The organism is Candidatus Andeanibacterium sp., assembly GCF_057143545.1.
In genome coordinates this window covers 1-43,757 of sequence record NZ_DBNHSF010000235.1, presented here as the reverse complement: position 1 = coordinate 43,757, position 43,757 = coordinate 1, and the positions used below count along the sequence as shown (strand labels likewise).

General features: G+C 63.1%; 47 protein-coding genes and 2 tRNA genes. 18 read left to right on the top strand and 31 right to left on the bottom strand.

Features of this window, described 5'->3' with window-relative positions:
* From pheT to glpX, 11 genes are all read right to left on the bottom strand, one after another.
* On the bottom strand, positions 1-2,232 hold a 2,232-nt coding region (pheT, locus tag AC16XC_RS13635; RefSeq protein WP_484035207.1), incomplete at its 3' end, for a phenylalanine--tRNA ligase subunit beta.
* Positions 2,229-3,329, bottom strand: coding sequence for a phenylalanine--tRNA ligase subunit alpha (gene pheS / locus AC16XC_RS13630; RefSeq protein ID WP_484035206.1), 1,101 nt, complete (start codon positions 3,327-3,329; stop codon positions 2,229-2,231). The genes pheT and pheS, both read right to left, overlap by 4 nt.
* 73 nt (positions 3,330-3,402) lie before the next feature.
* On the bottom strand, positions 3,403-4,317 hold the full coding sequence (locus AC16XC_RS13625) for an AraC family transcriptional regulator (protein WP_484035205.1): 915 nt from the start codon (positions 4,315-4,317) through the stop codon (positions 3,403-3,405).
* Between the two features lie 228 nt (positions 4,318-4,545).
* Positions 4,546-5,430, bottom strand: coding sequence for a helix-turn-helix domain-containing protein (locus tag AC16XC_RS13620; RefSeq protein WP_484035204.1), 885 nt, complete (start codon positions 5,428-5,430; stop codon positions 4,546-4,548).
* Positions 5,431-5,560: 130 nt separating this feature from the next.
* Positions 5,561-5,920, bottom strand: coding sequence for a 50S ribosomal protein L20 (rplT, locus tag AC16XC_RS13615; RefSeq protein ID WP_484035203.1), 360 nt, complete (start codon positions 5,918-5,920; stop codon positions 5,561-5,563).
* Between the two features lie 17 nt (positions 5,921-5,937).
* Positions 5,938-6,141, bottom strand: a complete 204-nt coding sequence (rpmI, locus tag AC16XC_RS13610) for a 50S ribosomal protein L35 (RefSeq protein WP_484035202.1) — start codon at positions 6,139-6,141, stop codon at positions 5,938-5,940.
* 123 nt (positions 6,142-6,264) lie between these two features.
* Positions 6,265-6,675, bottom strand: a complete 411-nt coding sequence (locus tag AC16XC_RS13605) for a gamma-glutamylcyclotransferase family protein (protein WP_484035201.1) — start codon at positions 6,673-6,675, stop codon at positions 6,265-6,267.
* A 12-nt stretch (positions 6,676-6,687) separates the two neighbouring features.
* Positions 6,688-7,470, bottom strand: coding sequence for a histidinol-phosphatase (hisN, locus tag AC16XC_RS13600; RefSeq protein WP_484035200.1), 783 nt, complete (start codon positions 7,468-7,470; stop codon positions 6,688-6,690).
* A 10-nt stretch (positions 7,471-7,480) separates the two neighbouring features.
* Positions 7,481-7,900: a cupin domain-containing protein gene (locus AC16XC_RS13595; RefSeq protein WP_484035199.1), complete on the bottom strand. Its 420-nt coding sequence runs from the start codon at positions 7,898-7,900 to the stop codon at positions 7,481-7,483.
* Positions 7,901-7,904: 4 nt separating this feature from the next.
* Positions 7,905-8,840, bottom strand: a complete 936-nt coding sequence (locus tag AC16XC_RS13590) for a ribose-phosphate pyrophosphokinase (RefSeq protein ID WP_484035198.1) — start codon at positions 8,838-8,840, stop codon at positions 7,905-7,907.
* Between the two features lie 118 nt (positions 8,841-8,958).
* Positions 8,959-9,960 (bottom strand): class II fructose-bisphosphatase, encoded by a 1,002-nt coding sequence (gene glpX / locus AC16XC_RS13585; RefSeq protein WP_484035197.1) that lies wholly within the window; start codon positions 9,958-9,960, stop codon positions 8,959-8,961.
* A gap of 63 nt (positions 9,961-10,023) precedes the next feature.
* On the opposite strand from glpX, the gene AC16XC_RS13580 reads away from it, so the two are divergent.
* Positions 10,024-10,506, top strand: coding sequence for a hypothetical protein (locus tag AC16XC_RS13580; RefSeq protein ID WP_484035196.1), 483 nt, complete (start codon positions 10,024-10,026; stop codon positions 10,504-10,506).
* Between the two features lie 11 nt (positions 10,507-10,517).
* Here the strand turns inward: AC16XC_RS13580 and AC16XC_RS13575 are convergent, their stop codons facing one another.
* Together AC16XC_RS13575 and AC16XC_RS13570 are read right to left on the bottom strand one after the other, a co-directional pair.
* Positions 10,518-11,825, bottom strand: a complete 1,308-nt coding sequence (locus AC16XC_RS13575) for a homoserine dehydrogenase (RefSeq protein WP_484035195.1) — start codon at positions 11,823-11,825, stop codon at positions 10,518-10,520.
* A gap of 80 nt (positions 11,826-11,905) precedes the next feature.
* Positions 11,906-12,778 carry a hypothetical protein gene (locus AC16XC_RS13570; RefSeq protein WP_484035194.1) on the bottom strand — a complete coding sequence of 291 codons (873 nt, stop codon included), beginning with the start codon at positions 12,776-12,778 and terminating at the stop codon, positions 11,906-11,908.
* A 325-nt stretch (positions 12,779-13,103) separates the two neighbouring features.
* On the opposite strand from AC16XC_RS13570, the gene AC16XC_RS13565 reads away from it, so the two are divergent.
* From AC16XC_RS13565 to AC16XC_RS13545, 5 genes are all read left to right on the top strand, one after another.
* A complete protein-coding gene (locus AC16XC_RS13565; RefSeq protein WP_484035193.1) occupies positions 13,104-13,760 on the top strand; it encodes an energy transducer TonB in 657 nt (218 codons plus the stop codon).
* Positions 13,761-13,806: 46 nt separating this feature from the next.
* Positions 13,807-14,562, top strand: a complete 756-nt coding sequence (locus AC16XC_RS13560; protein ID WP_484035192.1) for a MotA/TolQ/ExbB proton channel family protein — start codon at positions 13,807-13,809, stop codon at positions 14,560-14,562.
* A gap of 88 nt (positions 14,563-14,650) precedes the next feature.
* Positions 14,651-15,199 (top strand): ExbD/TolR family protein, encoded by a 549-nt coding sequence (locus AC16XC_RS13555; RefSeq protein WP_484035191.1) that lies wholly within the window; start codon positions 14,651-14,653, stop codon positions 15,197-15,199.
* A gap of 38 nt (positions 15,200-15,237) precedes the next feature.
* Positions 15,238-15,678 (top strand): ExbD/TolR family protein, encoded by a 441-nt coding sequence (locus AC16XC_RS13550; protein WP_484035190.1) that lies wholly within the window; start codon positions 15,238-15,240, stop codon positions 15,676-15,678.
* 157 nt (positions 15,679-15,835) lie between these two features.
* Positions 15,836-16,291: an ExbD/TolR family protein gene (locus AC16XC_RS13545; RefSeq protein WP_484035189.1), complete on the top strand. Its 456-nt coding sequence runs from the start codon at positions 15,836-15,838 to the stop codon at positions 16,289-16,291.
* Here the strand turns inward: AC16XC_RS13545 and AC16XC_RS13540 are convergent.
* The 6 genes from AC16XC_RS13540 to AC16XC_RS13515 all read right to left on the bottom strand — a co-directional run bounded on the left by AC16XC_RS13540 (position 16,288) and on the right by AC16XC_RS13515 (position 22,898).
* Positions 16,288-18,747 carry a ligase-associated DNA damage response DEXH box helicase gene (locus AC16XC_RS13540; RefSeq protein ID WP_484035188.1) on the bottom strand — a complete coding sequence of 820 codons (2,460 nt, stop codon included), beginning with the start codon at positions 18,745-18,747 and terminating at the stop codon, positions 16,288-16,290. The two genes, AC16XC_RS13545 and AC16XC_RS13540, sit on opposite strands and share 4 nt — an antisense overlap.
* Positions 18,748-18,793: 46 nt before the next feature.
* Positions 18,794-19,369, bottom strand: coding sequence for a GbsR/MarR family transcriptional regulator (locus AC16XC_RS13535; protein ID WP_484035187.1), 576 nt, complete (start codon positions 19,367-19,369; stop codon positions 18,794-18,796).
* A 75-nt stretch (positions 19,370-19,444) separates the two neighbouring features.
* Positions 19,445-20,332 carry a DUF2059 domain-containing protein gene (locus tag AC16XC_RS13530; RefSeq protein ID WP_484035186.1) on the bottom strand — a complete coding sequence of 296 codons (888 nt, stop codon included), beginning with the start codon at positions 20,330-20,332 and terminating at the stop codon, positions 19,445-19,447.
* Between the two features lie 51 nt (positions 20,333-20,383).
* Positions 20,384-21,787: a phosphoglucomutase/phosphomannomutase PgmG gene (gene pgmG, locus AC16XC_RS13525; RefSeq protein ID WP_484035209.1), complete on the bottom strand. Its 1,404-nt coding sequence runs from the start codon at positions 21,785-21,787 to the stop codon at positions 20,384-20,386.
* Positions 21,787-22,083, bottom strand: a complete 297-nt coding sequence (locus tag AC16XC_RS13520; RefSeq protein ID WP_484035185.1) for a J domain-containing protein — start codon at positions 22,081-22,083, stop codon at positions 21,787-21,789. The genes pgmG and AC16XC_RS13520 overlap by 1 nt, the downstream gene beginning before the upstream one ends.
* A gap of 2 nt (positions 22,084-22,085) precedes the next feature.
* A complete protein-coding gene (locus AC16XC_RS13515; protein WP_484035184.1) occupies positions 22,086-22,898 on the bottom strand; it encodes a division plane positioning ATPase MipZ in 813 nt (270 codons plus the stop codon).
* Positions 22,899-22,971: 73 nt separating this feature from the next.
* Between AC16XC_RS13515 and panC the strand changes: the two genes are divergently transcribed.
* Together panC and AC16XC_RS13505 are read left to right on the top strand one after the other, a co-directional pair.
* On the top strand, positions 22,972-23,832 hold the full coding sequence (gene panC, locus AC16XC_RS13510) for a pantoate--beta-alanine ligase (RefSeq protein WP_484035183.1): 861 nt from the start codon (positions 22,972-22,974) through the stop codon (positions 23,830-23,832).
* Entirely contained in the window at positions 23,829-24,206 is a 378-nt protein-coding gene (locus AC16XC_RS13505; RefSeq protein ID WP_484035182.1) for a nuclear transport factor 2 family protein, read from the top strand. Before panC ends, AC16XC_RS13505 begins: the two co-directional genes overlap by 4 nt.
* 106 nt (positions 24,207-24,312) lie before the next feature.
* On the opposite strand, the gene AC16XC_RS13500 is transcribed toward AC16XC_RS13505, so the two are convergent.
* The 7 genes from AC16XC_RS13500 to pepN form a co-directional block, all read right to left on the bottom strand.
* Positions 24,313-24,386: transfer RNA gene (locus AC16XC_RS13500), tRNA-Gly, on the bottom strand.
* Between the two features lie 120 nt (positions 24,387-24,506).
* Positions 24,507-25,043, bottom strand: coding sequence for an adenine phosphoribosyltransferase (locus tag AC16XC_RS13495; protein ID WP_484035181.1), 537 nt, complete (start codon positions 25,041-25,043; stop codon positions 24,507-24,509).
* Between the two features lie 72 nt (positions 25,044-25,115).
* On the bottom strand, positions 25,116-25,940 hold the full coding sequence (locus AC16XC_RS13490; RefSeq protein ID WP_484035180.1) for a cytochrome c1: 825 nt from the start codon (positions 25,938-25,940) through the stop codon (positions 25,116-25,118).
* Between the two features lie 29 nt (positions 25,941-25,969).
* A complete protein-coding gene (locus tag AC16XC_RS13485; RefSeq protein WP_484035179.1) occupies positions 25,970-27,274 on the bottom strand; it encodes a cytochrome b in 1,305 nt (434 codons plus the stop codon).
* A gap of 17 nt (positions 27,275-27,291) precedes the next feature.
* Positions 27,292-27,858: a ubiquinol-cytochrome c reductase iron-sulfur subunit gene (gene petA, locus AC16XC_RS13480; protein WP_484035178.1), complete on the bottom strand. Its 567-nt coding sequence runs from the start codon at positions 27,856-27,858 to the stop codon at positions 27,292-27,294.
* A 230-nt stretch (positions 27,859-28,088) separates the two neighbouring features.
* Positions 28,089-28,847 (bottom strand): peptidoglycan editing factor PgeF, encoded by a 759-nt coding sequence (gene pgeF, locus AC16XC_RS13475; protein WP_484035177.1) that lies wholly within the window; start codon positions 28,845-28,847, stop codon positions 28,089-28,091.
* Positions 28,840-31,473: an aminopeptidase N gene (pepN, locus tag AC16XC_RS13470; protein WP_484035176.1), complete on the bottom strand. Its 2,634-nt coding sequence runs from the start codon at positions 31,471-31,473 to the stop codon at positions 28,840-28,842. Before pepN ends, pgeF begins: the two co-directional genes overlap by 8 nt.
* A gap of 53 nt (positions 31,474-31,526) precedes the next feature.
* On the opposite strand from pepN, the gene AC16XC_RS13465 reads away from it, so the two are divergent.
* The gene (locus AC16XC_RS13465; RefSeq protein WP_484035175.1) at positions 31,527-32,360 is read left to right on the top strand and encodes a Rossmann-fold NAD(P)-binding domain-containing protein; all 834 of its coding nucleotides are present in this window, start codon (positions 31,527-31,529) and stop codon (positions 32,358-32,360) included.
* Here AC16XC_RS13465 and AC16XC_RS13460 read toward each other — a convergent pair.
* Together AC16XC_RS13460 and AC16XC_RS13455 are read right to left on the bottom strand one after the other, a co-directional pair.
* Positions 32,261-33,187 carry a DMT family transporter gene (locus AC16XC_RS13460; protein WP_484035174.1) on the bottom strand — a complete coding sequence of 309 codons (927 nt, stop codon included), beginning with the start codon at positions 33,185-33,187 and terminating at the stop codon, positions 32,261-32,263. The genes AC16XC_RS13465 and AC16XC_RS13460 overlap by 100 nt on opposite strands.
* Positions 33,184-34,179: a threonine aldolase family protein gene (locus AC16XC_RS13455; RefSeq protein ID WP_484035173.1), complete on the bottom strand. Its 996-nt coding sequence runs from the start codon at positions 34,177-34,179 to the stop codon at positions 33,184-33,186. The genes AC16XC_RS13460 and AC16XC_RS13455 overlap by 4 nt, the downstream gene beginning before the upstream one ends.
* A gap of 29 nt (positions 34,180-34,208) precedes the next feature.
* On the opposite strand from AC16XC_RS13455, the gene AC16XC_RS13450 reads away from it, so the two are divergent.
* Complete coding sequence (locus AC16XC_RS13450) at positions 34,209-34,520, top strand: GNAT family N-acetyltransferase (protein ID WP_484035172.1); 312 nt, start codon at positions 34,209-34,211, stop codon at positions 34,518-34,520.
* Between the two features lie 6 nt (positions 34,521-34,526).
* On the opposite strand, the gene AC16XC_RS13445 is transcribed toward AC16XC_RS13450, so the two are convergent.
* The 3 genes from AC16XC_RS13445 to AC16XC_RS13435 all read right to left on the bottom strand — a co-directional run bounded on the left by AC16XC_RS13445 (position 34,527) and on the right by AC16XC_RS13435 (position 36,662).
* On the bottom strand, positions 34,527-36,035 hold the full coding sequence (locus AC16XC_RS13445) for a PH domain-containing protein (protein ID WP_484035171.1): 1,509 nt from the start codon (positions 36,033-36,035) through the stop codon (positions 34,527-34,529).
* Positions 36,032-36,511, bottom strand: a complete 480-nt coding sequence (locus tag AC16XC_RS13440) for a PH domain-containing protein (RefSeq protein ID WP_484035170.1) — start codon at positions 36,509-36,511, stop codon at positions 36,032-36,034. Before AC16XC_RS13440 ends, AC16XC_RS13445 begins: the two co-directional genes overlap by 4 nt.
* 76 nt (positions 36,512-36,587) lie before the next feature.
* Positions 36,588-36,662 (bottom strand) — tRNA-Thr (locus tag AC16XC_RS13435).
* 112 nt (positions 36,663-36,774) lie between these two features.
* Here AC16XC_RS13435 and AC16XC_RS13430 point away from each other — a divergent pair.
* The 8 genes from AC16XC_RS13430 to AC16XC_RS13395 all read left to right on the top strand — a co-directional run.
* Positions 36,775-36,909 (top strand): hypothetical protein, encoded by a 135-nt coding sequence (locus AC16XC_RS13430; RefSeq protein ID WP_484035169.1) that lies wholly within the window; start codon positions 36,775-36,777, stop codon positions 36,907-36,909.
* Between the two features lie 40 nt (positions 36,910-36,949).
* Complete coding sequence (gene gpmA / locus AC16XC_RS13425; RefSeq protein WP_484035168.1) at positions 36,950-37,636, top strand: 2,3-diphosphoglycerate-dependent phosphoglycerate mutase; 687 nt, start codon at positions 36,950-36,952, stop codon at positions 37,634-37,636.
* A gap of 1 nt (position 37,637) precedes the next feature.
* Positions 37,638-38,126: a 5-(carboxyamino)imidazole ribonucleotide mutase gene (purE, locus tag AC16XC_RS13420; protein WP_484035167.1), complete on the top strand. Its 489-nt coding sequence runs from the start codon at positions 37,638-37,640 to the stop codon at positions 38,124-38,126.
* On the top strand, positions 38,119-39,255 hold the full coding sequence (locus AC16XC_RS13415) for a 5-(carboxyamino)imidazole ribonucleotide synthase (protein ID WP_484035166.1): 1,137 nt from the start codon (positions 38,119-38,121) through the stop codon (positions 39,253-39,255). Before purE ends, AC16XC_RS13415 begins: the two co-directional genes overlap by 8 nt.
* A complete protein-coding gene (locus AC16XC_RS13410) occupies positions 39,252-39,740 on the top strand; it encodes a dihydrofolate reductase (protein WP_484035165.1) in 489 nt (162 codons plus the stop codon). Before AC16XC_RS13415 ends, AC16XC_RS13410 begins: the two co-directional genes overlap by 4 nt.
* 8 nt (positions 39,741-39,748) lie before the next feature.
* On the top strand, positions 39,749-40,675 hold the full coding sequence (locus AC16XC_RS13405; RefSeq protein WP_484035208.1) for a bifunctional riboflavin kinase/FAD synthetase: 927 nt from the start codon (positions 39,749-39,751) through the stop codon (positions 40,673-40,675).
* A complete protein-coding gene (locus tag AC16XC_RS13400) occupies positions 40,672-41,769 on the top strand; it encodes a glycerophosphodiester phosphodiesterase family protein (protein ID WP_484035164.1) in 1,098 nt (365 codons plus the stop codon). Before AC16XC_RS13405 ends, AC16XC_RS13400 begins: the two co-directional genes overlap by 4 nt.
* 40 nt (positions 41,770-41,809) lie before the next feature.
* A partial coding sequence (locus AC16XC_RS13395) for an isoleucine--tRNA ligase (protein WP_484035163.1) occupies positions 41,810-43,757 on the top strand: 1,948 nt, incomplete at its 3' end.

The following is a 43,757-nucleotide window of genomic DNA, read 5'->3' as shown; positions in this document are numbered from 1 at the left end:
GGGCACACCCTTGCCCTCGAACAGGTCGAAGATCCGCGCATCGACGATATTCGCCTTGTCCGCGTTCCTGACCGCGCGGAGCAGGTCGCCGGCCGGCACACCCGCATCGAGCAGGAAGGCGAAATCGCGCTTCACCGCCTGCAAGGCCGGCGGGGCAAAGGCCGCGCGGGCAAACCCGCTGCCTTTCTTCTCCGGGATTGCATTGAGGTGGATACCAAGTGCCGCAACCGGTACATCGATATCGAAGGCCGCCAGCGTCCTGGGATGGATCATGCCGAAACTTGCGATCCGGTTCTTGGGGCCAAGCCGCAGCGTTGCGGACTGCCCCGGATGGTAGAAGTCGCCGGCCTCCCCCATCACCATGAGATTGTCGACCGGTGCCCCCGCCTCGCGCAACAGTTCGAGACAGATCGCCTTGGCGTCGAAGGCATCGAAATCGCGCGCCTTGCCATTCGCCCACCCACGCGGCTCGCGTTCGCCCGCGAGGACGACCGCCAGCGCGGGATATTCGCCATCTTGAAGGTAGCGCCGTCCGATTTCGAACAGGCGCAGTGACGCAGCGCCGCGATCGAGGTTGCGCTGTACGGCCGAAAGCAGGCCAGGAAGCAGCGACGGGCGCATGATCTTCATGTCTTCGCTGATCGGGTTTTCGAGCACCCAATGCCCGCCGCCGACCGCCGCCGCCTCTTCCTCCGAAATGAACGACCAGGTCACCGCCTCGTTCAGGCCCATACCCGCAGCCGCCCTGCGCAGCCGGCGTTCCAGCCTCTGGGCAGGTGTCGCGGTCGGGCGGGCAATCCCCTCGGCTCGCGGGAGGGCGACGCTCTCGACCTTGTCCAGCCCGTGGATGCGAACAACTTCCTCGACCAGGTCGGCTGCGCCTTCGATATCGTGGCGGCGCAATGGAACTGTTACGGCCCATGCCTCATCGACTTCGAAACCGAGCGTTTCGAGGATGACCCTCTGCTCGGTTTGCAGGATCGCAACCCCGCCCAGGCTTCCCGCAAGTTTGGGATCATATGCGATCACCTTGCGCTCGCTCGGCGGCTTTCCGGCATGCACCACATCCGATGCCTCGCCGCCGCAGATCTCGAGGATGAGGCGGGTAAGCAGTTCAAGCCCGTCGTCGAGGAATTCAGGATCCACCCCGCGTTCGAAGCGGGTCCTTGCATCCGAGGCGAGGCCCAGGCGGCGACCTGTCATGCCGATGCGCGCAGGATCGAAATAGGCGATTTCGAGGAGCACGTCGGTGGTCTGCTCCGAACAGCCTGAATCTTCGCCGCCCATGATGCCCGCTATGTCGTGCACGCCGCTATCGTCGGCGATGACGACCATCTCGCCAGTAAGGGAATAGGTCTTGTCGTTGAGGGCGAGAACTTGCTCGCCGTCCCTCGCCCGGCGCGCAACGACCGCGCCCGACAGTTTCGCGAGATCGTAGACATGGGCCGGTCGGCCATAGCCGAGCATCAAATAGTTCGTGATGTCGACCAGAGCCGAGATCGGCCGCTGTCCCGCGTCGCGCAGGGCTTGCTGCATCCAGTCGGGCGAAGCGCCATTCCTAACGCCGCGAACGACCCGGCCAAAAAAGGCGGGGCATCCTTCCGGATCGTCGGTCCTGATCTCGACCGGGCACGGAAATTTGCCCGGTACCGGCTCGATTGCCAATGGTGCCAACACACCAATCCCGGCTGCTGCAAGGTCGCGCGCTATCCCGTAAACCCCCATGCAATCGGGACGATTGGGCGTGATAGCGACATCGAAGACCGGCGACGCGTCATGGTAGTCGGCAAAGTCCGCTCCGACCGGAGCATTGTCGGGTAGTTCAATGATGCCTTCGTGATCGTCGCCCAGTTCGAGCTCGCGGGTCGAGCACATCATGCCGTTCGATTCGACGCCGCGGATGGCGCTCTTCTTCAGAACCATGCCATTGGCCGGAACAACGGCACCCGGCGAACCGAGCACGCCGACAAGGCCGGCACGTGCATTGGGCGCACCGCAGACGACCTGCAGGGGATTGCCATCGCCCGCATCGACCGTCAGCACCTGCAGCTTGTCGGCATCCGGATGGGGTTCGGCGGTCAGAACCTTGGCAATGCGAAAGCCCGCGAGCTTCTGCGCCGGATCATCCAGTCCCTCGACCTCGATCCCGATTGCGTTGAGCCTGGCGGCGATGTCTTCCGCGCTCGCCTCCGTCTTGAGGAATTGCTTGAGCCAGGAGAGCGAGAACTTCATGCGCGCGCTCCCACGCCGCCCGACAGGGTCGGCTGGTCGAAGGCCGAAAATCCATAATGCATCAGCCAGCGAATATCGCCATCGAAGAACGCGCGCAGGTCGTCCATCCCGTATTTGAGCATCGCCAGCCGGTCGACACCGACGCCGAAGGCGAAGCCCTGCCACTCGTCGGGATCGAGCCCGGACATCTCGATCACCTTGCGATTGACCATGCCGCTGCCGAGCAGTTCCATCCAGCCATGGCCAGGCGCATCGCCGCTGCCGCCGAGCACGCGACGGCCATCTTCAATTGCGAAGCCGACATCGACTTCGACCGAAGGCTCGGTGAATGGGAAATAGCTTGGCCTGAGGCGCAGCACGATATCCTCGCGCTCGAAGAAGGCCTTGAGAAAGGTCTCGAGGGTCCATTTCAAATGGCCCAAGTGAATGTCCCTGTCGATCACCAGTCCTTCGACCTGGTGGAACATGGGCGTGTGGGTCGCGTCGCTGTCGCTGCGATAGACGCGCCCCGGAGCGATTACCCTGAGCGGCGCGCCTTCGGCCATCATCGTTCGGACCTGCACCGGACTCGTATGCGTCCTCAACAAGGTTCGACCGTTGGTCGCCGGCCTGTCCGGGAAATAGAACGTATCGTGCATGGCCCGCGCAGGATGGCTCTCGGGCATGTTGAGCGCAGTGAAATTGTGCCAATCGTCTTCGATTTCGGGGCCGGTTGCGACCGCGAAACCGAGATCGGCGAAGATTTCGGCCAGCTCGTCCATGACCTGGCTGACGGGATGGACCGTTCCCCTGGGGGCCTCGGGCGCCGGCAAGGACAGATCGAGCGTTTCCGAAGCAAGCCGAGCATCGAGCGCCGCGCCTTCCAGTGCCAGCTTGCGCGACGTCAGGGCCTCCTGGACGGATTCACGCAAGGCGTGAATCCGGGGACCTTCGGCCTGGCGCTCTTCCGGGGCCATCTGGCCGAGCGTCTTGAGCAAGGCCGATATGCTTCCCTGCTTGCCGAGCAGTTCGACGCGCAGAGCCTCAAGCGTGGCGAGATCGCTTGCCGCGCTGATCCGCGAATGCGCCTCGGATTCCAATTTCTCGATGTCGGCCATGCAAATATGCTCTTTGGGAAAGTCTCGTTATCTGGCGCGGCCTGTTAGCGGGCAAGAGGCGCCAGCCCAAGCCCTAATCAGGCCAGGGCCCCTGTGACCTTCCCATGCGGCGCCCCAGGATGGATGGCAGGGAAGTCTCGTGGGCGCCCTCCAAATCCGCCAATCGATGCAATAATACCGGTTTCAGCACCGGATGCGGCAATTTCGCATATTGCCGCGGGGTCAGCCCCATGAAGGATTTGAAGTCGCGCACGAATTGCGACTGGTCGTGATACTGCCCGTCCAGCACAGCACTCCAACTCGCGTCGGATTGCAGCATGAACCGCGCGAGGCTGCGCAGGAAGCGCTGCCGGCGGATAAGGAGTTTGGGAGGAAAGCCGAAATACCGCCGGCACAGGCGTTCAAGCGAGCGTCCGGGGATATCGACGCGCTCGCGCAAGGCGGCAACCGTCGCGATTGCGGGATCGCGGAAAGCTTCCTGGCATTCGACAATCTTGTCCTCCAGCGGGACTTCGCGCGCAGGCAAGGTTTCCAGGAAATCTCCGATCCTGTCTGCAATGCTGTCGAGATCGCCGTCTGCCGATTCGACCAGCGATTGAAGCCCTTCGAAAGGGGCGAAGGCCGGATCGCAATATCCGTCGACCAGCCGGTTAGCCAGGCGTTCGGCCGAATCGTCGACAAATCGCGCCCAACCGGCAGGTTCCAGCCCCATTCCCCATATCCGGGATCGGGTCACCGCAAATTTGGTCGCAATGCTGGTCGCGCCCCTGACGATGAATTTGGATTGGGCCATGCGCTCGCCGTTGCTGCCAACGATGGCCGGCGGGGTGCCGCTTGCGAAAAGCAGCCCGGCCCAATCCGGATGCAGATAGTCGACCGCGTATTCGCCGTCGCCGCAATCGACCGTTGTGACGTAAATCGCGGTAAAATAGCGCTCAACCGATCGGGGAAGCCTGAAATAGTGAACCGAGATTGCTTCGCCTTGCATCGATTCTTCAATCTTGGTTCCAATCCGGAGCACTTTTGTCTCGGTCGCGCCGCTCGTTCCCTAGCACATTGATCGAAACGGGGTAGCAGGTGTTCGAAGAAATCCGGATTTCGACAATATTGCCTGGCCAGGTTCAAGAGCCAACATGTATCAGAGACAATTCGCAAGTTGCAGGTAACAATATCGAATTGGCACGCCAACAAGCGGTCGGCCATTATTTCGGCTGCGTCAACTGTCCGCCGCCGGCCTCCACGGCCGATCGAGGGTTTGGGCAGCCGCGCCCCAGACCTTCGCCCGGTGTTTCATGAAGGCGCCCAGGATCGGGTGGCTCAGCGCGGCATATTCGCCCGGGCTCATGCGCATGAACTTCCGAAACTCGCGCACAAACTGGGCCTGGTCGTGATAATGCTCGTCCATCGCCTGGCTCCAATTGGCGGCGTTTTCGAGCATGAACTGGGCAAGGCTGCGCATGAAGCGTTGGCGCCTCAGCAACAGTTTGGGCGGGAAGCCGAAGAATCGCTGGCAAACCCTTTCCAGCGTGCGGCGCTCCAGCCCCGCGTGTTCGGCGAACTCGCCAACCGAGCCGACTTCTTCATCGACCAGGGCCGCATGGGCGCGCACAATGCGCTTTTCGTCGGGATGCGAGCGATTGAGTGACCTGAAGCAGGCGATGATCCGCTCGAGTTCGGTCTGCTCGTCCGGATCCCCGGCGAACAGTTCGCGCGATAGTTGGGCGAAATTGGCGAAGGCCGGATGCACCTCCCCGTCGACCGTCCGGTTTGCGAGCTTGTTCGCGGGGCCGGGACAGAATTTTGCCCAGCCGAGCGGAAAAAGCCCCACGCCCCACATATGGGTGGTTCCCAACTCGAAATGTATCGGCAGCGAACTTGGTCCGGTGGCGGTCAACCGGGCATTGCTCAGCCGGTCGATGCCAGGTGCACCGGCAGTAGGCCGGTCGCCGGCAAAGAAGCGCAGATTGGCCCATTCCGGCTGGAGCAGGTCCTTGACCCGCTTGCCATCGGCAACCGTGAAATCGGCGCGATAAAAGGAGGAGAAACACCCCTGCAGATCGGGCGGCGCTGAATAGAAATGAACGTCGATCTGGCAATCCATCCAATGCGTTCCCGTTCGCATTTTCCGGTCAATGATCGGAATGCAATGGTAGGTGCGAACCGGCTTCCTGGCTCGGCACCCCCATCAACTTCCCAATTTGCGTGAGCCTTCCGGAAAGGAACACGCAATCTCAGGCAGCGAGCGCCTTCTTGGCTTCGGCGATTATGGTCGCGAAGGCGGCGCCTTCGTTCATCGCGAGATCGGCCATGACCTTTCGATCGAGTTCTATGCCGGCCTTCTTCACGCCATGCATGAACTGCGAATAGGTCAGGCCTTCCGCACGAACCGCGGCATTGATCCGCTGGATCCACAGCGCACGGAAATTGCGCTTTTTGACCTTGCGGTCGCGATAGGCATATTGGCCGGCCTTTTCGACTGCCTGGCGGGCAATGCGAATCGTGTTCTTGCGCCGACCGCGATAGCCCTTGGCCTGGTCGAGAATGCGCTTGTGCTTGGCGCGCGTCGTAACGCCGCGTTTGATGCGAGGCATGTGCTAGTACTCCTGTCTCAGTCGAGCCCGTAGGGCGCCCACTTCTTGATCACCTTCGCATCGGCGTCGGAAATCACGTCGGTCCCACGGTGCTGGCGGATGTACTTGGCATTGTGGCTGATCAAACGGTGGCGTTTACCAACCGCGCCGTGCTTGATCTTGCCGGTGGCGGTGAGCTTGAAACGCTTCTTCACACCGCTCTTGGTCTTCAGTTTGGGCATTTTCGTCTCCTGTCGGGGACACGCTGGACCAGCCCTGGCAGCCCTTTCAGCCAGGCCGGCTCGTGAATCACGTGTCTGTGAAGCGCGCGCCTTTAAGCGCGGACGGCCCAAAAGGCAAGGGTTTCAGTGGCCGAACACCTTGCAGCCGGATTCCCGGACGAAGCGCGCAAAATCGCCATGAGCGATCAGTGGGAAGGCCTGAAAATCCTCGCCGAGATAGAGGTATGCCTGTGCCTGCAAGCTGCTTCCGTCAGCCAGCAATGCCGAAACGGCCGTCCGAAAATAGTCGGCGCCCTCATAGGCGTCGAGCTCGTCGAGCCAAGCGGGATCGTCCGGACAATCGATAACTTCGCCATAAGCGCGGCCCGCCAGTCCCGGGACCAGAAGCGGGTAACAGCCGCGCTCTTCCTCCTCGGCCAAGCGCAATTCGCCCGCGACACTGGCTGGCTTGCCTGGGCCGATTCCGGTGCGCAGTCTTGCCGCCTCTCCTCGCGCCAGGCCTTCGAGCAACGTGCCGTAGACGAAGATATTCAACAATCGCGCTCCTCAGTGATGGCAGGCCAGCGCCTCAAGCACGTCTTCAAGCCGGGCAGGATCGCCCAGCGCCAGCACATGGCCGTCCGATCCGGCATGAAGCGGTTCGCCGTTCCAGTCGCACATCGTCCCGCCAGCACCTTCGACAATCGGGACAAGCGCTGCAAAATCATACACTTTCAGGCCGGCCTCGCAGACGATGTCGAGATGGCCCGAAGCCAGGGTGGCGTAATTGTAGCAATCGCCGCCCATTACCATACGCCGGTGGTCGGTCCTGGCGGCAAGGGCCATGAAATGGGCACCGTCATGATCGTCGAAATAGTGCGGACCGGTGGTTGCGAGGGTCGCCTGCGCCAGCTCGCGGCAAGGCCTCGTCGCAACCGGCTTGCCATTGAATGTGGTCGGCCGTCCGGCCACGCCAAGCCAGCGTTCCCCAAGGACTGGCTGGTCGATGATCCCGAGCACAGGGAAACCGTCGACCAACAGGGCGATCAGGGTGCCGAAGATCGGCCGGCCGACCAGAAAGGCGGCGGTGCCATCGATCGGATCGAGGACCCATTGCCGACCGGATCGGCCGTCTTCGCTGCCGAACTCTTCTCCTGTAACTCCGTCTTGCGGCGCCTCGGCCTTTAGGATCCGCCGCATCGCTTGTTCGGCTTCGCGGTCGGCCAGGGTCACCGGGGTGGCATCGTCCTTGCGCTCATGACCGACACCATTGCGGAAATAGGGCCGAATGACCCCTCCGGCTGCATCGGCCAGCCGGTTGGCAATGGCGATTTCCGTATCCAGCTTCATCCGGAGTCCTTCACTCGCCGGCCGGAATCGCCACCGGGTCACCTTCGTCGTGCAACCTGATAATGATGGCGCGGATGCCTCCGGGGCCCGCCCGCGGAGTATGGACGGTGCGGCCTGGAATCACGAAGCTTTCGCCCGCTTGCAGTACGCGCGGCTCCTGTCCGTCGACGTCGAGCACGGCGCTGCCCTCGATCACGTAGAGAAACTCCTCCCAGGGGTGGAAGTGCGGTTCGCCTACTGAATTGGGAGGCAGCCGCAAGTCGGCGACGATCAGCTCATGACCGGGGGCGGCGGCAGTCGCTTCGCGGAAAATTTCGTTCGAGCCGATCGGAGGAATGTATCCGGGGGGGGCATGATGGGATGGCGCCGCCGGACACGCCGCCAGCAACAGGCCGAGGGGCACGAGGGCGAGAGGCCGGGCTTCGCGCATCACCTCAGTCGAACAGCGAGGAAACGCTGCTCTCATCGGCGATCCGGCGCACGGCCTCGCCGATCAGCGGGGCAATGGTGAGCGTGCGGATGCTTTTCGAATCCTGGGTTGCGTCGGTGGCCAGGATTGTGTCGGTTATCACCAGCTCCTTGAGCGCCGATTTGTTCACGCGCGCCACCGCACCTCCCGAAAGCACGCCATGCGTAATATAGGCCGCGACACTCTTCGCGCCCGCATCGAGCAGGGCCTGGGCCGCATTGCACAGCGTTCCGCCCGAATCGATAATGTCGTCGATCATGATGCAGGCGCGCCCCTTCACATCGCCGATGATGTTCATGACTTCGGATTCGCCCGGGCGCTCGCGCCGCTTATCGACGATCGCCAACGGAGCATTGTCGAGCCGCTTGGCGAGTGCGCGGGCCCTGACCACGCCCCCGACATCGGGCGAAACCACCATGAGATCGCCATCTCCGTAGCGAGCCTGGATGTCCGCGGCCATGACCGGGGCGGCAAACAGATTGTCGGTCGGGATATCGAAGAAGCCCTGGATCTGGCCAGCATGGAGATCGACCGCCAGAACGCGGTTTGCCCCGGCCTGGGTGATGAGGTTTGCCACCAGCTTGGCCGAAATCGGCGTGCGGGATCCCGATTTGCGATCCTGCCTTGCATAGCCGAAATAGGGAATGACGGCGGTGATGCGTTTGGCGGAAGCGCGCCGCAGCGCGTCGATACAGATCAGCAGTTCCATCAGATTGTCGTTGGCTGGGTAGCTGGTCGACTGGACCACGAACACGTCCTGACCGCGGACGTTCTCGTGAATCTCGATGAAAATTTCCTCGTCGGCGAAGCGCCGCACGCTCGCATCGGTCAGCGGGATTTCGAGATAGGCCGCGATGGCCCGGGCGAGCGGCAGGTTCGAGTTGCCGGCCATGATCTTCATCGCGGTACGCTCCCGTAATGGCGTCAGGAATCACCTGCCAGCGGCTCTAGCCGAGCGTCACATGATTGCAACCTGAAGCAAGGCGCACCTTGTTGAAACAAGAACTCCAGCGCGCTGTTCAGAAGTGGCGGTGTTCGCCCTTCACCCAGCGAACCGTGCCGGAACTCGCCCGCATGACCACGCTTTCCGTGGTCATGAGTCCGCCCTTGAGCCGCTTCACGCCGTCGAGCAGCGATCCGTCGGTCACGCCGGTCGCGGCAAAGATGCAATCACCCCTGGCCAGGTCTTCGAGCGAGTATATGCGGTCAAGATCTTCGATCCCCAATTTCCTCGCCCGGGATTTCTCGTCTTCGTTGCGGAACAGCAGCCTGCCGTTGAATTGCCCGCCGACGCAACGCAGTGCCGCCGCCGCCAGGACGCCTTCGGGCGCGCCGCCAGACCCCATATAGAGATCGATCGTAGTCTCGGGATTGGTCACCGCGATCACGCCTGCGACATCGCCGTCGGGGATCAGCTGGATGCCGCAACCGATCGCCCGCAGCTCAGCTATCAGTTCGGCGTGTCGCGGACGGTCGAGTACGCAGGCGATGATCTCCGAAGGCTTCACCCCTTTCGCCTTGGCAACCGCCGCGACATTTTGCGTCGGGCTCAACTCCAGGCTGACAATGTTCTGGGGGTAGCCCGGACCGACCGCCAGCTTTTCCATATAAACGTCGGGCGCATTGAGCAGGCAGCCTTCTTCCGCTGCGGCGAGCACGGCCATCGCATTGGCCCCGGCCTTGGCGGTAATCGTCGTGCCTTCGAGCGGATCGAGCGCGATATCGATCTTGGGGCCCCTGCCGGGCGCACCGCCCACCTTCTCGCCGATATAGAGCATCGGGGCCTCGTCACGTTCGCCTTCGCCGATTACGACCGTTCCGTCGATCAGGAGCTCGTCGAATGCCTTGCGCATGGCTTCGACCGCGGCGGCATCGGCAGCTTTCTCGTCGCCTCGCCCGACAAGCCGCGACGCCGCGACCGCCGCCGCCTCGGTTACCCGGACCATTTCCAGGACTAGCACCCGGTCGAGAACGTGACTTGCTGCCGGCTCGCTTGAAGGTGTTGCGGATTTTGCGTTCATGGTCGATTCAGCCCCGGAAGCGAGTCTGCCCAGCGTTAGGGATTGGATTGGGGAATGTCGAGAATGTGGAAGCGATTGGGCATCGTGGGCTTGGCCCTGTCATTTCCCATTACGCCGCTGGTCGCGCAGGGAATCCAATACCGATACGATTTCGAGCAGGACGATGAGGCCGAAGAGCAGGACGTCACGGCCGAACAGGCGCTGAGCGAGAACCAGAACCGCTACGGCCCGCCTGCACCAAGGAGGAACTGCCGGCAGAGTCCCGAAAACGCGGAAATCGTGGTCTGCGCGGAAGAAGAACAGGATTACTCCGAATTCCGGGTGCAATCGACGGCGGAACTCGATCCCGAGGGCAGGGAAGGAACCAATGACGGACTTCCCCGGGCGCCCGACGTGGCGGGCGAAGGGATCTTCCAGGGCGAAGGATCGATAAAGTTCGGCAGCGTGCCACCGCCGGCGATTATGGTCGATTTCGAGGAATTGCCCGAGGCGCCCGAAGGTTCGGATGCGGACCGGATCGGCAAGGGACAAAAGCCGACCGAATAGGCTGCGCCCGCTCAGCCCAGGATCGGCATCACCAGAGGCGGCTCGACCAGGCTCGTCGAGCTTTCGAGCAATTGCAGGGCTTGGTCCACGGCACTCTGCGGACCCTCATGGGTCACCATCGCAATCAGCACCTCGCCGCCTTCCTCCGGACGGCCCTGCTGGATCAGGCTTTCGATCGAAACCCCGGCGTCGCGCATCGCCGCCGAGATTTCCGCGAGCACGCCGGGCCGGTCGGTCACCGTAAATCGAATATAGGCCCGAACCGGGCGGTGACCCGCATCGCCTTTGGGCAGGGCAACGAGATGTTCCGCCGGGACCGAAAACGGCGACCCGGCATCGCCGCGCGCAATGTCGATCAGGTCGGCGACGACCGCACTGGCCGTGGGACCATCGCCGGCCCCGGCGCCTTCGAAGAGCAGGCGGCCGACGAAATCGCCCTCTGCCACGATGGCATTGGTCGGGCCGACAACATGGGCGAGCGGGTGCGAACGAGCGACAAGGCAGGGCTGGACCTGCTGGAACAACGCCAGCTGTCCGCCCTCGCCTTTCTCGACATCCGCCATCCCGACCAGCCTGATGACATAGCCTAGCGCAGCGGCCTGCCCGATATCGGCTGCCCTGATCCTTGCGATCCCCTCCGTATCGACAGCCTCGAAATCGATCTTCGAGCCGAACGCAATCGCCGCGAGGATCGAGAGCTTGTGGGCGGCATCGATGCCCTCGATGTCGAAGGTTGGATCCGCTTCGGCGTAGCCCAGGTCCTGGGCCTCCTTCAGCACGCCGGCAAAGTCGCGGCCGGTTTCTTCCATGGTCGAAAGAATGTAATTGCAGGTCCCGTTGAGGATCCCGAACAGGCCGCTGATCGAATTCGCGGCGGCACCTTCGCGAAGGCCCTTGATGATCGGAATTCCGCCAGCAACCGCGGCTTCGAATTTGAGCGCGACCCCTGAATTCTCGGCAAGCTGCGCGAGTTCGGTGCCATGATGGGCGATCATCGCCTTGTTCGCGGTCACTACCGACTTGCCGGCCTTGAGCGCCCTTCTTGCCAGCGCCAGCGCGGGTCCATCCGAGCCGCCGACAAGTTCCACCACGACATCCACGTCGCCGCGGCCGGCCATCGCTGTCATGTCGTCTTCCCAATCGATCGAAGAGAGGTCGACTCCGCGGTCCTTGTTCCGGTCGCGCGCGCTCACCGCGACAATCTCGACCGCACGTCCCGCCCTCTTTGCGATCAATCCGCCATTGACGGCAAGCAATCGGATGACGCCTGCTCCGACTGTTCCCAATCCGGCCAGTGCTATTCTAAGCGGTTCAGCCATCTGTCCCTCGCAATCCGCCGCGCGCGTTAGGACAGGCGGAGATCAAAGACCAGAGCTAGTGTGCAACGAGGATGGCAGGCCTATAGGCCGCGGCTTCGATTTCGCTTGCAGGGGCCAAGTTCGCTCATCACGACCTGGTAATCCTCCAGCGCCCTCCTCCTTGAAACCTCGTTGTCGGAGATATTTGCCGAAGCCGGCAGCTCGGACGGCAGAAAGCATGCAAGGCGGTGCCAGGCCAGGGTTTCCCGTTCCGGCGGGCGAGCCGACTGGTCGACCAGTTCGGACCAGGCAACTCCCCATTGCGGAGCCATGCCCGGCCGGCGCATGACGGTAAGCGAGACCGGCGTACCCTCGGCCGTTTCGAGGAACAGCTGGGTTTCCGATTCGCCCGCAAGGTTCCCGGCAATGGAGATTGCCTCCCTGATCGCCTCGATATGCGGCGGCGCTTCCGGTTGTGCGACTTCGCGCAATACCGCCCGGATGCGGGCCTCCTCGTCAGGGCCGGCCGTGGAATAGGAATCGGGTGTGAGCAATTGCAGCTCACCCGGCCGCCCGGGCACCTCGCGTCCAAAGAAGATGAATTCACTGTCCTTGAGCTTGGGAGGTCTGCCCCTGGAATCGAGCGGCAGGTCAGCCAGCAATCGAAGCGACTGCCCGATCGCTGCGCTCCCGGCAAGCAGCGCCTGGGTTTCCGCCTCGAGATAGAGTCGGACATGGCCGGGCAGGAGCCCCGGGGAGTTTTCGGGACTCACTGTGGCCTGCTTGCGAATCTTCGCCTTCACCACGAGATTCGCCTGTTCGGAAAGGTCGACAAGGTCGGCATAGGTGAAGGGAGACGTGCTCGGCGGAAGCTGTTGTGCCGCCGAAGGAACAGCCCCCGACAGCACCGGCGCCAGCAACGCCAGCACAGCGAGGAGCGTTTTTCTTGCTGCATGTTTTCCCGCGATTTTCATGGGTTTCCTCCGGCTGGAACGGACTCTGTTGCGAGAGATAGGTGCACTGCCATGGCGCCCTCAAGTCAAGCCGGTCAGCTGTGAATTGGCGGTTAACCGATAAAGGGTTTGCCCATGCTAAGCTTCGTCGCTAAGACGCCCGGAAACCGAGGCTGGATATTAACAACAGCCCAGACAAGGCCCTGCCGGGTCATTCGGGGTCCCCGGTGGGCTTCCGGCTTGGCCGGCAGGGTGGACAAGCTTTAACGTTGCCTGTCGGGGCAATTGCCCTGATACGGGTGAGAGCCCGGCCCGACGGGTGAGTGAAATGGAGTGATGCGACTGAATGGCCTACGCTGACCAATCCATGAGCGGCAACCGCGTTGTCGCCCTGATCATCGTTGCCCTCATTCACATCGTCGTCGGCTACACGCTGGTGACCGGACTGGCCTATTCAGCGGCCAAGAAGATCATCGAGCGCGTGACGACGGTCGATATTGAAGAGCCCGAACCCGAACCCGAGGAAGAGCCGCCGCCCCCGCCGGAGCCCGAAAACGTGCCTCCGCCGCCGGTTGCGCCGCCTGCGCCGATCAATATCAATCCGGCCCCGGCACCGATCGATACAACGCGGTTCATCCCGCCGCCCGCGCCGGTCGCTCGCGTGGTCCCGCCACCCGCGCCACCGGCCCCGCCACCGCCGCGGTTCCAGCCGAAGGATCCCGAGCCGCGCGGCAATCCGAGCAATTGGGCGACCCCGAACGACTATCCGCGCCGTGCGCTTCGCGAGGAGCGCGAAGGGGTGTCCGGATTCCGGGTTACCGTGAATACCGAAGGTCGCGTCACGGACTGCCAGATCACCCGTTCGAGCGGCCACGCCGATCTCGACGAAGCGACCTGCGCCAATATCACGCGCCGCGCCCGGTTCCGTCCGGCAACCGACGGGAACGGCGAGGAGACCGTGGGTTATTATTCGAATTCCGTTCGTTGGGTCATTCCCGATTGATCGACCCGTTGAGTTTTTGAGTTTCTATTAGAAGAGGACTACCCGCATGCTTATCGAATTCCTGGCAGCCGCGGAGGCACCCCAGAATCAATTCGGCTTCATGGAAGCCATGGAACAAGGGGGCCCGATCGCGTGGTCGATCCTTGGCGTTCTGGTCATCATGTCCGTTGGCTCTTTCTATATCCTGATCACCAAGCTGCTCGAGCAAGGCAAGATCATGCGCGAGTTCAAGGACGTCCGGACCAAGTTCTGGTCCGCGGCTACGCTGAACGAAGGCGCGAGCCGCCTGCCCAAGAATAGCGCCTGGCGACAGATCGTCGACGATGGCCTGGCCGCTGAAGAGCAGCACAACAAGATGACCGACAGCCTCGAGGCCCATGACTGGCTCCACGGCTCGCTGGCGCGTTCAGAGGCGACGATCAACAACAAGCTCAACACCGGCCTGCCGTTCCTGGCAACCGTCGGCGCGACGGCGCCGTTCGTCGGCCTGCTCGGCACGGTGATCGGTATCTACCGCGCGCTGATCGGCATCGCGATTGCCGGTTCCGCGTCGATGGACAAGGTCGCCGGTCCGGTCGGTGAGGCCCTGATCATGACCGCCATCGGCCTGCTCGTGGCCGTTCCCGCGGTGCTCGCCTACAACTGGCTGCAAGGCCGCAACAAGCGGATCGCCGAATTGCTGACCGGTTTCTCGACCGACGTGCTGGCCAACATCGCGTCCAAGGGAACCGTCAAGCCTGCCGTGCTGGCTCCGGCCCGTCCGGCGGCCCGGCCGGCGGCAGCCGCTCCGGCGAAGGCCTGAGCGAGGTCGCCAAGCGCACCTGCGGCGGGCCGGTTCGCAGCTGGCCTGCCGCATGCGTTACTTGAAGTTTGAGAATAGGATATAGGACATGGCCATTTCAGCAGGCGGTGGAGACGTTGAGACCCCGATGTCGGATATCAACACGACGCCCCTCGTGGACGTCATGCTGGTGCTTCTGATCATCTTTCTGATTGCGATCCCGGTCGCGATCCAGTCGGTTGAGAAGCTCCAGGTTCCGATTTTCGTGTCCGTCGAATCGAAGGACAAGGTCGAGAACCTTCAGATAACGGTGAGTTCGACCGATGCCGCCGGCATCAGTCCTGCGACACCGGGGAGGCCATCCCAAGGCTTTGCCGGAGCGTCGCGCGAGGGCGAATGCCGGGTGTTCTTCAACAACATCACTCCCGTCGATTCGCAGGAGCTGTACGACCAGGCTTACAAGCGCCTGCAGAACCAGGTGGATCGTGTCGGCGGCGAAGAAGCCATGATGCAGAATCCGGAGCTTATCCCGCAGGTCCATATACGGGGTGACGCCAATGCACCCTGGCGCTGCGTCGCGGGCGTGATCTACACGGTGCAGATGGCCGGCTATCCGATCGTCGGATTCATATCCAACCCGGTTGATCCCAACGGCTGAGCAATCGGCTTGGCAACGAGACTTTAGGAGTATTCCCCATGGCAATGTCAGGCGGCAAGGATGATGGCTCGCCGATGATGGAAATCAACACGACGCCGCTTATCGACGTCATGCTGGTGCTCCTCATCATGTTCATCATCACGATCCCGGTGGCGACGCACTCGGTCGATATCGACCTGCCCGCGAGCCAAGACAATCCCGAGCCTCCGCCGGTCGATCCGATCAAGAACAAGATCGTACTGACTGTACGGGGCGAGATCCTCTGGAACGGCGAGCCGATCAGCGGTGGCCAGCTGCAGGAAAATCTCAACAGTTCGAAGCTAATCAATCCAGAGCCCGAGCTGCAGTTCGAGCCGGAAGCGCTGGCAAGCTACGATCTCTCCGCCAAGGTTCTCCAGGTGATCAAGGCTTCCGGCGTCACCAAGTTCGGCTTCGTCGGAAACGAGAAATATCGCAGCTTCGGCAAGGACAGCGGCTAGGCTCCGCTGGCTCCGGCAGTAACGGTATCAAGGGGCGGCTTCGGTCGCCCCTTTTTTCACCCTCGATATGCCTCACCCACAATCCGGGAAATGTTCCTTCCACGCTCTCGAGTTTAATGTTATACTATAACATTGACCCAGATTGACTGGTGGGAGAATGGCGGTGCCACGGGTTCGATACAGCACCAACAAATGGCGCAACGCCCAGGTTGCAAGGCCTATTTGGGAGATAAACACCACTCCACTGATCGATATCCTGCTGGTGCTCCTGATCATGCTCATCATCACCATCCCGATGCCGCCCCATTCGCTCGATGTCGACCTGCCCGGCCGGCCACCCATCGGAACAAGCGTCGAGAAGACGGTGAACAAGATTGTCGTTACCCGAGCCGGCGCAATCGAATGGAATGGCCGGGAAGTGACGGAAGACGGACTCGTGGTGCTCCTGCATGCCTCGAAGGCCAATCCCGACGCCGAGCTCCATTTCGAACCCGAGGCGAATGCTGCGTACGGTACTTCGGCGAATGTGATCCGCCTGATCAAGGAGCAGGAGATCGAGAAATTCGCGTTTGTGGGAAACCAGAAGTTTCGCGCCTTTCCACGCGGAGACTAATCCTCGTTCTCCCGATCTCCGACCGGGAAGCCACGCATTGCGGCATCGGCCAGGCTTTCCGCTTCGAACAGCAATTCATCATCGACCGATCCTTGCGGCAGGCTCTCGCGACCGATCATGACCATCACTGGGACCGCCAGCGGGCTGACCCGGTCGAGTTCGACATGGCGGAGCATTCCCGCGGAGCGTTCCAGCAGGTCCGCCAGCCGCCCGACATCGGTCAGCCGCTGTCTTGCATCGGCCCAGGCCGCTTCGATCAACACGTGGTCCGGCTCGTATTTCCGTAACACATCGTAGATCAGGTCGGTCGAAAAGGTGACCTGCTTCCCGGATTTGCGCTTGCCCGGATGCTGCCTCTCGACGAGGCCCGAAATCACCGCCACTTCGCGGAATGCCCGTCGCAGCAAGTGTGATTGCTGGACCCAATCGACGAATTCGCGGGTGAGGATATCGGGTGACAGCAAGGGCGCTGGGTCTCTGACCGGCTGCAAGCCCCACACACCCAGCGAATAGTCGTTCGCCACGAACCCGCCCGGCTGGAGGCCGCGCTCTTCCATCCTGCGCGTGATCAACATGCCGAGCGACTGGTTCGCATTCCAGCCCTCGAAAGTATAATAGACTGAATAATGGAGGCCTTCGTGCGGAAAGCTCTCGACCAGCAACTTGCCGGGACCCGGCAGCTCGCTGCGCCAGTCCTGCATCTCGAGCCATTCGCGAACGTCGTCGGGGAAGCGTGCCCAACCTGCCCGATCCGACAGCAGCACTCGAACCCGTTCGGAAAGATGCGTGGTAAGCGGCATCCTCGCGCCCATATAGGAGGGTATGGTCGCGCCCTTCTTTGCCGCCCGCACGACCATGTCGAGCTCTTCGATTCGCTCGAGTTCGAGATGCATCCCGGCAAAAATGAAGGTGTCGCCCGGCGATAGCGATGCGGCGAACCCTTCTTCGACCTTGCCCAGCGCGCGCCCGTTGCGGAAGCGAACCGTGAGCATTTCGGAATCGACAATGATCCCTGCATTCATGCGAAAACGTTGGGCATGCTCGGGATGGGCCAGCCGCCATGTTCCTCCGCCGTCACGCACGATCCGCTTGAACCTGTCATAGGCTTCAAGCGCATAGCCGCCGGTCGCAACGAACCGCAACACACGCTCCCAGTCGTCCTTGCCAAGCCAGGCATAGGCCTGGGACGACCGGACTTCCCTCAGCAGCGCGTCCTGATCGAACGGACCCGCGCAAGCCCGGCACAGCACATGCTGCGCAAGCACGTCGAGGCTGCCCTTACGAAACTCCTCCCCGTCGCGGCGCCCTTCGTCGACCGCTTCCTTCGCCGCCATCGCTTCGAGGAACTCGAAGCGGTTGCCCGGCACGAGGATGGCGCGGCTCGGCTGGTCGAGGCGATGGTTGGCCCGCCCGATCCTCTGCAAAAGTCGCGAGCTGCCTTTTGGCGCGCCCATCTGGACGACGCAGTCGACATCGCCCCAATCGACCCCGAGGTCGAGGCTGGCCGTGCACACAAGGGCCCGCAATTCGCCGCGCGCCATGGCCCCTTCGACCTTGCGCCGCGCTTCCCTGGACAGCGAGCCATGGTGGATGCCGATCGGGAGATTGTCCTCATTGGCGTCCCACAGCTTCTGGAACAGGAGTTCGGCCAGGAAACGGGTGTTCGCAAACACCAATGTCGTGCGATTGCGGGCAATTTCTTCCATTAGCTGGGGGATCGCCCAGGTCGCGGCATGCCCTCCCCAGGGCACCCGCTCTCCATCGGGAAGGAGGATGGCCAGTTCCGGTTCGGCACCACGTTCGCCGTCGACCAGCTCGACCGTTTCGATCTCGCCAAATGGCGCCAGCCATGAACGGAACGCGTCGGAATTTGCCACGGTTGCCGAAAGCGCCACTCGCTGCAGGTCGGGAGCGATCGCCTGCAAGCGCGACAGGGCCAGCGCGAGCAAGTCTCCCCGCTTCGACGTAGCGAAGGCATGGATCTCGTCGATCACCACGCGCTTCAGGGAACGGAACAGCTCGAAGCTGTCGGGGTAGGACAACAGCAGCGAGAGCGATTCCGGCGTGGTCAGCAGGACATGTGGCGGGCGGCTGCGCTGGCGTCGCTTGCGTTCGGGCGGCGTATCGCCGCTGCGGATCTCGACCCGGATCGGGAGGCCGATCTCTTCGATCGGGGTTAGGAGGTTGCGTTGGACATCGTGCGCCAGCGCCTTGAGCGGTGACACATAGAGCGTATGCAACCCCTCGGCGGGCGGACGGGCATCAACTCTGGAACAGAATTCCGCCAAGGTCGGCAGAAAGCCGGCCAACGTCTTGCCGGCGCCGGTATCGGCGACGAGCAGCGCGTGCTGACCGCGCTTGGCAACAGCGAACATCGCTCGCTGGTGATCGCGAATGCGCCACCCACGCGCGGCGAACCAGCTTTCGATTTCGGGAGGAAGCCTACGACCCCGCATGCAGGGACAGGAGCATATTCGAATTCACCGCGATAGTCCGGTGTTGTCAGTCGGACTTTTCCGGTCGCCCGCCCCCGGCCAGCTTTAGCAGTCCGACGACACTCGAACCGAGCCGGATCAATGACATAATCTGCGAAGGCGGCACGTTCAGCATCTGCTGGTACCAGCGATCGACCGTCGAAACGAATTCGTGCATACTTTCGAGGCGCTTGCGGACAATCGGGCTGATCTGGGGATCGTCGATATCGGCCATGGCATCCCCGATTGCCGCGACCATCGGGTCAATCTCGCGCTCCTTGCGCCCCTGGGCGATCTTGGTCGCCATTTGCCAAAGGTCGGATTCGGCTTCGTAATGATCGCGCCGGTCGCCCAGCACCGGAACCTTGCGGACGAGTTTCCAATTGAACAATTCCTTGAGGCTGTTCGACACGTTCGAGCGGGCCATGCCGAGCCTTTCGGCGATATCCTCGGCCGTGAGCGGTCGCTCCGAAAGGAAAAGCAGCGCCTGGATCTGCGCCACCGATCGATTGACGCCCCATTGGCCGCCGAGATCGCCCCAACGCAGAATGAATTGCTCGACCGCGGGAGGCAGTCTTTCCTCGCTTTTGAATATTTCTGTCATAACAGAAATATGTGACAACGAAGTGGTTGCGTCAAGCTCGCCCGCCGCTGGAGCCCCATCGGTCCGCCTGCGGGCCTATTCGACCTCTTCGAGCCCACCTTCGAGCGGAGTCTCGGTGAGCCCAGGGTCCCAATCCTCCTCGACCTCTTCCGAGTCCTCCCACTCCGCCTCGAGCGCAGCGGCGGTCAGTTCGGCATATTCGACTTCGTTCATGCCGAGCAGCGACAACATGCGCGCACGTTCGGCGGGACTGAGATCGTCGACCTTGCGGGCCTGCGGTATCGTGTCGAGATTCATCACGAAGCGGGTACCCGCTTCCGCAACCTGCCCGACCGCGGCCGGGATCATGTCCGGAATCTTGGCCATGACCTGCGGATCCATCATCACGGCCATCATCGAGCCGGCATATTTACTTCCGGCCGGCGTGGCGAAGAATGCGTTGATCTGGGCAAGCTCGGCAGCATCGAAACGCTTGGCATAGGCCCTGGCCAGCCCATCGCGATAGAAGGGCTCGATCCTGTCGAGCAGTGCACTGATCTCGAGAAAGGCAAATTCGACCATCTTCGAATTGCGTTCCTTTTCATCGGGATCGAGCATTGTCGCGACGGCCTCCAGATTGCCCTCACTGACATTCTCAAGATCGGTCTCGAGGAGGCCCGTCAGGTCAGCGACCCGCTCGGCCGGTCCCGGTTCCATCACAGCCATGATCCTGTCGGCCAGCGGGCCAAAGGATTCCTGCATCGCCTTGCCATAGGCCCCGGGGGGCATGAGACTGTCAGCCACCTGCCGCGCCGCAGGGAGCCTGGCCTCTTCCTCGGCAGTCAGCGGATCGGCCTTGAGCACGTCCTTCATGATCGTGATCGGGTTGGGACCGTCGCCGAAAATGTCGCTCAGGTCCTGGGCGGCCGCCGGCGATGAACCGAGCGCAAATGCCGCGGCAAAGACTAGCGCCTTGGATTTCATGACTGGAACTCCCCTCATTTCACCCGATTCTGCCTCGGGAAGGCCATGGAATCAATGACCGGCCTGCTCTCCGCGTTCGAGCCCCGACAGCATGAGCTGTTCGTCGATCTGGGCGACCAGCCGGGCAAGGCCTTCCCTGCTGTCGCTCTCGGCGCGGGCAACCAGCACATCCTGCGTGTTCGAGGCCCTGAGCAGCCACCAGCCGTCCGCGGTTGAAACGCGGACGCCATCGGTGTCGTTCACATCCGCACCGCTATGCGATAGCCGCTCCTTCACTTCGTCGATCGCGGCGAATTTGCGGCTTTCATCGACCTGGAAGCGCAGTTCAGGCGTATTGATCATCTGCGGCATTTCCGACCGCAATTGGGTTACCGATTTGCCCAGCCGCGCCGAGGCTGCGATCAGCCGCACCCCGGCATAGAGCGCATCGTCGAAGCCGTAATAGTCGTGCGCGAAGAAGATGTGCCCGCTCATCTCGCCCGCCAGCGGCGCGCCGGTTTCCTTCATTTTGGACTTAATCAGGCTGTGGCCGGTCTTCCACATCACCGGCTCGCCGCCACACGCGGCAATGTGATCGTAGAGCGCGCGGCTGGCCTTGACATCGGCGATAATCGTGGCCCCTGGTATCAATCGCAGCAGGTCTTCGGCATAGATCGAGAGCAGCTGGTCGCCCCAGATCACCCTTCCGCGTCCGTCGATCGCGCCGATCCGGTCACCATCGCCGTCGAAAGCAATTCCGAAATCGAGCTTCTTCTCCGCGACCATTGCGCGAAGATCCTCCAGGTTTGCCTCGACCGTGGGATCGGGATGATGATTGGGGAAATTGCCGTCGACATCGGTGTAGAGCAGGTGGTGTTCACCCGGCAGGCGCGCGGCCAACGCTTCAAGTGCCGGCCCTGCCGCCCCGTTGCCTGCGTCCCAGCCGACCCTGAGCGTGGCGAGCTGCACCCGATCGATATCGCCAAGCCCGGTGAGCAACTTTTCGACGTAACTGTCCAGGACAGCGCGCTCCTCGACCCCGCCAACGCCATCGAGCCAGTCGCCCTCCGCCGCCATCCGTCCGATGGTGGCAATGTCCGCCCCGAAAAACGGCCGTCCCTGGAATACCATCTTGAAGCCATTGTAATTGGCGGGATTATGGCTGCCGGTTATCTGGATGCCGCCATCCACGTCATCGGCTGAGGCTTCCGCAAAATAGAGCATTGGGGTCGGCCCCATGCCGATCCTGACAACATCGCAGCCACTTGCCGTGAGCCCCTCCACAAGCGCGTGTTCAAGCAGGGGCGAACTGATCCGTCCGTCATACCCGACGGCAACCTTTGTGCCCCCTGCACGGCGCAACAGCGTCGCGAAACTGCGTCCGATGGCACGGGCATCCTCAGGCCCCAGAGTTTCTCCGATAATCCCGCGAATGTCGTATTCGCGCAGGACAGTCGGATCGAAATGATGCTTCATCATGCTTCTCGAGTCTCGTCGGGAAGTTCGTCGAGCAAGAGATCGCGCGCGGCATTGGCTTCATGCACCTGCGCATTCGTTCCGCCCCGGTCCGGATGGACCATGGCGAGTAGCCGGCGGTGAGCATCGATGATCTCCTCGCGCGAGGCGTTCGAACGAACCGCCAGCAATTTGCGGGCCTTGAAGACCGCCTGGGTCCGGGTCGTCCGGGCCATGAGAAACTCCCAGGGCCATTTGCCGGTGACAATCTTGCACCCGAAGATGACGACCGCAGCAAAGAATATCAGGCGCGTCATTGTCAGGCGGCGTCCACCTGGATGGCGGCGCGCTGCGGAACCGGCAAATGCAGGTTCGCGAGCAGGGCGCGCAATTCCTGGCGGGCCACGAGATGGCTGGTGCCGAGCTCGCCGAGATGGCCCTTGTCGAGCAGGGTCAGTCCCGACGGGAACAGCTCGCGATAGATCACCCGTTCGGAGAGCCCGTTGGCTACCCGGAACCCGACCCGCCGCGACAATTCGTTCAGCGCATCGTCGATCCGCTTCTGGTTGCGCGCTTCGACATGCTGGGTGCGGTTGCGCACCACCACCCAATCCATCTCGCGGCGGTGTTCCTTGATGGTTGCCATCGCCCGCTTCTTGCGCGCCTCCCAGATCAGCTCGGCATAGAAGCTGAGCCGCTTGACCTTGAAGTTTTCGGCATCGACCTGCCCGATCAGGTCGAAATCGACAAAGCTGTCGTTGAGTGGAGTCACCAGCGTGTCGGCCTCGGTGGCGACATGGCGGGCGAAGGGATCGTCGCGCCCTGGCGTGTCGAAGATCAGGAAATCGTGCGCTTCGCCCAGATGCGCCGCAATCGAATCGAGTTCGTCGGTCGAGGAGCCTTCGAACACGTCGAAACTGGCCCCGGGCAGCGTCACGTTCCGGCGCCGCTCCGTCTCCGCGCGGTTTTCAAGATAACGGAACAGGGTGCGCTGGCGGGGATCGAGATCGAGTGCGGCGACCCTTGCGCCGCGATAGGCCAGCGCGATCGCGACATGGACAGCCGCGGTCGACTTTCCGGTCCCGCCCTTTTCGTTGGCAAATACGATGCGGTGCGGTCCGGCTTTGGTCACTTGGGGCGGGCTTTCTCTGCAGCCGAGGCGCGGCTAGGTTATGGAACAGGCATAGTATCGGAGGCCTGCTCGCATGCAAACCGTCAAGCACCTCTCATGGCTTCGGGAATCTGTGGAGAGATTGCGCGGAAGAGGCGAATTGGCCCTGGTCCCGACCATGGGAGCGCTGCACGAAGGACACCTGACCCTGGTTCGCCGGGCCAGGGAGCTGGCCCCGTCGGTCGCGGTTTCGATTTTTGTCAATCCCAGGCAGTTCGGGCCAGGAGAAGATCTTGCCGCCTATCCGCGCCAATTGGAGCGCGATTCGGAGCTGCTTGCCGCTGAGGGCGTCGACCTGTTGTGGGCCCCTCCGGTTACGGAAGTCTACCCGGAGGGATTCGCGACCGCGATTTCCGTTAGCGGGGTGAGCGAAGGCCTGTGCGGGGCATCGCGCCCTGGCCATTTCGATGGCGTGGCAACGGTCGTCGCGAAATTGTTCAACCAGGTGCAGCCCGACCTGGCACTGTTCGGCGAGAAGGACTGGCAGCAATTGGCGGTGATCCGCCGGATGGCGCGCGATCTTGATTTCACCCTTCCGCATGCCGACCGGATCATTGGGGTGCCGACCGTGCGCGAGGCTGACGGCCTCGCGATGTCGAGCCGCAACGCCTATCTTTCGCCCGACGAACGCAGTTCCGCCGCGGCGCTGCCGCTCGAAATGCGCGCGGCGATCGAGCGGATTGTCGCGGGCGAGCCAGTGGATGACGCTTTGGCCGAACTGGAGGCGACACTACTCGAGGCCGGCTTCGCCTCTGTCGACTATGCGACCCTGGCCGATGCGGTTAGCCTCGAACCGCTTGCCGCCACGATCCCAGAACCGATGCGCTTGCTGGTCGCCGCGCGGATCGGCAAGACGAGGCTGATCGACAACATGGCGGTGGAGGCGCAGACATGACCGAAGACGAATTCAGGAGCTATGTCGCGGCGTTCAACGCCAATGATTTCGAAGGCTTCGGACGTTTCTATGCCGACGATGTCGTGTTCGAACTGGGCGCGATGAAGCGGATCGACGGGCGCGAGGCGATCCTCGACTTCTATCGCGCAGTGAAGGCGCATATCACCGAGGTCGTGACACCGCTTGATGTCATCGTAACTCCATCGCGGATCGCGATGTATTGCCGCACGAGTTTCGATACGTTCAAGGACTGGCCCGATTTCGAGATCTGGCCGACCATGGCGGGCGACAGCAGGGTGGTCGAGACCATCGCCTGGTACGAGGTCGAAAACGATCGCTTCACCCATATCAGGGGCGCGCGCTTCAAGCCTTAATCCTGGAAGTTCGCTGGAGCGGGTAGCGGGGAACCGCAGTTGAACGAGCGCGAAGCGCGAGGACAATCGAACCCGCATCGCAACAGAAAGGCCGATGAGGAAAGGCTGGAGCGGGTAGCGGGAATCGAACCCGCATAACCAGCTTGGAAGGCTGGGGCTTTACCACTAAGCTATACCCGCGCTCAGCATTCTGACCGTCGCATTTTCCGAGCCGCAAATCATTCGATCTGCTTGAAAATACGTGGCGAGCGGCTCCCCTGCCACCAGAGGCCGAGTCCCGTCAACCCAAACCCGCGCCGGTCAGTCGCCTTCGAATTGCATGATCGCTTCGACTTCGATGCCGTTCTCGCGCAGCAGTTTCGATCCGTTCAGGTCGGGGAGATCGATCACGAACAAGGCGCGGTCGACCACCGCGCCCGCCTGACGGAGCAGCCTGGCCGCCGCCAGCGCAGTACCGCCGGTTGCGAGGAGATCGTCGACGATGATGATCCGCTCGCCCTCTTCGATCAGGGTCGGATCGATCTCGAGCCGGCTTTGGCCATATTCGAGCGAATAATCGATCCCGAGCGTCGGCACCGGGAGCTTGCCGGCCTTTCGCACCGGGACGAAGCCCAGCATCAAGAGCGAGGCGACGGCGGCACCGAAGATGAACCCGCGCGCCTCCAGCCCGGCGATCGCTCCGGCACCGACGGCATTGGCCCGCTTGGCGATGTGTTCGACGGCGGCGGTCAGTCCTTCGCCGCTTGCCAGCAGGGTCGTGATGTCGCGGAACAATATGCCTTTCTTCGGGAAGTCCGGAACCGTGCGGATCAGGCTCTTCAGTTGTTCGGGCGTCATCTCATCCTCCTATGAAAAACGCCCCTCGCATCCGATGGATGGAGGGGCGCATAGGCATCCTCTGGTTGTTTCTCAGGCCTGCTTCTTTTTTTTGTCGGCCCAGATATTCCGGTAAGCGAGATAGGCGAGCACGGTCGCAAACAGCAGGAAACCGAGCACCGGCCAGCCGGTCTGCAGCCGCTTTTCGAGCGTCGGCTCGGCCGCCCAGATCAGGAAGGCCGAGACGTCCTTCGCCATCTGGTCGACGCTCGCCTCGGTGCCGTCGGCATAGCTGACGATGCCGTCCGACAGCGGCGGCGCCATCGCCAGGTTGAGATTGGCAAAATAGGGGTTGTAGTAAAGACCCGCGCCCGGCCCCGATTCAGGGAATTTTTCAAGCTGCTCGGCCGGAACCTCCTGGTATCCGGTCAGCAGCGAGTAGACATAGGGGCCGCCATTATGGCGCGCCTTGGCGATCAGCGAAAGATCGGGCGGGCTGCCGGTTCCGGCATAGAGCACGGGCGGGAAGTAATCGGTCGCAAGGCCGGCTTCCGTGACCAGTTCGCCGGTATCGGGATTGTATTTCGGGATCTGGGATTCGGCCGCGATCGCCTTGATCTCGGCTTCGTTGTAGCCGAGCGCCTCAAGGTCGCGGAACGCCACATGCTTGAGCGCATGACAGGCCGCGCAGACTTCCCGGTAGACCTGGAACCCGCGCTGGAGCTGCTCGCGGTCGAAGGTCCCGAACCAGCCGTCGCTCTGGAAGCTGACGTCCCTTGGATGCTTGTGGAATTCGCTTTCGGCGGTGGGTTCGACGAAATAGCCCTGGCCCAGGACCGTAATCGCGCCCGAACCGAACGCGACCAGCGCGGCATAGGAGAAGAACAGGCCGACGAGGATGCCGATTGTGCGGATCATGGCGTTTCGCTTTCCTTCGCTCTGTTCGTTCAGCTCTTCGCGCCCGGCTTCGTGGCGTTATTCGGCCCCAGCACTGCCTCGGTGATCGAGAACGGCAGCGGCTTGGGCGTTTCCATCGCCGAGATCAGCGGCAGGAAGACCAGGAAGTGGAGGAAGTAATAGGCGGTCGCGAGCTGGCTCAACATCAGATAGGGCTCTTCGGCATGGGCCCCGCCGCAATAGCCGAGCACCAGCACCGACGGGATCAGGCCGAACCAGAAGAACTTCTTGAACATCGGGCGATAGGTGCCCGAGCGGACCGGCGAGGTGTCGAGCCAGGGCAGGAAGAACCACACCAGGATCGAGCTGAACATCGCCAGCACGCCCATCAGCTTGGCTTCGACCAGCACGATGCCGGTGAACGGGATGGTCAGGTCGACCGTGAACGCCCTGAGGATCGCGTAGAACGGCCAGAAATACCATTCGGGAACGATCAGCGCCGGGGTCGCCATCGAATCGGCCGGGATGTAATTGTCGGGATGGCCCAAGGCGTTCGGCATGAAGAACAGCAGCAGGCAATAGAGCAGCAGGAACACGCCGAGCCCGAAACCGTCTTTCGCGGTGTAATAGGGGTGGAACGGAACCGTGTCGCTTGCGCTCTTCACTTCGACCCCGGTCGGGTTCGACGATCCCGGGATATGCAGCGCCCAGATATGCAGGATCACAACACCCGCGATCACGAAGGGCAGCAGGAAGTGGAGCGAGAAAAAGCGGTTTAGCGTGGGATTGTCGGGCGCGAATCCGCCCAACAGCCAGACCTGGATCGGCTCTCCGACCACCGGAATCGCGCCGAACAGCCCGGTGATCACCTTGGCCGCCCAGAAGCTCATCTGCCCCCAGGGCAGGACATAGCCCATGAAGCCGGTCGCCATCATCAGGAGGAAGATCACCACGCCAAGCAGCCAGATCATTTCGCGCGGCGCCTTGTAGGAACCGAAATAGAAGCCGCGGAAAATGTGCAGGTAGATCACCACGAAGAAGGCCGAAGCGCCGTTGGCATGGGCATAGCGCATCAGCCAGCCCCAATTGACGTCGCGCATGATGTGCTCGACCGAATCGAACGCGACGGCGTCGTTCGCGGCATAATGCATCGCCAGGATCACGCCGGTGACGATCTGCAACACCAGGCAGAACCCGGCAAGGACGCCGAAATTCCACATGTAGTTCAGGTTGCGCGGAACCGGATAGCCGGCGCCGATCGCATTGTAGACCAGCCGTGGAAGCGGGAGCTTGTCGTCCATCCACTTCATGAACGGGTTGGTCGGCGCGTAATGGTTTGCCCAGGGAAAGCTCATCTCTACTCTCTTTCGCCTCAGCCGATTTTCACGACGGTGTCGGAAGTGAATTCATAAGGCGGCACTTCGAGGTTCTTCGGCGCCGGGCCTTTGCGGATGCGCGCGGCCGTATCGTAATGCGAACCGTGGCAGGGGCAGAAATAGCCGCCGAATTCCCCGCGCGGTTCGGTCTCGCTCGCGCCCAGCGGGACGCAGCCGAGATGGGTGCAGACCGCCATGGTGATCAGCCAGTTCTCGCGCCCTTCGAGCGTGCGCTCAACGAGGGTCTGCGGGTCGCGCAGCGAAGCGACGTCGACGTCCTTCGCCTGGGCGATCTCGGCCGCGGTGAGATTGCGGATGAAGACCGGCTGTTTGCGGAAGGCAACCTTGATCGCCTGGCCTTCCTCGATCGCGCCGATGTCGACTTCGGTGGTGCTTTCGGCAAGCACGTCCTTCGAAGGTGCCATCTGGCTGATCAGGGGGAGCAAGGTAATGACCGCTCCCGTGCCTGCCGTCGCCACTGCTGCGATATTGATGAAGTCGCGGCGCCGGACGCCTTCGCCATCTGCCACATTGCCTGCAGCAGGATCAGCGGTGCCACTCATTTCTGCCATCAACCTTGCCTTGCCTGTCCGTATCGGAAAACGAGGATCGCCCCGACACCTGAAATTTCATTCCCGTCGTGCTTCCAGGACCCCCCGGGTGCAAGCCCCTGCGCAGGTCTCTTGCCTGTTGCGGGAGCCGACTTGGGCGGGCTGATAGACGAGCGGGCGGTCAATGCCAACAGGCATTTTGGCGTTTTGCGACAGCTTCGCAGCTGGCGAATGGAAGGCCCCTATCCGGCCAGGCCGATGAGGGAGAATTGCCGCCCGTAATTGGCTTCGCCGCGATGGGTGGAGCGGCGATAGGAATAGAAGCGATCCTCGTCCACATATGTGTCGAGACCAAGCTTCTCGACCTGTCCGACACCGCTGGAAACGAGCCGCGAGGCCACATAGGCCTCAAGGTCGAACTGCTGGTGCCCTGGGCGGCCCGGCTTGAAAAACCGGCCGTCGTCCGGATCGAATTGCTCCGCGAAGTCATTGCCCACTTCGTAACTCGCCTGGGCGATGGCCGGGCCAATGGCGGCACGGATGCGATCCGCCCTTGCGCCAAGCAGCTGCATCTTTGCCACGGTCGCCTCCAGCACCCCGTCATGCGCGCCGCGCCAGCCGGTATGTGCCGCTCCGACCACGCCCGCACCCTTGTCTGCCAACAGGACCGGCGCACAATCGGCAGTGACTATTCCCAACAGGATGCCAGGGAGGTTTGTCGCCATCGCATCGGCTTTGGGGCGATGCTCGTCATCCCATGGTTGCCCGACAATCACGCACTCTGCCGAATGATACTGGTGGACCGCAACGATCGGCGCGCCAGGCAGGACGGCCTCGCCCGCAAGGCGGCGGTTTTCGGCAACGACAAAAGGATCCTCGCCCGATCCGTAGCCGACATTTAACCCGGCGACCGCGCCCGCCGACAAGCCGCCCTTGCGGGTCAGGAAGCCGTGCGGAATATCTTCCAGAATATCCGCCTTGATGGCTTCGACGTTAGCCAAGACTCTTGGCCACCTGCTCGTAAGTGTCGGGCGAGAGATTCGGCGAAGACGCAATCCGTTCGAGCTCGCCGCGCATCATTTCCGAGCGTTGCGGTTCGATCCGGCGCCAGCGGCCGAGCGGCGGGACAAAGCGCGCGGCGGTCTGCGAGTTGATCGGATCAAGCTGCAGGATGAGGTTTGCAATCATCCGATACCCTTCCCCGCTCGCCGCATGGAAGCCGTGCGGGTTGACCGCAAAGCCCATATAGAGCGCACGCACCCGGTTGGGATTGCGGATGGTGAAATCGGGATGGCTCGAAAGCGCCTTCACCTGCTCCAGCACTTCGGGGTGGAGCGACTGGGACTGCAGCGAGAACCATTTGTCGATCACCAGCGCATTGCCTTCATAACGCGCGTGGAAATCGGCCAGCAATTCCTCACGCAGGGGTGATTGCAGCCCTGCCAGCACCATCAAGGCGCTTTGCCGATCGGTCATGTTGTCGGCCTGGCGATACTGGCTCGAAGCCAGTTCGGCTGCCGTGCCGGGATTGCCCGCGGCGAGATAGACCAGCGCCTGCGCCTTCAATTTCCTGGCGCCGCGCGCTTTGGCCTCGAGGCTGTAGGGGACCACGCTCGCCCTTTCATGCAACGCGAGCAGGTCCGTTTCGAGGCGCTTGCCGAGCCAGGCCTTGAGCGCTTCGCGCTCGGAATGGATCGCGCCGGGATCGGAGACCGCAATCAGTTCGGAAATATAGGCGTGGCCCGGCAGGATCATCAGCTCGCCGCGCATCAGGTCGTCGAGCGCTGTATCCTGGATGATCGCTTCGAGCGCACCGCTGATCGCCTCGCGCCCGTCTTCCTTCTGCCCGTCGGACAGGCTGCCGCCGAGCGTTTCGAGCAAATGGCCGATCACCAGTTCCTGCATCGCCTCGTAGCGTGCGAAGGGATCGTCGTCCCGGCCGGCCAGGAACACCAGATCCTTGCGCGGCATGTCGCGCTCAACCTGGATCGGGGCGGAAAAGCCGCGATTGATCGATACCACCGGCGGGCTGGCAAAGCCTTCGAATGCCAGTTCGAGCTCCTCGCCTTCGAGCCGTACCAGCTCTTCGCCGCGATGCTGGCCGCTTTGGCGATCGAACAGCGCAAGCCGGAGCGGAATAACCATCGGTCGCTTGACGGGCTGGCCGGGCGTTGCCGGAACGGACTGCTTGAGCCGCAGGATGGCCGTCTCGGCGCGATGATCCTGCTCTATCTTGACTTTCGGAGTGCCCGCCTGGCTGTACCACAGGCGGAACTGGCGGAGGTCGATCCCGGCCCCGTCCTCGATCGCGCGGACGAAATCCTCGCAGGTCGCGGCCTCTCCGTCATGCCGATCGAAATAGACGTCGCAGCCTTTGCGGAACGCTTCGGGCCCAACCATGGTGCGGATCATGCGCAGCACTTCGGCACCCTTGTTGTAGACTGTCGCGGTGTAGAAATTCGAGATTTCCTGGTAGCTGTCGGGCCGGATCGGATGCGCCAGCGGCCCCGAATCCTCCGGAAATTGTGCTGCCCGCAACACGCGGACGTCCTCGATTCGCTTGACCGCTTCGGAGCCCATATCCTGGCTGAACAGCTGGTCGCGCAGCACCGTGAAGCCCTCCTTCAGCGAGAGCTGGAACCAGTCGCGGCAGGTCACCCGATTGCCCGACCAGTTGTGGAAATATTCATGGGCGATCACCCCTTCGATTCCGTCATAATCGGCATCGGTCGCGGTTTCGGGATCGGCCAGCACGTAGCGCGTGTTGAAGATGTTGAGGCCCTTGTTCTCCATCGCGCCCATGTTGAAATCCGCCACCGCGACGATGTTGAAGATGTCGAGATCGTATTCGCGGCCGAAGACCCTTTCGTCCCATGCCATGCTCTGCTTAAGCGAACGCATCGCGTGCCCGGTGCGCTCGAGATCGCCCTCGCGCACCCAGATGCCGAGTTCGACCTTGCGCCCGCTCATGGTCGTGAAGCTGTCGCGATTGACCACGAGGTCGCCGGCAACCAGCGCGAACAGGTAGCTCGGCTTGGGCCACGGGTCGTGCCATTCGGCCCAGTGGGTCCCGTCCGGATTCTCGCCCTTGCCGACAAGGTTGCCGTTCGAAAGCAGGACCGGGAATCGCTCCCGGCTGCCGGTCATCCGCACCGAATAGGTCGACAGCACGTCGGGCCGGTCGGGGAAGAAGGTGATCCGCCGGAACCCTTCGGCCTCGCACTGGGTGCACAGCATGCCGCTCGAAGCATAGAGCCCTTCGAGCTGGGTATTCTTGTCGGGCGCGATTTCGGTGACCAGCTCGATCCGGTGCTCGTCGCCCTGGAGGTGAATGACCAGGTCCGGCCCGTTCATTGACCAGCTGTTGATCGCTTCGCCGTCGACCAGCACTTCGAGCGGATGGATGCCATCGCCGTTGAGACGGATCGCTGGATCGCGATCCCCAAGCGGATTCTTGCTGACCTTTATGACCGAGCGAACCCGGGTCCGTTCGAGACCCAGGTCGAATTCGAGCGAGATTTCAGGCACCAGCCAGCTCGGCGGGCGGTAATCTTCGCGGCGAATGATCGCAGGAGCTTCGGGCGGAAGAGCCGCGTCGGCCATTTCGGGATTGCGGATATTGTCCATGGATGCCTGTCTTAGGTGCTTTCGAAGCCAAATCCAGTGGCTAGGATAGGCAGATGAAGCGAATCCTCATCTTCGGGCTCGGCTATACGGCAAGGCGAATTGCCGAAAGCTTGCCGGCGGCAGAGTGGCGGATCGACGCCACCGGCAGCGCCGGCAATCTCGATTTCGAAGACGGCGCGGCGGTACGAGACGCGGTTGCAGCTGCCAGCCATATCCTCTCATCGGTCCCGTCGGGCGATGCCGATCCCGTGCTGGCGCGATATGGCAAAGCGTTATCCGACGCGGGCAAGTGGCTCGGCTACCTGTCCTCGACCGGCGTCTACGGCGACACAAAGGGCGCCTGGGTCGACGAGAGCGCACCGACCGGCGGCGGCCGGCGATCGGCGCGCGCGGAGGCGGACTCACGATGGCTTGCGATGGGAGCGCGGGTGTTCCGCTTGCCGGGTATTTATGGCCCGGGCCGCAGCGCACTCGAACGCGTACTCGAGGGCAAAGCCAGGAGGATCGACCTTCCCGGCCAGGTGTTCAGCCGGGTTCATGTCGACGATATTGCGTCGGGAGTGATTGCGGGACTGGATGGACCGCCGGGCGCCTACAACCTGGCCGACGATTTGCCCTCCTCGCAGAATGCGGCGATCGAGGAGGCCTGCCGGCTTCTCGGGATGGACCCTCCACCCATGCAGTCGCTCGACGAGGCACAATTGTCGCCCCAGGCCGCGGCGTTCTATTCGGAAAACCGCCGGGTCGCCAACAGCAAGGCCAAGCGCCTGCTCGGCTGGCGGCCGGCCTATCCAACCTTCCGCGAGGGCCTGCGCGCCCTCAAGGCCAGCACCATCCCGGTCAGCGCAAGCACGGCCCCGCCCGCAGACAGCGCCGACCAGCGATAATCCTCGAGCAGGGTCGACCAGCCCATCGCGACGATCGGCACGACCACGCCATTATACGCCGCCCGCCCCGCGCCGAGTTCCCTGATGAGGTGGAAATAGAGCGGAAAAGTCACCACCGATCCCAAAATGCCGAGAAACGCCACCCCGGCAAGGTAACGCGGCTCAAGCGGCAGGACCGGCGGCCCCGCAACAAGCAGGGCGATGACGACATTGCCGGCAACCCCCCAGCACATCGCCCAGAACAGCATCGTGAACATCGGTTGGCTGCGCCCGGTTGTGCCCGCCTGCATGACATTCGCCGCCGAGGCTAGCAGCATCGACGCGGCGGCGAGCCCGATCCCGAGCTCGATCCTGCTGCCGGCGGGCGACATCCGTGCTTCGTGCAACAGCAGCAGCCCGATCCCGACGATCGCGACGGCCGTTCCCGCCAGGAACCGCCTGGAAACCTCCTGCCCGAGAAAGATTCGCGCAAGCACCGCGTTGGGCAGCATCAGCAGGCCGAAAAACACCGCCACCAGGCCCGAAGTCAAATATTGCTCGGACCAGTAGAGCAGGTTGAAATTGAGCGAGAACTGGCTGAGGCCGAAGACGATCGCGAACAGATGCCCACCGCGGCTGAGCCTGAACCCCTGCCTGCTGGCCGCAGCCAGGATCGCCATGCCTGCCGCCGCCAGCACGAAGCGCCAGGCGACCGACCAGCTGGGCGGCGCGGCAGCGAGCTGGTCCTTGATCGCGAACCAGGTCGAGCCCCAGATCAGCGCGGTGAGGACGAAGGGAATGGCGATATTGGGCCGCAGGAGCGCGTGCTGCGTTTGCGGGCTGTTCATAGAGAAGCTATCGCCTTGCCGAGGGCCTCGCCCTGTTCGACCGGAGTGTCCCACGAGGCAACCATTCGCGCCGAGGTATCGTCCCAGTCGTAAAAGGCAAAGCCCTGCGAGCGCAGCACTTCGCGCTCGTCGGCGGTCAATCTGACGAAGACTTCGTTCGCTTCGACCGGATACACCAGCCTGCTCCCGGCGCCCGCGGCAATTGCCTGGGCCGCGGCATTGGCCGCCCTGGCATTTTCCAGCCAAAGCCCATTGTCGAGCAGCGCCAGGATCTGCGCCGCAAGAAAGCGGCCCTTCGACTGGAGATGCCCCGCGCGCTTGCGCCGCCAGCGCGCGAGCTCGGCCCGGGCGGGATCGAAGAACACGATCGCGTCCGCACTCATCCCGCCATTCTTGATGAAACCGAACGACAGCGCTGCGGCAGGTCCCGCCGCCTCTGCCGGGCGGCATTCAAGGAAAGCCACGGCATTCGCGAAACGTGCACCGTCGATATGCAGCCCAAGGTCACGATCGCTCGCCAGAGTGCCAATCGAAGCGAGTTCGTCGGGGCGATAGACCAGCCCGTATTCGCTTGCCTGGGTGAGCGAGATCGCCTGCGCCGGAACCTGGTGGATCCCCCGCGTGATGCCGTCCAGCACCGCCGCGATCCCCGCTACCGTCAGCTTGGCGCCCTCCCCATCACCCAGCAGCAGTTTCGCGCCGTGAAGGTAAAACCCCGGTGCGCCGCATTCGTCGGTTTCGATATGGGCTTCGCGGTGGCAGACTACCCCGCCATGCGGCTCGACCATGGTTGCCAGGGCCAAGCAGTTCGAGGCTGTACCGCTGGCGACCCACAAGGCAGCGCATTCGCGCCCGAACAGCTCGCCGAATGCGTCGTCGAGCGCGCGCGACAGGCGATCGTCGTCATAGGGCCGGTCCGCTTCGTCCGCTGCCTGCAACGCGGCCCAGACTTTGGGGTGCACGGCGGCGGCATTGTCGGATAGGAACTGCATCAGCGCGCCATGGAACAGCGGATAGACGCGTGCAAGACCGGAGAATCGCGATGGAAGTGCTTGAGATCGAGCGGGCAGGAGGTCCACATCAGGGCGAATATCGCGCGTTGATCGATGGCAAGCCCAGCGGGGCGAAGCTGAGCTGGATTGACCGGGGCGGGCATCGTGTTGCGCTTTCGACCTACGTCCCGCCCGAATTGCGCGAACACGGGATCGCGTTCAAGCTTGTTACGGCGATGATCGAAGATGCGCGGCTGGAGGGATTCAAGATCGTGCCGCAATGCTCCTACGTGGCGACAAGGTTCGATCAACACCCCGAATGGGCCGAGCTGCGGGCGTGATCGAGCCTACCGCGGCAGGTCGGAGAAATCGACCGCCGCGATCTTTTCGACGATGTCGCTGCGCAGCGCCCTGGCCTTGCCGAGCGGCAGGCCCGGGATGGATAGCGTCCCGCCCGCAAGACCCAGATTGAGCGTGGCATAGCCGCGCCAGCGGGCCAGCGGACCCTGCGCGATCTCGACCGACTGCAGCTTCACCTGCGGCGCGATGGCCAATTTCGGCGCCAGCGTCCCCTGGCGGACAAACAGCTGGCGATCGTCGATCGCGTGCCGGTGGCGACGCCAGGCGATGTAGTTGGCGAGCGCGGTCGCACCTATCGGCACGCCGGCGATTGCCAACGGTAGCAGGCTTTGCGCGGCAATACCGGCGACCGCTGCAACCCCCAGGAACAACGTCGAGAGGACGATCGTTTCGGCGAGCCAGGGCCCTGCTGCGGGGCGCTGCCACTCCTGGTCCCTTGCAGGCAGCGCGATCCCCGCTTCCTTCGCAATCGGCTCCAGCTCATCCCATCGGGCGAACGGGGCCACCGGATGGTCGCCCGACCCGGACGAATCCTGCGCGAGGCTGACGAATTTCAACGAGTGCCAGCCGAACCGCCTGCGAATGAGTCCGGTCTCGATCCTCGCCGCCTGGACCCGATGGGCGGGAAGCACCACATCGGTCTTGTTGAACAGCCCGCGCCGCCGCCTGAAGCCCTTGTCGGTCCGGTCGAGCCGGAACCCATATTCGCGGGCAAAGGTTCTGACGATCCCGGTGAGGACACCCAGCAGGATTACCGCCACGATTGCGGCGGTCAGCGAAACAAGCTGGGTCGCGCGTCCAATCCCCGCGATCTGCTCCTCCCGGCCGTTGAGGAATTCCTGCCAGGTCTCCCAATCCCAGATGTCGAACGGGAACAGGAAATCGAATTGCGAGATGGCGCCGAACAGCACGGCAAATATCACCAGCGAGAATTCGAACAGGCCAAAGGTCAGCAGGCGCTTCTCGTCCATCGCAAACAGCGGCGGCCTGTCCGGTACGTCCTCGACCGGGCCGGATTCCGCTTCCACCGTCCCGACGCCCTGCTTGCGTGCCCGGACCAGTTCGCGCAGCCTTTCGCTCTCCTTGAGGTCGAGATAGGCAAGCGCGAGCTCGTCCTTGCCCCCGGCCCCGGTTTCGAACTTGACCTCGGCGAGGCCCAGCAGGCGGGGAAGGAGCTTCTGCTCGAGGCTGACATCCTGGATGCGTTCGTAGGGGACCGAGCGCGCACTGCGGCTCAAGATGCCCTGTTCGAGGCGGATATCCTCCGCACCGGTCACATAGGTCCGGCGGTGCCAGGCAAGCCACGCCAATCCGATGCTTGCAAGGAAGACGGCTAAAATCGCCGGAACCGCGAAGATCAGCCCTGCGGCCAGCGCGCCGGTTCCATAGAGGGCGGCGACGATTGGCAGGGCGGCCCGGCCCATGCCCTGGAGCGCGGTCACCAACAGCCCGCGCGGATCGGTATGCCTCGGGTCGCCCGCGCCTTCCTCGATCACAACGTGTCCTGGCGGATCTTGGCGCGGATTGCCTCGCGCATGGCAATTGCGTCGCCTTCGGCCAGGCCAGGCAGGCTGACCGAGGCATTATGGGTGCCGGCGGTATGCAGGATCAGCGTGGCAAGCCCGAAATAGCGCTCTACCGGACCGCGCTCGACATCGATGTGCTGGACCCTGCCGAAGGGAATGACCGTATCCTTGTGGAAGAGGATGCCTTTCACGACCCGCAGCCGGTCCGCGCCCATCTGGTAGCCGCGTGCGCTGTAACGCCGCCAGGGGAGAAAGAAGACCAGCCATGTCAGGAGCGCCATAACCGGCAACAGGACCGCGCCTGGGAACAGCACCCCATCCGTCCGTGCGACGATCTCACCCACCAGACCTGCGACCAGCACCGGCAGCGCCGCGATCGTCGCGCCGATCCGCAGCACTTTCACATGATTGGGGTGCAGCCTGGTGAGCTTTTCGTCCTCGTCCATGGTGTCTTATATGAATAGGACGCCTTGGATTGGCAAGCCGGGCTTGATGTCTATCGGACCGAAGAAGCACTGGAAATGGTGCTGCTGGAGAGAATTGAACTCTCGACCTCAGCCTTACCAAGGATGCGCTCTACCACTGAGCTACAGCAGCCAACCATTTCGGCTTGGGAAGGGTCTCAATCACCCCTCCGGCAGGGGCGCGCTATTGGCGGCGCACGCCATGCTTGTCAAGCGAATGCCCCTGTTGCACTGCTGCTCCCGCCATGGGTGAAAAGCCGACACGGGAAGAGCGCCTCGCGTCAAAGCTGCGCGAGAATCTGCGCAAGCGCAAGCAGCAGGCGCGCGCGCTGGAGGGCGGCGACAGGCCCGCACTTCCCAAACACAGCCCGAATCGCTAGGGCGACGTGCTCCCGATCGACTTGTAGGAGCAAATCCGCCTTGCCCAGCCTGATCCTGATCCGCCACGGCCAGAGCCAGTGGAATTTGGAGAACCGTTTCACCGGCTGGTGGGACGTCGACCTCACCGACAAGGGCGTGGCCGAGGCAGAGGCCGCAGGCAGGTTGCTGGCCGAGACGGGCCTGCTCCCGACGGTCGCTTTCACCTCGCTCCAGACCCGCGCGATCCGCACGCTGTTCCTGACGCTCTACAATTGCGGGCGGTTGTGGATCCCCGAGTCCAAGGACTGGCGGCTCAACGAGCGGCATTATGGCGGACTGACGGGCCTCGACAAGGCGGAAACCGCTGCAAAGCATGGTGAGGAACAGGTCCATATCTGGCGCCGCAGCTTCGATGTTCCGCCGCCGCCTATGGCAGCCGGTGGACCGTTCGATCTTGCATCCGATCCCCGTTATGCCGGGATCGACATTCCCGCGACCGAGAGCCTCAAGGACACGATAGCGCGTGTCCTGCCCTATTGGGAGAGCGCAATCCTGCCGGCGCTTGCCGCAGGCGAGACCGTCGTAATCTCGGCGCATGGCAATTCGCTGCGGGCGCTGGTGAAACACCTCTCGCAAATCCCAGACGACGAAATCACCGGCCTCGAAATTCCCACCGGCGAGCCGATCGTCTATGAGTTCGACGCGAACATGATGCCCGGCGAACGGCACTATCTGAAGGATCGCTGATATGGGGGCACCGATAGCCATTGTGATGGGCAGCCAGTCCGACTGGCCGACCATGGAGCACGCCGCCAAGGTGCTCGACGAGCTCGGCGTCGCCTATGAAGCGCGTATCGTCTCGGCCCACCGGACGCCCGACCGGATGTACGCTTTCGGCAAGGCCGCGGCGGATGAAGGCTTCAAGGTGATAATCGCCGGGGCCGGCGGCGCGGCGCACCTGCCGGGCATGCTGTCTTCGCTGAGCCAGCTCCCGGTGCTCGGAGTCCCGGTCCAGTCAAAGTCCTTGAAGGGCATGGATAGCCTGTTGTCGATTGTCCAGATGCCGGCCGGCGTGCCGACCGGCACCTTCGCCATCGGCGAAGCGGGTGCGACCAATGCCGGGATCTTCGCCGCTTCGATCCTTGCCCTGTCCGACGAAGCCTTGTCGGCCCGGCTCCAGGCCTGGCGCGAAGAGCGCAGCGCAGCGGTCGCCGAAAAACCGGCCGGCGATGGCTAGGGACGGCTCCTTCGCCATCGTCAAGGGGGAGGCCAAGCGCGCAGGAGACGCGTTGCCCCCCGGCGCGACGATCGGCATTCTGGGCGGCGGGCAACTCGGGCGCATGCTTTCTGCAGCGGCCGCGCAACTGGGCTACAAGTGCCATATATATGCTCCGGAAAAGGAGAGCATCGCGGGCGAAGTCAGCGCGCAATTCACCAGCGCCGCCTGGACCGACCGGGAAGCGCTCGCGCGCTTCGCCCAGAGCTGCGACGTCATCACCTGGGAGTTCGAGAACGTCCCCGTGGCCCCGTTGGCGGCGATCCCGGATTACAAGCTTGCGCCGCATCCGCGGGCGCTCGAAACAGCGCAGGATCGCCTGCTGGAAAAGCGCTTCGTCGAGAGCCTCGGCGGGCGGGCCGCGCCGTTTCACGAAGTTGATACGCGGAGCGACCTCGAAACCGCGCTCGAGCGGATCGGCGTCCCCGGGATCCTCAAGACCCGCCGCGACGGTTATGACGGGAAAGGCCAGTGGCGGATCTCGTCCGAACACGAGGCCGACGGGCTGGCGCTCCACGAAGGCGGATTCGTCTATGAAGGCCTGGTCCGGTTCGAGGCCGAGTTCTCGGTCATCGTGGCGCGCGGCGCGGATGGCGAGATCCGCTTCTGGGACAGTCCGCAGAATGTCCACGAACACGGGATCCTCGCCCGCTCCTTCCTTCCGCCCGCGCCGCTTGTGCTCGGACAGGTCGAGGCTGCCCGCCAGCTGGCGCGCGCTGTCGCCGAGGCGCTCAAATATGTCGGGGTGTTCGCGCTCGAATTCTTCGCCACCAGCGCCAGTGAGTCCAGGGGCCCGGTGTTCAACGAAATGGCGCCCCGGGTCCACAATTCGGGCCACTGGACGATCGAAGGCGCGGTGACGAGCCAGTTCGAAAACCATATCCGCGCGGTCTGCAACCTGCCGCTCGGCGACACGTCGCTGGTCTCGCAGCAGGTCGAGATGCGCAACCTGGTCGGCGATGAGGCCCTCACCGCGCATCAGCTGCTGGCAGACGGCGCGAACCACCTCCATCTCTACGGCAAGGCCGAAGCGCGCGCGGGCCGCAAGATGGGCCATGTCACGCGGCTCGGGCCGGCGCCGGGCACATGAAGAGCCGCGCCATCACCTTCATCGTCGCCCGCGCCGATAACGGCGTGATCGCGCGCGATGGCAAGGTCCCCTGGCGGATCCGCGAAGACCTCCGCCGCTTCGTCGCGCATACGATGGGCACGCCGATGATCATGGGCCGCAAGACCTTCGAGAGTTTCCCCGCGCCCTTGCGCGACCGCCGCCATATCGTGATCACCCGCAATCGTGCGTGGTCCGCCCCCGGCGCCGAAGTCGCGCATTCGGTCGAAGAAGCGCTCTCGATGGCAGGGAATGGCGATATCTCGGTGATCGGCGGGGCGGACATCTACGCACAGCTGTTGCCGTGGGCCACGCGGATCGAGCTGACCGAGGTTCACGAGGACACAGCAGGCGACGTGACCATGCCCTATCCCGGGCCAGAGTGGATGGAAGTGGCGCGCGAGGAATACCCCGCCACCGACAAGTGGCCGGCGGTTTCGTTCGTCACGCTGGAAAGGGCCGGTTGATGCGGCCAATCACTCGACTGGATCATCGCCAGCCGGTTCCCGACCAGTTGCGCGGCGGGATCGTCGCGCTCGGCAATTTCGACGGCTTCCACCTCGGCCACCAGGCGGTGGTGGCCGAAGCGGTCGAATGGGCGATGGAAACGGGCCGACCGGCGATCGTCGCGACCTTCGATCCGCATCCGGTGCGCCATTTCGCGCCGCATGTCCCGCCCTTCCGGCTGACCACGCTCGACCAGCGCGAGGAATTGTTCGCCGAGGCCGGGGCGGCCGCGATGCTGGTGTTCCATTTCGACGCCGAGCTGGCCGGGACCAGCGCCGCGGATTTCGTCGGCCAGCTGCTGGGTGAGCGGATCGGGGCGAAGGGCGTCGTCACCGGCGAGGATTTCACCTTCGGCAAGGATCGCGGCGGCAATCGCCAGGTGCTGGCCGAACTTGGCGCGCAGCACGGGATCGAGGCGCGCGCGGTCGGCCCGGTGATGGAAGGCGGGATGGTTGTCTCCTCCAGCCGGATCCGCGATGCCTTGAAGGCCGGCGATTGCGAGACCGCAACCCGCCTCCTCACCCGGCCCTTCGCGATCCGCGGCACGGTCCAGCATGGCGACAAGCGCGGGCGCGAAATCGGCTTCCCGACCGCCAACATGGAGCTTGGCCAATATATCCGGCCGCGCTTCGGCATCTATGCGATTACGGGAAAGCTCGCCGGAGAGAGCCGCATCCTCCATGGCGCGGCCAATCTCGGCATCCGCCCGCAATTCGATCCACCGCAGGAATTGCTCGAACCGCATTTCTTCGATTTCGACTGCGACCTTTACGGGCGCGAGGTCGAAGTCGCCCTGCATCATTTCCTGCGGCCCGAGGCGAAGTTCGATTCGATCGAGGGGCTGGTTGCGCAGATGTACAAGGATTGCGACCGGGCGAGGGATTTGCTGGGATGAGCGACGCGGAAGAAGGCGACATTCCGCCGCCAAGCCGCCGCCGCATATGGGCGAAGCGCATCGGTTTCGCGCTCGCAGCGATCTTCCTCGCGCTGACTTTCGTCAATGCCAGTTGGCTGGCGCCCGAACCGAGGGGGAGCGTGTTGCTCATCGCCCATCGCGGCGTCTACCAGAACTACGATCATGCCGACCTGGACGAGACGAGTTGCACCGCAACGCGGATAGAGGAGCCGGTCCACCCTTATCTCGAAAACACGCTGCCCTCTCTGCGCAAGGCGAAAGCCGCGCATGCGGCGATGGTCGAACTCGACATTGCCCCGACTAGAGACGGCCGGATCGTCGCGTTCCACGACTGGTCGGTCGACTGCCGCACCGACGGCCATGGCGACACGCGTTCGCTGACACTCGCCGAGCTCAAGGCACTCGACGCGGGCTATGGCTATACTGCAGATGGCGGCAAGACGTTTCCCTTCCGCGGAAGCGGCGTTGGTCAGATTCCCACGCTGGAGGAATACATTGCCGAGGCTGGCAGCAAGCCGCTGATCTACAATTTCAAGAGTCGCGATCCCGCAGAAGCGGACGCACTAGCCGCCGCGCTCAAGGCCGCCGGACGCGATGTCGAAGGGATCGGCGACGCTTTCTATGGCGGACCCGAAGAAGGGCCGGTCGCGCGAATCCGCGAAATCTATCCCAAGGCCTGGGTGTTCAGCCGCGATGCCGCCCGTGCCTGCACCGAAGCCTACGCGATGCAGGGCTGGTTCGGGATCGTGCCGGATGAGTGCAAGGGCGGGACTCTGGTGGTACCGCTCGACTTTCAATGGGCAATGCCCGGCTGGCCCAATCGCACAATCGCTCGCATGGAAGCTGCCAACGCCCGAATTCTCATGGTCGGCCCGCAAGGTGGCGGGGGTCGACCGATGGGGCTGAATTTGCCCGAGCAATTGGGTGAGATACCGGCTTCATTCAATGGCTTCGTCTGGGTCGAGGATATCTGGACGATTGCCCCGGCGCTCTATCCCTCGCGCGACCGGCGCACGGTACAGGAAATCAATCGGACGCTCGATGGTCTCGAACGCCGTCGGGCGCGCCAATAGGCTTTATCCCGCCAACGCTTTGCTCTAAGCGCCGCGCGCAATGAGCGAACAGCGCGACTACCGACCGACGGTCTTCCTCCCGGTGACCGACTTCCCGATGAAGGCCGGCCTCCCCGAAAAGGAGCCGGGCATCCTCGCGCGCTGGCTGGAGAAAGGGCTCTACCAGCAGGTCCGCGAAGCCCGCGCCGGGGCGGAAAAATTCATCCTCCATGACGGCCCGCCCTATGCCAATGGCGATATCCATATCGGCCACGCGCTGAACCATATCCTCAAGGACATGGTGGTGCGCACCCAGACCCTCTTGGGCAAGGATGCGCCCTATGTGCCCGGGTGGGATTGCCACGGCCTGCCGATCGAATGGAAGATCGAGGAACAATACCGCAAGCAGAAGAAGGACAAGCCTGTCCCGAGCGGAGCCGAGGGAGACGAGGCCGCCCTGCGGGAATTCCGCGCCGAATGCCGCGCCTATGCCCAGCACTGGGTCGATACCCAGCGCGAGCAGTTGAAGCGGCTGGGGATCGGCGGCGATTGGGACAATCCTTATCTGACCATGCAGTTCGAGAGCGAAGCGGGGATCGTTTCCGAGCTGCTGAAATTCGCCGAGATGGGCCTGCTCTATCGCGGATCGAAGCCGGTGATGTGGTCGCCGGTGGAGAAGACCGCGTTGGCCGAGGCCGAGGTCGAGTATGAAGATATAGTCTCGACCCAGATCGACGTCGCATTCGAGATTGTCGAAAGCCCAATTGCGGAGTTGGTCGGCGCGCATGCGGTGGTGTGGACGACGACGCCGTGGACGATTCCGGTCAACCAGGCGATCGCCTATGGGCCGGAGCTTGAGTACGTTTTGCTGCGGGATGGACGCAGCCCACGCAGCTATTTGGTGGCAAAGGAGCTTGCGAATTCGTTCCAAGAACGGGGAGGTAAGGCCACCGTCGGAACTTACGTTTGGCACGAAAGCGAGTGGCCAACCTACAAAGGCTCCGAGCTTGCCGGCACCATCGCCCGCCATCCGATGCACCAGCTCGGCGGCTTCTTCGCCGAGCCCCGCCCCTTCCTGCCGGGCGATTTCGTCACCACCGAGAGCGGCACCGGGCTGGTGCATATGGCGCCCGATCATGGCGAGGACGATTTCGAACTCTGCAAGCAGCACGGGATCGAGCCCAAATTCGCGGTCGACGATGGCGGCACCTATCGCGACGACTGGCTGTGGCTCGGCGGCAATGACGAGCGCCGCCGCAGCGTGATAAATCCCGGATTCAACGCGCCCGACGGGCCGATTTGCCAAGACCTCAAGTCAACTGGAGCTTTGCTCTCGGCGTCCACAGACTATCAACATTCTTATCCACATAGCTGGCGCAGCAAGGCCAAGGTCATTTTCCGCTGCACCCCGCAATGGTTCGTGCCGATGGACCAGCCGCTGGCGCATCTCGAGTTCCCCGTAGCCCCCGGCGGGACGATCGAAGGGGCGATGGCCGTCGCCATTTCGGCCGATAGCGGGACATTGCGCGAAGTCGCGCTCGACGCGATCGAACAAACCCGGTTCGTTCCCGAGAAGGGTCGTAACCGTATCGGTTCAATGGTCGAGACCAGGCCGGACTGGGTGTTGAGCCGCCAGCGCGCCTGGGGGGTGCCGATCACGCTGTTCGTCGACCGCAAGAGCGGCGAATATCTCGTCGACGAGGAGGTCAATGCGCGGATCGTTGCCGCTATCCGTGCCGAGGGCGTCGATGGCTGGAGCGAAGAGAATGCGCAGGCGCTGCTCGGCGACAAATACAAGCTCGAGGATTACGAGCGGGTCACCGACATTCTCGATGTCTGGTTCGACAGCGGCTCGACCCATGCCTTCGTGCTCGAGAGCGGACGCTGGCCCGAACTGTCCTCGCCCGCCGACCTCTATCTCGAAGGCAGCGACCAGCATCGCGGCTGGTTCCAATCCTCGCTGCTCGAAAGCTGCGCCACGCGCGGGCGCGCGCCCTACAAGGCGGTGC

Coding starts and splice junctions, on each gene's coding strand:
- pheS (WP_484035206.1), bottom strand. CDS start 3,329: ATGGCCGACATCGAGAAATTGGAATCCGAGGCGCATTCGCGGATCAGC.
- AC16XC_RS13625 (WP_484035205.1), bottom strand. CDS start 4,317: ATGCAAGGCGAAGCAATCTCGGTTCACTATTTCAGGCTTCCCCGATCG.
- AC16XC_RS13620 (WP_484035204.1), bottom strand. CDS start 5,430: ATGGATTGCCAGATCGACGTTCATTTCTATTCAGCGCCGCCCGATCTG.
- rplT (WP_484035203.1), bottom strand. CDS start 5,920: ATGCCTCGCATCAAACGCGGCGTTACGACGCGCGCCAAGCACAAGCGC.
- rpmI (WP_484035202.1), bottom strand. CDS start 6,141: ATGCCCAAACTGAAGACCAAGAGCGGTGTGAAGAAGCGTTTCAAGCTC.
- hisN (WP_484035200.1), bottom strand. CDS start 7,470: ATGAAGCTGGATACGGAAATCGCCATTGCCAACCGGCTGGCCGATGCA.
- AC16XC_RS13595 (WP_484035199.1), bottom strand. CDS start 7,900: ATGCGCGAAGCCCGGCCTCTCGCCCTCGTGCCCCTCGGCCTGTTGCTG.
- AC16XC_RS13590 (WP_484035198.1), bottom strand. CDS start 8,840: ATGAAGATCATGGCCGGCAACTCGAACCTGCCGCTCGCCCGGGCCATC.
- glpX (WP_484035197.1), bottom strand. CDS start 9,960: ATGAACGCAAAATCCGCAACACCTTCAAGCGAGCCGGCAGCAAGTCAC.
- AC16XC_RS13580 (WP_484035196.1), top strand. CDS start 10,024: ATGTGGAAGCGATTGGGCATCGTGGGCTTGGCCCTGTCATTTCCCATT.
- AC16XC_RS13575 (WP_484035195.1), bottom strand. CDS start 11,825: ATGGCTGAACCGCTTAGAATAGCACTGGCCGGATTGGGAACAGTCGGA.
- AC16XC_RS13570 (WP_484035194.1), bottom strand. CDS start 12,778: ATGAAAATCGCGGGAAAACATGCAGCAAGAAAAACGCTCCTCGCTGTG.
- AC16XC_RS13565 (WP_484035193.1), top strand. CDS start 13,104: ATGGCCTACGCTGACCAATCCATGAGCGGCAACCGCGTTGTCGCCCTG.
- AC16XC_RS13560 (WP_484035192.1), top strand. CDS start 13,807: ATGCTTATCGAATTCCTGGCAGCCGCGGAGGCACCCCAGAATCAATTC.
- AC16XC_RS13555 (WP_484035191.1), top strand. CDS start 14,651: ATGGCCATTTCAGCAGGCGGTGGAGACGTTGAGACCCCGATGTCGGAT.
- AC16XC_RS13550 (WP_484035190.1), top strand. CDS start 15,238: ATGGCAATGTCAGGCGGCAAGGATGATGGCTCGCCGATGATGGAAATC.
- AC16XC_RS13545 (WP_484035189.1), top strand. CDS start 15,836: ATGGCGGTGCCACGGGTTCGATACAGCACCAACAAATGGCGCAACGCC.
- AC16XC_RS13540 (WP_484035188.1), bottom strand. CDS start 18,747: ATGCGGGGTCGTAGGCTTCCTCCCGAAATCGAAAGCTGGTTCGCCGCG.
- AC16XC_RS13535 (WP_484035187.1), bottom strand. CDS start 19,369: ATGACAGAAATATTCAAAAGCGAGGAAAGACTGCCTCCCGCGGTCGAG.
- AC16XC_RS13530 (WP_484035186.1), bottom strand. CDS start 20,332: ATGAAATCCAAGGCGCTAGTCTTTGCCGCGGCATTTGCGCTCGGTTCA.
- pgmG (WP_484035209.1), bottom strand. CDS start 21,787: ATGAAGCATCATTTCGATCCGACTGTCCTGCGCGAATACGACATTCGC.
- AC16XC_RS13520 (WP_484035185.1), bottom strand. CDS start 22,083: ATGACGCGCCTGATATTCTTTGCTGCGGTCGTCATCTTCGGGTGCAAG.
- panC (WP_484035183.1), top strand. CDS start 22,972: ATGCAAACCGTCAAGCACCTCTCATGGCTTCGGGAATCTGTGGAGAGA.
- AC16XC_RS13505 (WP_484035182.1), top strand. CDS start 23,829: ATGACCGAAGACGAATTCAGGAGCTATGTCGCGGCGTTCAACGCCAAT.
- AC16XC_RS13495 (WP_484035181.1), bottom strand. CDS start 25,043: ATGACGCCCGAACAACTGAAGAGCCTGATCCGCACGGTTCCGGACTTC.
- AC16XC_RS13490 (WP_484035180.1), bottom strand. CDS start 25,940: ATGATCCGCACAATCGGCATCCTCGTCGGCCTGTTCTTCTCCTATGCC.
- AC16XC_RS13485 (WP_484035179.1), bottom strand. CDS start 27,274: ATGAGCTTTCCCTGGGCAAACCATTACGCGCCGACCAACCCGTTCATG.
- petA (WP_484035178.1), bottom strand. CDS start 27,858: ATGAGTGGCACCGCTGATCCTGCTGCAGGCAATGTGGCAGATGGCGAA.
- pepN (WP_484035176.1), bottom strand. CDS start 31,473: ATGGACAATATCCGCAATCCCGAAATGGCCGACGCGGCTCTTCCGCCC.
- AC16XC_RS13465 (WP_484035175.1), top strand. CDS start 31,527: ATGAAGCGAATCCTCATCTTCGGGCTCGGCTATACGGCAAGGCGAATT.
- AC16XC_RS13460 (WP_484035174.1), bottom strand. CDS start 33,187: ATGAACAGCCCGCAAACGCAGCACGCGCTCCTGCGGCCCAATATCGCC.
- AC16XC_RS13455 (WP_484035173.1), bottom strand. CDS start 34,179: ATGCAGTTCCTATCCGACAATGCCGCCGCCGTGCACCCCAAAGTCTGG.
- AC16XC_RS13440 (WP_484035170.1), bottom strand. CDS start 36,511: ATGGACGAGGACGAAAAGCTCACCAGGCTGCACCCCAATCATGTGAAA.
- AC16XC_RS13430 (WP_484035169.1), top strand. CDS start 36,775: ATGGGTGAAAAGCCGACACGGGAAGAGCGCCTCGCGTCAAAGCTGCGC.
- purE (WP_484035167.1), top strand. CDS start 37,638: ATGGGGGCACCGATAGCCATTGTGATGGGCAGCCAGTCCGACTGGCCG.
- AC16XC_RS13415 (WP_484035166.1), top strand. CDS start 38,119: ATGGCTAGGGACGGCTCCTTCGCCATCGTCAAGGGGGAGGCCAAGCGC.
- AC16XC_RS13410 (WP_484035165.1), top strand. CDS start 39,252: ATGAAGAGCCGCGCCATCACCTTCATCGTCGCCCGCGCCGATAACGGC.
- AC16XC_RS13400 (WP_484035164.1), top strand. CDS start 40,672: ATGAGCGACGCGGAAGAAGGCGACATTCCGCCGCCAAGCCGCCGCCGC.